This window comes from Reyranella sp., assembly GCF_017305915.1.
Classification (GTDB): domain Bacteria; phylum Pseudomonadota; class Alphaproteobacteria; order Reyranellales; family Reyranellaceae; genus Reyranella.
Genome location: NZ_JAFKJN010000027.1, coordinates 1 through 52,891, shown reverse-complemented (window position 1 = coordinate 52,891; position 52,891 = coordinate 1). Strand labels below are relative to the sequence as shown.

Annotated in this window: 61 protein-coding genes, 1 tRNA gene and 1 riboswitch (1 of these 63 cut by a window edge); of the genes, 33 read left to right on the top strand and 29 right to left on the bottom strand. The window is 68.6% G+C overall.

Annotated features, from left to right (window positions below):
• On the top strand, window positions 1-587 hold the 3' portion of the coding sequence (locus tag J0J01_RS24990; protein ID WP_296385689.1) for an acetamidase/formamidase family protein. It extends 355 nt beyond the left edge of the window; only the last 587 of its 942 coding nucleotides appear in the window; its start codon lies off the left edge, out of view; its stop codon occupies window positions 585-587.
• Between the two features lie 144 nt (window positions 588-731).
• On the opposite strand, the gene rutA is transcribed toward J0J01_RS24990, so the two are convergent.
• On the bottom strand, window positions 732-1,814 hold the full coding sequence (gene rutA, locus J0J01_RS24985) for a pyrimidine utilization protein A (protein ID WP_296385687.1): 1,083 nt from the start codon (window positions 1,812-1,814) through the stop codon (window positions 732-734).
• A gap of 103 nt (window positions 1,815-1,917) precedes the next feature.
• On the opposite strand from rutA, the gene J0J01_RS24980 reads away from it, so the two are divergent.
• The gene (locus J0J01_RS24980) at window positions 1,918-2,895 is read left to right on the top strand and encodes a zinc-binding dehydrogenase (RefSeq protein ID WP_296385685.1); all 978 of its coding nucleotides are present in this window, start codon (window positions 1,918-1,920) and stop codon (window positions 2,893-2,895) included.
• Here the strand turns inward: J0J01_RS24980 and J0J01_RS24975 are convergent, their stop codons facing one another.
• Entirely contained in the window at window positions 2,896-3,678 is a 783-nt protein-coding gene (locus J0J01_RS24975; RefSeq protein ID WP_296385684.1) for a class I SAM-dependent methyltransferase, read from the bottom strand.
• A 19-nt stretch (window positions 3,679-3,697) separates the two neighbouring features.
• Window positions 3,698-4,960, bottom strand: coding sequence for an MFS transporter (locus J0J01_RS24970; RefSeq protein WP_296385683.1), 1,263 nt, complete (start codon window positions 4,958-4,960; stop codon window positions 3,698-3,700).
• 60 nt (window positions 4,961-5,020) lie between these two features.
• Between J0J01_RS24970 and J0J01_RS24965 the strand changes: the two genes are divergently transcribed.
• Entirely contained in the window at window positions 5,021-5,992 is a 972-nt protein-coding gene (locus J0J01_RS24965) for a tripartite tricarboxylate transporter substrate binding protein (RefSeq protein ID WP_296385681.1), read from the top strand.
• Here the strand turns inward: J0J01_RS24965 and J0J01_RS24960 are convergent.
• Window positions 5,989-7,155: a hypothetical protein gene (locus J0J01_RS24960; RefSeq protein WP_296385679.1), complete on the bottom strand. Its 1,167-nt coding sequence runs from the start codon at window positions 7,153-7,155 to the stop codon at window positions 5,989-5,991. The genes J0J01_RS24965 and J0J01_RS24960 overlap by 4 nt on opposite strands.
• 35 nt (window positions 7,156-7,190) lie before the next feature.
• Here J0J01_RS24960 and J0J01_RS24955 point away from each other — a divergent pair, with 35 nt between their 5' ends.
• Complete coding sequence (locus J0J01_RS24955; RefSeq protein ID WP_296385677.1) at window positions 7,191-8,384, top strand: glycoside hydrolase family 5 protein; 1,194 nt, start codon at window positions 7,191-7,193, stop codon at window positions 8,382-8,384.
• Between the two features lie 8 nt (window positions 8,385-8,392).
• On the opposite strand, the gene J0J01_RS24950 is transcribed toward J0J01_RS24955, so the two are convergent.
• The gene (locus J0J01_RS24950) at window positions 8,393-9,127 is read right to left on the bottom strand and encodes an SDR family NAD(P)-dependent oxidoreductase (protein WP_296385676.1); all 735 of its coding nucleotides are present in this window, start codon (window positions 9,125-9,127) and stop codon (window positions 8,393-8,395) included.
• 92 nt (window positions 9,128-9,219) lie between these two features.
• Between J0J01_RS24950 and J0J01_RS24945 the strand changes: the two genes are divergently transcribed.
• The gene (locus tag J0J01_RS24945; RefSeq protein ID WP_296385674.1) at window positions 9,220-10,134 is read left to right on the top strand and encodes a LysR family transcriptional regulator; all 915 of its coding nucleotides are present in this window, start codon (window positions 9,220-9,222) and stop codon (window positions 10,132-10,134) included.
• Here the strand turns inward: J0J01_RS24945 and J0J01_RS24940 are convergent.
• From J0J01_RS24940 to J0J01_RS24930, 3 genes are read right to left on the bottom strand one after another with little or no spacing between them, the layout of a single operon-like run.
• Window positions 10,094-10,807, bottom strand: coding sequence for an MBL fold metallo-hydrolase (locus J0J01_RS24940; RefSeq protein ID WP_296385672.1), 714 nt, complete (start codon window positions 10,805-10,807; stop codon window positions 10,094-10,096). The two genes, J0J01_RS24945 and J0J01_RS24940, sit on opposite strands and share 41 nt — an antisense overlap.
• 47 nt (window positions 10,808-10,854) lie before the next feature.
• Window positions 10,855-11,751 carry an alpha/beta hydrolase gene (locus tag J0J01_RS24935; RefSeq protein WP_296385671.1) on the bottom strand — a complete coding sequence of 299 codons (897 nt, stop codon included), beginning with the start codon at window positions 11,749-11,751 and terminating at the stop codon, window positions 10,855-10,857.
• The gene (locus J0J01_RS24930; RefSeq protein ID WP_296385670.1) at window positions 11,748-12,782 is read right to left on the bottom strand and encodes a serine hydrolase; all 1,035 of its coding nucleotides are present in this window, start codon (window positions 12,780-12,782) and stop codon (window positions 11,748-11,750) included. The genes J0J01_RS24935 and J0J01_RS24930 overlap by 4 nt, the downstream gene beginning before the upstream one ends.
• A 50-nt stretch (window positions 12,783-12,832) precedes the next feature.
• On the opposite strand from J0J01_RS24930, the gene pyrC reads away from it, so the two are divergent.
• From pyrC to J0J01_RS24895, 7 genes are all read left to right on the top strand, one after another.
• Window positions 12,833-13,891 (top strand): dihydroorotase, encoded by a 1,059-nt coding sequence (gene pyrC / locus J0J01_RS24925; protein ID WP_296385669.1) that lies wholly within the window; start codon window positions 12,833-12,835, stop codon window positions 13,889-13,891.
• A 120-nt stretch (window positions 13,892-14,011) separates the two neighbouring features.
• A complete protein-coding gene (locus J0J01_RS24920) occupies window positions 14,012-14,818 on the top strand; it encodes an NUDIX domain-containing protein (RefSeq protein WP_296385667.1) in 807 nt (268 codons plus the stop codon).
• A gap of 2 nt (window positions 14,819-14,820) precedes the next feature.
• Complete coding sequence (locus tag J0J01_RS24915; protein ID WP_296385666.1) at window positions 14,821-16,161, top strand: ActS/PrrB/RegB family redox-sensitive histidine kinase; 1,341 nt, start codon at window positions 14,821-14,823, stop codon at window positions 16,159-16,161.
• Window positions 16,162-16,190: 29 nt separating this feature from the next.
• The gene (locus tag J0J01_RS24910) at window positions 16,191-16,778 is read left to right on the top strand and encodes an ActR/PrrA/RegA family redox response regulator transcription factor (protein ID WP_296385664.1); all 588 of its coding nucleotides are present in this window, start codon (window positions 16,191-16,193) and stop codon (window positions 16,776-16,778) included.
• 64 nt (window positions 16,779-16,842) lie between these two features.
• Entirely contained in the window at window positions 16,843-17,772 is a 930-nt protein-coding gene (locus J0J01_RS24905; RefSeq protein ID WP_365738262.1) for a branched-chain amino acid ABC transporter permease, read from the top strand.
• The gene (locus J0J01_RS24900) at window positions 17,772-19,190 is read left to right on the top strand and encodes an ATP-binding cassette domain-containing protein (RefSeq protein ID WP_296385662.1); all 1,419 of its coding nucleotides are present in this window, start codon (window positions 17,772-17,774) and stop codon (window positions 19,188-19,190) included. Before J0J01_RS24905 ends, J0J01_RS24900 begins: the two co-directional genes overlap by 1 nt.
• The gene (locus J0J01_RS24895; protein ID WP_296385661.1) at window positions 19,187-19,840 is read left to right on the top strand and encodes an ABC transporter ATP-binding protein; all 654 of its coding nucleotides are present in this window, start codon (window positions 19,187-19,189) and stop codon (window positions 19,838-19,840) included. The genes J0J01_RS24900 and J0J01_RS24895 overlap by 4 nt, the downstream gene beginning before the upstream one ends.
• A gap of 212 nt (window positions 19,841-20,052) precedes the next feature.
• Here the strand turns inward: J0J01_RS24895 and J0J01_RS24890 are convergent, their stop codons facing one another.
• On the bottom strand, window positions 20,053-21,321 hold the full coding sequence (locus tag J0J01_RS24890) for an enoyl-CoA hydratase/isomerase family protein (RefSeq protein ID WP_296385659.1): 1,269 nt from the start codon (window positions 21,319-21,321) through the stop codon (window positions 20,053-20,055).
• Between the two features lie 25 nt (window positions 21,322-21,346).
• A tRNA-Gly gene (locus J0J01_RS24885) sits at window positions 21,347-21,421 on the bottom strand.
• Between the two features lie 63 nt (window positions 21,422-21,484).
• Here J0J01_RS24885 and J0J01_RS24880 point away from each other — a divergent pair.
• Together J0J01_RS24880 and J0J01_RS24875 are read left to right on the top strand one after the other, a co-directional pair.
• Window positions 21,485-22,633 carry an acyl-CoA dehydrogenase family protein gene (locus J0J01_RS24880; RefSeq protein WP_296385657.1) on the top strand — a complete coding sequence of 383 codons (1,149 nt, stop codon included), beginning with the start codon at window positions 21,485-21,487 and terminating at the stop codon, window positions 22,631-22,633.
• Window positions 22,630-23,610: a proline racemase family protein gene (locus J0J01_RS24875; protein ID WP_296385656.1), complete on the top strand. Its 981-nt coding sequence runs from the start codon at window positions 22,630-22,632 to the stop codon at window positions 23,608-23,610. Before J0J01_RS24880 ends, J0J01_RS24875 begins: the two co-directional genes overlap by 4 nt.
• Here J0J01_RS24875 and J0J01_RS24870 read toward each other — a convergent pair.
• Window positions 23,598-24,755: an aminotransferase class I/II-fold pyridoxal phosphate-dependent enzyme gene (locus J0J01_RS24870; protein WP_296385654.1), complete on the bottom strand. Its 1,158-nt coding sequence runs from the start codon at window positions 24,753-24,755 to the stop codon at window positions 23,598-23,600. The genes J0J01_RS24875 and J0J01_RS24870 overlap by 13 nt on opposite strands.
• Window positions 24,756-24,906: 151 nt before the next feature.
• On the opposite strand from J0J01_RS24870, the gene J0J01_RS24865 reads away from it, so the two are divergent.
• Window positions 24,907-25,524, top strand: coding sequence for a TetR/AcrR family transcriptional regulator (locus J0J01_RS24865; RefSeq protein WP_296385651.1), 618 nt, complete (start codon window positions 24,907-24,909; stop codon window positions 25,522-25,524).
• Window positions 25,525-25,538: 14 nt separating this feature from the next.
• Here J0J01_RS24865 and J0J01_RS24860 read toward each other — a convergent pair whose 3' ends face one another.
• The 4 genes from J0J01_RS24860 to J0J01_RS24845 are packed head-to-tail and all read right to left on the bottom strand — an operon-like array spanning window position 25,539 to window position 29,011.
• The gene (locus J0J01_RS24860; protein WP_296385649.1) at window positions 25,539-26,126 is read right to left on the bottom strand and encodes a gamma-glutamylcyclotransferase; all 588 of its coding nucleotides are present in this window, start codon (window positions 26,124-26,126) and stop codon (window positions 25,539-25,541) included.
• Window positions 26,127-26,164: 38 nt separating this feature from the next.
• Entirely contained in the window at window positions 26,165-27,049 is an 885-nt protein-coding gene (locus tag J0J01_RS24855) for a prephenate/arogenate dehydrogenase family protein (protein WP_296385648.1), read from the bottom strand.
• Window positions 27,050-28,141 carry a histidinol-phosphate transaminase gene (gene hisC, locus J0J01_RS24850; RefSeq protein ID WP_296385646.1) on the bottom strand — a complete coding sequence of 364 codons (1,092 nt, stop codon included), beginning with the start codon at window positions 28,139-28,141 and terminating at the stop codon, window positions 27,050-27,052. It lies immediately after the preceding gene.
• A gap of 24 nt (window positions 28,142-28,165) precedes the next feature.
• Window positions 28,166-29,011: a chorismate mutase gene (locus J0J01_RS24845; protein WP_296385644.1), complete on the bottom strand. Its 846-nt coding sequence runs from the start codon at window positions 29,009-29,011 to the stop codon at window positions 28,166-28,168.
• Window positions 29,012-29,108: 97 nt separating this feature from the next.
• A riboswitch (SAM riboswitch) is annotated at window positions 29,109-29,183 on the top strand.
• Between the two features lie 61 nt (window positions 29,184-29,244).
• Here J0J01_RS24845 and J0J01_RS24840 point away from each other — a divergent pair.
• Both J0J01_RS24840 and metW read left to right on the top strand, forming a co-directional pair.
• On the top strand, window positions 29,245-30,405 hold the full coding sequence (locus J0J01_RS24840; RefSeq protein ID WP_296385783.1) for a homoserine O-acetyltransferase: 1,161 nt from the start codon (window positions 29,245-29,247) through the stop codon (window positions 30,403-30,405).
• Window positions 30,402-31,010, top strand: a complete 609-nt coding sequence (gene metW / locus J0J01_RS24835; protein ID WP_296385642.1) for a methionine biosynthesis protein MetW — start codon at window positions 30,402-30,404, stop codon at window positions 31,008-31,010. The genes J0J01_RS24840 and metW overlap by 4 nt, the downstream gene beginning before the upstream one ends.
• Before the next feature lie 52 nt (window positions 31,011-31,062).
• On the opposite strand, the gene J0J01_RS24830 is transcribed toward metW, so the two are convergent.
• The 5 genes from J0J01_RS24830 to J0J01_RS24810 are packed head-to-tail and all read right to left on the bottom strand — an operon-like array spanning window position 31,063 to window position 34,464.
• Window positions 31,063-31,503, bottom strand: a complete 441-nt coding sequence (locus J0J01_RS24830; protein WP_296385640.1) for a GNAT family N-acetyltransferase — start codon at window positions 31,501-31,503, stop codon at window positions 31,063-31,065.
• Window positions 31,503-32,225: a signal peptidase I gene (gene lepB / locus J0J01_RS24825; RefSeq protein WP_296385639.1), complete on the bottom strand. Its 723-nt coding sequence runs from the start codon at window positions 32,223-32,225 to the stop codon at window positions 31,503-31,505. Before lepB ends, J0J01_RS24830 begins: the two co-directional genes overlap by 1 nt.
• A 12-nt stretch (window positions 32,226-32,237) precedes the next feature.
• Window positions 32,238-32,741 (bottom strand): YbaK/EbsC family protein, encoded by a 504-nt coding sequence (locus J0J01_RS24820; RefSeq protein ID WP_296385637.1) that lies wholly within the window; start codon window positions 32,739-32,741, stop codon window positions 32,238-32,240.
• Window positions 32,731-33,663, bottom strand: coding sequence for a DUF1932 domain-containing protein (locus tag J0J01_RS24815; RefSeq protein WP_296385635.1), 933 nt, complete (start codon window positions 33,661-33,663; stop codon window positions 32,731-32,733). The genes J0J01_RS24820 and J0J01_RS24815 overlap by 11 nt, the downstream gene beginning before the upstream one ends.
• Before the next feature lie 12 nt (window positions 33,664-33,675).
• Window positions 33,676-34,464, bottom strand: a complete 789-nt coding sequence (locus J0J01_RS24810) for a methyltransferase domain-containing protein (protein WP_296385634.1) — start codon at window positions 34,462-34,464, stop codon at window positions 33,676-33,678.
• 35 nt (window positions 34,465-34,499) lie between these two features.
• Here J0J01_RS24810 and gloB point away from each other — a divergent pair, with 35 nt between their 5' ends.
• On the top strand, window positions 34,500-35,276 hold the full coding sequence (gene gloB / locus J0J01_RS24805) for a hydroxyacylglutathione hydrolase (RefSeq protein WP_296385632.1): 777 nt from the start codon (window positions 34,500-34,502) through the stop codon (window positions 35,274-35,276).
• Between the two features lie 33 nt (window positions 35,277-35,309).
• Window positions 35,310-36,047, top strand: coding sequence for an FkbM family methyltransferase (locus tag J0J01_RS24800; RefSeq protein WP_296385630.1), 738 nt, complete (start codon window positions 35,310-35,312; stop codon window positions 36,045-36,047).
• 30 nt (window positions 36,048-36,077) lie between these two features.
• Here J0J01_RS24800 and J0J01_RS24795 read toward each other — a convergent pair whose 3' ends face one another.
• From J0J01_RS24795 to J0J01_RS24765, 7 genes are all read right to left on the bottom strand, one after another.
• Entirely contained in the window at window positions 36,078-36,464 is a 387-nt protein-coding gene (locus J0J01_RS24795; RefSeq protein ID WP_296385628.1) for a PIN domain-containing protein, read from the bottom strand.
• Between the two features lie 3 nt (window positions 36,465-36,467).
• Window positions 36,468-36,701, bottom strand: coding sequence for an AbrB family transcriptional regulator (locus tag J0J01_RS24790; RefSeq protein WP_296385626.1), 234 nt, complete (start codon window positions 36,699-36,701; stop codon window positions 36,468-36,470).
• An 83-nt stretch (window positions 36,702-36,784) separates the two neighbouring features.
• A complete protein-coding gene (locus J0J01_RS24785; protein WP_296385624.1) occupies window positions 36,785-37,231 on the bottom strand; it encodes a MarR family transcriptional regulator in 447 nt (148 codons plus the stop codon).
• A 46-nt stretch (window positions 37,232-37,277) separates the two neighbouring features.
• The gene (locus tag J0J01_RS24780) at window positions 37,278-37,688 is read right to left on the bottom strand and encodes a hypothetical protein (RefSeq protein WP_296385622.1); all 411 of its coding nucleotides are present in this window, start codon (window positions 37,686-37,688) and stop codon (window positions 37,278-37,280) included.
• Window positions 37,685-38,242 (bottom strand): hypothetical protein, encoded by a 558-nt coding sequence (locus J0J01_RS24775; RefSeq protein WP_296385621.1) that lies wholly within the window; start codon window positions 38,240-38,242, stop codon window positions 37,685-37,687. Before J0J01_RS24775 ends, J0J01_RS24780 begins: the two co-directional genes overlap by 4 nt.
• Window positions 38,243-38,329: 87 nt before the next feature.
• On the bottom strand, window positions 38,330-39,454 hold the full coding sequence (locus tag J0J01_RS24770; RefSeq protein ID WP_296385620.1) for an MFS transporter: 1,125 nt from the start codon (window positions 39,452-39,454) through the stop codon (window positions 38,330-38,332).
• Window positions 39,451-40,254: an alpha/beta hydrolase gene (locus tag J0J01_RS24765; protein WP_296385619.1), complete on the bottom strand. Its 804-nt coding sequence runs from the start codon at window positions 40,252-40,254 to the stop codon at window positions 39,451-39,453. The genes J0J01_RS24770 and J0J01_RS24765 overlap by 4 nt, the downstream gene beginning before the upstream one ends.
• A 284-nt stretch (window positions 40,255-40,538) precedes the next feature.
• Between J0J01_RS24765 and J0J01_RS24760 the strand changes: the two genes are divergently transcribed.
• From J0J01_RS24760 to J0J01_RS24735, 6 genes are all read left to right on the top strand, one after another.
• Window positions 40,539-41,513 carry a DUF2333 family protein gene (locus J0J01_RS24760; RefSeq protein ID WP_296385618.1) on the top strand — a complete coding sequence of 325 codons (975 nt, stop codon included), beginning with the start codon at window positions 40,539-40,541 and terminating at the stop codon, window positions 41,511-41,513.
• Window positions 41,514-41,527: 14 nt separating this feature from the next.
• Window positions 41,528-42,454, top strand: a complete 927-nt coding sequence (locus J0J01_RS24755; protein ID WP_296385616.1) for a sulfite exporter TauE/SafE family protein — start codon at window positions 41,528-41,530, stop codon at window positions 42,452-42,454.
• Window positions 42,451-43,296 (top strand): TIGR02186 family protein, encoded by an 846-nt coding sequence (locus J0J01_RS24750; protein ID WP_296385614.1) that lies wholly within the window; start codon window positions 42,451-42,453, stop codon window positions 43,294-43,296. Before J0J01_RS24755 ends, J0J01_RS24750 begins: the two co-directional genes overlap by 4 nt.
• A 17-nt stretch (window positions 43,297-43,313) precedes the next feature.
• Window positions 43,314-43,790 (top strand): universal stress protein, encoded by a 477-nt coding sequence (locus J0J01_RS24745; protein ID WP_296385612.1) that lies wholly within the window; start codon window positions 43,314-43,316, stop codon window positions 43,788-43,790.
• A 197-nt stretch (window positions 43,791-43,987) separates the two neighbouring features.
• Window positions 43,988-44,536 (top strand): NifU family protein, encoded by a 549-nt coding sequence (locus J0J01_RS24740; protein WP_296385610.1) that lies wholly within the window; start codon window positions 43,988-43,990, stop codon window positions 44,534-44,536.
• 105 nt (window positions 44,537-44,641) lie between these two features.
• Window positions 44,642-45,733, top strand: a complete 1,092-nt coding sequence (locus J0J01_RS24735) for a glucosaminidase domain-containing protein (RefSeq protein ID WP_296385608.1) — start codon at window positions 44,642-44,644, stop codon at window positions 45,731-45,733.
• 3 nt (window positions 45,734-45,736) lie between these two features.
• Here J0J01_RS24735 and ddpX read toward each other — a convergent pair whose 3' ends face one another.
• The gene (gene ddpX, locus J0J01_RS24730; RefSeq protein WP_296385606.1) at window positions 45,737-46,291 is read right to left on the bottom strand and encodes a D-alanyl-D-alanine dipeptidase; all 555 of its coding nucleotides are present in this window, start codon (window positions 46,289-46,291) and stop codon (window positions 45,737-45,739) included.
• 9 nt (window positions 46,292-46,300) lie between these two features.
• Between ddpX and tsaB the strand changes: the two genes are divergently transcribed.
• Entirely contained in the window at window positions 46,301-46,990 is a 690-nt protein-coding gene (gene tsaB, locus J0J01_RS24725; RefSeq protein ID WP_296385604.1) for a tRNA (adenosine(37)-N6)-threonylcarbamoyltransferase complex dimerization subunit type 1 TsaB, read from the top strand.
• Window positions 46,991-47,467, top strand: a complete 477-nt coding sequence (gene rimI / locus J0J01_RS24720) for a ribosomal protein S18-alanine N-acetyltransferase (RefSeq protein WP_296385602.1) — start codon at window positions 46,991-46,993, stop codon at window positions 47,465-47,467.
• Here the strand turns inward: rimI and J0J01_RS24715 are convergent.
• On the bottom strand, window positions 47,451-47,705 hold the full coding sequence (locus tag J0J01_RS24715; RefSeq protein ID WP_296385600.1) for a sulfurtransferase TusA family protein: 255 nt from the start codon (window positions 47,703-47,705) through the stop codon (window positions 47,451-47,453). The genes rimI and J0J01_RS24715 overlap by 17 nt on opposite strands.
• 46 nt (window positions 47,706-47,751) lie before the next feature.
• Here J0J01_RS24715 and J0J01_RS24710 point away from each other — a divergent pair, with 46 nt between their 5' ends.
• From J0J01_RS24710 to ybeY, 6 genes are all read left to right on the top strand, one after another.
• The gene (locus J0J01_RS24710) at window positions 47,752-48,189 is read left to right on the top strand and encodes a Fur family transcriptional regulator (protein ID WP_296385598.1); all 438 of its coding nucleotides are present in this window, start codon (window positions 47,752-47,754) and stop codon (window positions 48,187-48,189) included.
• Window positions 48,190-48,255: 66 nt separating this feature from the next.
• Complete coding sequence (locus J0J01_RS24705) at window positions 48,256-49,104, top strand: GNAT family N-acyltransferase (protein ID WP_296385595.1); 849 nt, start codon at window positions 48,256-48,258, stop codon at window positions 49,102-49,104.
• Between the two features lie 12 nt (window positions 49,105-49,116).
• A complete protein-coding gene (locus J0J01_RS24700; RefSeq protein ID WP_296385592.1) occupies window positions 49,117-49,926 on the top strand; it encodes a lysophospholipid acyltransferase family protein in 810 nt (269 codons plus the stop codon).
• Window positions 49,927-49,972: 46 nt separating this feature from the next.
• Entirely contained in the window at window positions 49,973-51,385 is a 1,413-nt protein-coding gene (miaB, locus tag J0J01_RS24695; protein WP_296385591.1) for a tRNA (N6-isopentenyl adenosine(37)-C2)-methylthiotransferase MiaB, read from the top strand.
• Complete coding sequence (locus J0J01_RS24690) at window positions 51,382-52,329, top strand: PhoH family protein (RefSeq protein WP_296385588.1); 948 nt, start codon at window positions 51,382-51,384, stop codon at window positions 52,327-52,329. Before miaB ends, J0J01_RS24690 begins: the two co-directional genes overlap by 4 nt.
• The gene (gene ybeY, locus J0J01_RS24685; RefSeq protein ID WP_296385586.1) at window positions 52,295-52,768 is read left to right on the top strand and encodes an rRNA maturation RNase YbeY; all 474 of its coding nucleotides are present in this window, start codon (window positions 52,295-52,297) and stop codon (window positions 52,766-52,768) included. The genes J0J01_RS24690 and ybeY overlap by 35 nt, the downstream gene beginning before the upstream one ends.
• Window positions 52,769-52,891: the final 123 nt, after the last annotated feature.

Sequence of the window (52,891 nt, the reverse complement as noted above, 5' to 3'; positions counted from 1 at the left end):
ACGATCCCGGCCTGACGCCGGCGATGTACGGGCCGGGCGGTCGCGTGCCGCTACGACCGTTCCCCGGCACGATCGGCGTGGCGCCGGCCGCGCCGGGGCTGCACAGCATCGTCCCACCGCGCAATGTCGGCGGCAACATGGACGTGCGCGACATCATCGAAGGCACCGAGCTGCTGCTGCCGGTCGAGGTCGAGGGCGCGCTGTTCTCGGTCGGCGATACGCATGCCGCCCAGGGCGACGGTGAGGTCTGCGGCACCGCGATCGAGAGCCCGATCGACATCGCGCTGAAGCTCGAGCTGGTGAAGGGCGCCCATCTCAAGATGCCGCGCTACACCACGCGGGGTCCGGTCACCGATCATTTCGACAAGAAGGGCTACGAGGTGACGACCGGCATCGGCCCCGATCTGATGACCGGCGCGCGCACCGCCGTGTCGGAGATGATCGACCTGCTCAGCAAGCGCTACGGCTACGCGCCGGTCGACGCCTACATGCTGTGCAGCGTCTGCGCCGACCTGCGCATCAGCTCGATCGTCGACGTGCCGAACTGGGTGGTGTCGTTCTACTTCCCGCGGATCGTGCTCGAGTAAGCTTTCCTCCCCATTCATATGGGGAGGTGTCGGCGTCATGCGCCGACGGAGGGGTCATGAGCCCCACCGTGACTGCGGCTGATGACCCCTCCGTCGCGGATTACCGCGCCACCTCCCCGTATGAATGGGGAGGGATGGCTTCATCTAAGCCGCCACCTTCAGCCGATCCGCCCGCGTCTTCATCAGCGGCTGGATGCGCTGGCCGAACTGTTCCATGCCGATCAGGAAGTCGTCGAAAGTCAGCATGATGCCCTTGGTCGCCGGCACCGCGGCGCATTCGTCGAGCATCTTCGCGACCGACGCGTAGGAGCCGACCAGCGTCCCCATGTTGAAGTTGATCGCGCCCTCGGGGGCGGCGATGCGCATGGCCGTGCCGCCCGCAGCGGCATTGGGATCGGAGTTGGCCTCGCCCGCCATCCAGGCCAGCGCGCCCATGTCGGCGCCTTCGTTGTAGTGCTGCCACTTGGCCATCGCCGCCTCGTCGGTCTCGTCGGCGATCACCATCATCAGCACGTAGTTGCCGACGTCGCGCCCGGTCTTCTTTGCCGCCTCGAGCATCGCGAGGTTGGTCGGTGCATGCGCCGTCGGCGTATTGACGCCCTTGCCCAGGGTGAAGTTGTAGTTGCCGTACGTCGCACCGAACTCCATGCCGCGTGGGCTCTGCCCGGCGCAGACGATCTTCATGTCGGCCTGCGGGCGCGGCGAGAGCTTGCAGTCGTCCATCTTGAAGTATTCGCCCTTGAAGTCGGACGACCCCGTCTCCCAGAGCTCGCGCAGGACGGTGACATACTCGGTCGAGTAGTCGTAGCGCTTGGCGAAGTGCGCCTCTCCCGGCCACAGGCCCATCTGCTCGTACTCCATCTTGGCCCAGCCCGAGACGATGTTGACGCCGAACCGGCCGCCCGAGATCGAATCGATGGTCGAGGCCATGCGCGCCACGATCGCCGGCGGAATGGTCAGCACGGCGACCGAGGCATAGAGCTGAATCCGCTTGGTGACGGCGGCGAGGCCGGCCATCAGGGTGAAGGATTCGAGATTGTGGTCCCAGAACTCGCTCTGGCCGCCGAAGCCGCGCAGCTTGATCATCGACAGGGCGAAATCGAGGCCGTAGTGCTCGGCCTTGAGCACGATCTGCTTGTTGAGCTCGAAGCTCGGCATGTATTGCGGCGAGGTCGTCGAGATCAGCCAGCCGTTGTTGCCGATCGGGATGAACACACCGATATCCATGACGACCTCCTGTACACGCGACACCTGCCGGCGCAGCAAGCGGCATGCCAGCGACCCTTGCATGGAAGTTGCAATGGCCCGGTGAGTTCTACGGGAGGGAAACGTGAAAGCAGTCGTGATCCACGCCACCGGCGGCCCCGAGCAGCTCGGGCTGGCCGACCTGCCCGATCCGGTGGCCGGGCCGGGCGAGGCCGTGATCGACGTGGCCTATGCCGGCTGCAACTGGGCCGACACGCAGGTGCGCCAGGGCATCTATCCGCACGCCATAACCTACCCGATGGTGCTGGGCTTCGAAGTGGCGGGCACCGTGTCGGCGCTCGGCGCTGGCGTGACCAACGTGAAGGTCGGGGACCGGGTCGCGACCTTCCCCGAGAAGGGCGGCGGCTATGCCGAGAAATGCGTTGCCGGCGCGGCGGGCCTGATCAAGCTGCCGGACGCCGTGCCCTTCGATGTCGGGGCGGCCTTCCCGATCCAGGCGCTGATCGCCTGGCACATGCTGTTCAACGTGCATGGCCGGCTGAAGCCGGGCGACACGGTGCTGGTGAACGCGATCGGCGGCGGGGTCGGCCTGATGGTGACGCAGCTTGCCGTCCATGCCGGCCTCGTGGTGATCGGCACCACCGGCACCGCGGGCAAGGAGAAGCGGCCGCTCGGATACGGCGCCTCGCGCGTGGTCAACATCGCCACCGAGGATTTCGAAAGAGCAGTCCTCGACTTCACGAAAGGCAAGGGCGTCGATCTGGCGATCGATTCCTACGGCGCCACCATGCTCGACCGCACCTTCGGCGTGACGCGCGTGATGGGCCACGTGATCAGCATCGGCGAGGCCGAGGGCCAGCCGTTCAAGAACATCCGCGAGCGTATCCTGCCGCGCTCGCAGACCTTCACGCGTTTGCATCTCGGCCATGTCGACCGGAGCTCGGTTGCCTGGGCCGCCGGCGTCGCGCATTGCCTGGAGGGCCTGAGCGAAGGCTGGCTCGAGGTGCCGATCGAGGGCGTGTTCCCGCTCGGCGAGGCCGCCGAGATGCACCGCCGCCTCGAGGGCCGCCATGTCGCAGGCAAGCTGCTGCTCAGGACCTGATCAGGGTCGCCACGCCACCAGCGCGGAGGTCATCACCACCTCCTCGCGGACGTCGGCGAGCGCGGACCTGACTTCCGCCGTGATGGCTGCCGTCCCCGTCTCACCGAGATGCCCGGGCGAGGTGGAGCCCATCGACAATGTCCGCTGCACGAGGGTCTCGACGTCGAGCGGACGGCGTTCGATGACGCCGAACTGCTCCAGCCAGGCGAAGGGCGAATCGAGCAGGACCGCCTCGTGGCGGATCCAGTTGGGATCGTGCGCATGGGCCCCGATCTTGGGCTCGTAGCGGGCGCAGATGTCCTGCCAGGTTTTCAGCCAGGCGTTCGCCGGGATGGCGGGCGCCGAATCCGCGAACAGCGCCACCGCGCCCGCGGGCTCGATCATGCGGTCGAGCCGCTTCAGCGTGTCCACGCGATCCATCCAATGGAAGGAGCGGCCCATGACGACCAGGTGGAACCGGCCGAGCGCCGGGTCGAGCTCGTAGGAGCTGCCCGCGACGAAGCGGATGTTTGCGATTCCGCCCGCCAACGCCCGGGCCGCATTCAGCATCTCCGGCGTGGGGTCCATGGCGACCACTTCCTGGGCGAGCGGAGCGAACTGCCGCGCCAGCGGACCCGGGCCACAGCCGAGGTCGAGCACGCGATGCTGGCGACGCAGGCCGACGACCTCGGCGACACGGCGAATGAGCGCCGGCGCGTAGGAGACGCGGCCGTGTTCGTAATGCGCTGCGGCCGAGCGGTAGCGCTCCGGGTCGTACGGTTGCGGTGTGGGGGCGGTGGTCATTGTGGACATGAGCGCACGGTCAAGCGCCCGTCTGCAAGTCCGGAGGCAAGTCCGGCGGGCGCGGCGGCCTGGGCCGCAGTGCCAGCACCAGCACCAGCGTCGCCAGCAGGCCGAGCGTCGCCATCACCAGGATGGCGCCGCGCGGCCCCATCTCGCGCGCCAGCACGCCGGCGGCGAGGACGCCCAGCGGGCCGGTGCCGATGCACACCGTGACGATGCCCATCAGGCGCGAGCGCACTTCGATCGGCGCCTCGGTCAGCATCAGCGTGGTCTGCATGTTGCCGAAGCCCGCGGTACCGAAGCCGCCGACGAACAGCACCAGCAGCGCCAGCCAGTAGGACGGCGACAGGGCAGCGATCAGCAGCATCACCATGAACATCGCGGCACCGCCGGCGAACATCAGCCGCCGATCCATGCGCATGATGCCGGCCGCGATCAGCGCGCCGCCCAGCAGCGCGCCGGTCGGCTCGGCCGCCGCCAGCAGGCCGACCAGGCCGGGCGAGACCTGGAACGCGGCCAGGCCGAGCGGCGCCACCAGCCCCGAATAGGAGAAAGCGAAGGCATTGGTGACGATGGTGACGCCATAGACCAGCAGGATCACCGGCTTGGTCCTGGCAAAGTGCAGACCCTCGACGATGTCGGCCGGGATGCGCGCCAGCGCCAGCCGCCGCGTCATCTGGCGATGCACCAGGCCCGCGAGCGCGAAGGCGCCGGCGAACTGCACCAGCGCGGTCACCGTGTAGGCGCCCTTCATGCCCAGCCATTCGAAGGTGATGCCGCCCAGCAGCGGGCCGATCATCCGGGTCGCCGCGTTGGTCGAGGAATCGAGCGCGATCGCCTGGATGATGCGCAGGCCGGCGACCTCGCCGACCATGCGCCGCCGCGTCGACATCTCGGTCGACCACATCGTGCCGGCGACGAAGTTGCCGAGCGCGACATGCCACAGCTCGAGATGGCCGGTGGTGGCGAGAGTCGCCAGCACGGTGGCGATGGCGGCCGGCACCAGCAGCGCCAGCATCACGATCAGCTTGCGGTCGACCGCTTCGGAGACGGCACCGGCGAAGGCGCCGAAGAAGAGCTGCGGCAACTGCCGCGCCGCGACGACGCCGGCAACGGCCAGCGCCGAGCCGGTGATCTCGAAGGCGAACAGGCCCGAGGCCAGCATCTCCAGCCAGCGCATGGCGTTGGCGAAGGCGCCGACCAGCCACAGCCGCAGGAAATCGGGCTGCCGCAACAGCGCTCGCAGTGCGGAGCGCTCTTCCGTCGGCTGGGGCGAATCCATTGGGCCGCACGCTAGCGGTGCAGATAATGTGCGGCCAACAAATTCCACAGGAGGAAGCGTATGAATCGGCGTGGCGTGGTGTTGGGCAGTCTCGCAGCGGCCGTGCCATTCCGTGCGGCGCGTGCGCAAGCGGCGTGGCCCAGCAAACCCGTGCGCTTCGTCGTGCCGTTCGCGGCCGGCGGCGGCACCGACACGGTGAGCCGCCTGATCTGCGACCATCTCTCCAAGACCTTCGGCCAGTCGTTCGTGGTCGACAACAGAGGCGGCGCCGGCGGCAATATCGGCACGGTCGAGATCGCGAAGTCGGCGCCCGAGGGCTACACGATCGGCCTGATCTCGGTGGCGAGTCATACGCTCAACCCGATGCTCTACACCAAGCTGCCCTACGATCCCGACAAGGACATCATCGCCATCTCGCGCGTGGCGCTGCTCGCCAACCTGCTGGGCGTGACGCAAAGCCTGCCGGCGGGCAACGTCGCGGAGCTGATCGCGCTCTGCAAGAAGGAGCCGGGCAAGTATTCCTTCGCCTCGTCCGGTCCGGGCACCTCGCTGCACCTGAGCGGCGAGCTGTTCAAGGCGATGGCGGGCGTCGACATCATCCACGTGCCGTACAAGGGCGCGGGCCCCGCCTACAACGATCTGATCGCCGGCACGGTGCACATGATGTTCGCCAACATGCCGTCGATGCTGGGCCAGGTGCGCGGCGGCAAGCTCAAGGGCCTGGGCGTGACGTCGGCCGAACGCTCCAAGGCGGCGCCCGACATCCCGGCGATCGCCGAGACCATCCCGGGCTATGTCGCGACCTCGTGGTACGGCGTCGGCTGCGCCGCCGGCACGCCCGAACCGATCGTCGCCAAGCTCGAAGCCGCGATCGGCGATGCCCTGCAGCAGCCCGAGATCCAGAAGCGCTGGAAGGAAGACCTCGGCCTCGACATGCCGCCGGCGGGCCGCGCCGGCTTCAAGGAGTTCGTCGAGGCCGACCGCAAGGCGTGGGCGCCCGCGGTCAAGGCCTCCGGCGTGAAGCTCGACTAGAGAACCACGCGCAGCGCGGCGAGCAGGCCGAGGGCGGCGACGCCGACGGCGAGGCTGCCGAGCGCGATCGTGCGCAGCGCCTGCACGGGCGTCAGGCCGCCGATGTGCGCGGCGATCCAGAAGAACGGGTCGTTGACGTGGCAGATCGCGATCGAGCCGGCGCCGACCGACGCGGCGGCGAGCGCGCGGCCGTGGGCGCTGTCGAGGCCGAGCGCCGGCAGCATCGGCTCGATCATGCCCGAGGCGGTGAGCACGGCGCTGAGCGAGTTGCCCTGCATCGTCTTCATCGTCGCCGCGGCGAGGAACGGCGCCAGCAGGCCGAGCCGCGGATCGAGCATGTATTCGGCCAGCAGCTCGGCCATGCCGGTCTCGTCGAGCACGCGCGCCAGGCCGCCGGCGGCACCGACCGTGAGCAGCAGCGGCGCCCAGCTCGTGTCGGCCAGCACGCCGGGCTGCCAGCGGCGCGACAGCAGCACCGCCAGCGCGATCGCCAGCACCGCCAGCATCAGCGGCCGGCTGATGCCGGTCCAGAACTCGCGCGCGCCGCCCTTGCCCAGCGGCTCGCTCGGCATCTGCGCGATCGATTGCATGACCAGCAGCGCGATCGGCACCGCGATCGCCAGCCAGCCGGGGGAGAGGCTGCCGGGCTGGCGAGCGTCGCGCGCGAACAGGCCCCAGCCGATTGCTGCCGCGACGATCGCCACGGGCAGCGCGATGCCGGCCATCGTGCGAATGTCGGCCTTGAGCACCGATGCCGCGGCGACGGCGAGCGGCGAGGGCGCAACCAGTGCGTGGACGGCAAGCAAGGCGAGCGCCAGCCCGATCGCGCGGCCCGCCGGCTGCAGCAGCGCCAGCCCGCCGGCGGCCGAGCCGCCGAGTCCGGCAAGCGCGCCGGCGATCGCCGCGGCGGGGCCGGGCAGCGGCTGCTTGATCAGCATGCGGCCGACCAGCGCGCCGGCGACGACCAGCAGGCCGGCCTGCTCGAGCGCGGCGACGAAGCCCAGGCCGAACGCCTTGCCGATCGACTGGGCGGTCATGCCGGCGGCCGCGCCGTAGGCGACCACCACCACCATCAGCGCCAGGAAGGCCGGGACCCGGAGCCGCTGGATCAGGACGAGGACGGCAACGACGGCGACCGGCAGCAGCAGGGCGGCGAGAATCATGCCGCGCGACCATAGGCGCCTGTTACAGTGCCGTCATGCGTTTGCTGCTCGCGGTGTGGATGGCGGTGCTGGCGCTCGCGGCGCCGGCGCCGGCCGAGAGCCGGCTGGTGCGCACCGAGGGCAAGAACTTCATCGCCCCCGACGGCAGCATCCTGCACATCAAGGGCATCAGCTTGGGCAACTGGCTGATGCCCGAAGGCTACATGTTCAAGCTCGAGGTGGCGAAGTCGCCGCGCCAGATCTACGGCGCCTTCGATCGCCTGCTCGGCCCCGAGCACGCGAAGGCCTTCTGGACCGAGTTTCGCGAGCGCTACATTGCCGAGGACGACATCCGCTTCATCAAGTCGGTCGGCTTCAACACCGTACGCATCCCGCTGCACTGGAACCTGTTCATGACCGCCGACGGCACGATGGCGGGGCCGGGCTGGGTGCTGCTCGATCGCGTGGTGGGCTGGGTGAAGGCGGCCGGCCTCTACGCTATCGTCGACCTCCACGCAGCCCCCGGCGGCCAGACCGGCATCAACCACGACGACGGGCCGGGCTATCCGCTGATGTTCTACGTGCCGCGCGACCGCGATCTGACGGTGAAGCTGTGGCAGGCGATCGCGCGGCGCTACGCCGGCGATCCGACGATCCTGGGCTACGACATCCTGAACGAGCCGATCGCGCCCTACCACGACACCGCGACGCTGAACCCGCGGCTCGAGCCGTTCTACAAGCGGGTCACCGCGGCGATCCGTGCCGTCGATCCCGGCCGCGTCGTGATCCTGGCGGCGGGGCAGTGGAGCTCGAGCTTCGACATGTTCGGCCCGCCCTTCGCGGCCAACCTCGCCTACACCTATCATTCGTTCTGGGCGAGCACGAAGCGCGACTCGATCCAGCGCCATCTCAACTTCGCGAACCTCCACGACGTGCCGCTGTTCCTCGGCGAGACCGGCGAGCTGACCGATGACTGGAACGCCGAGTTCCGCACGCTGCACGAGACGCACGGCATCGGCTGGTCGTTCTGGACCTACAAGAATCTCGACACGCCCTCGACCGTGGTGTCGATCAAGCGCCCCGACGGCTGGAACGAGATCGTGGCCTTCGCCGACGGCCGCACGCAGGCGAAGCCGCCGGACGCACTGATCGAAAAGGCGATGGCCCAGTATCTCGACGGCCTGCCTTTCGCCAGGACGACGGTGCGCTGGAGCTACCTGGCGTCGCTCGGATTGAAAGCCGCGCCCTAGCCGTTGCTCTAGACAGCGGTTCTGCCGCCATCGACCGGCAGAACTGCGCCCTGGACGAAACTGGCGCGGTCGGACGCCAGGAACGCGATCGTCTCGGCGATCTCCTCGGGCGCGGCCGGACGCCCGGCCGGCGCCTGCGACGCGAGGTCCTGCAACGCGTCGCCCATCGACGCCGTGCCCTCGGTGCGGGTCGGTCCCGGACTGACCGCGTTCACGCGCACGCCCTTGGGGCCGTATTCGGCTGCCCACGCCTTGGTCAGCAGATTGATGGCCGCCTTGCTCGATCCGTAGAGGCTGAGGCCCGCCGCACCGTAATCGGCCACCATCGTCGAGACGTTGACGATGGCTCCCTTGCCGCGCTGCGCCATGGCAGGCGCAAGCTCAGCGACGAGGAAGTAGGGCACCTTGACGTTGAGGGCATAGACGTCGTCGAACGTCTCCTCGCTCATCTCGTGCGTCGCGCCGAACGGGAAGATGCCGGCGTTGTTCACCAGGATGTCGACATGGCCGCCGCCCAACTCGGCGGCCTTTCGCGCGATTGCGCGAGCGCTCGCCGCGTCGCGCAGATCGAACGAGATGAAATCGGCCTTGCCGCCCGCGGCCCGAATGTCGGCGATCGTCTTTTCGCCACGCGCCACGTTGCGGCCCACGACGATGACGTGAACGCCTGTCTGCGCCAGTTTGCCGGCCACCGCGCGGCCGATCCCGCTGGTCGCTCCGGTGATGAGGGCTGTGGTCGTCATTGGGGTTCTCCTTATCGGTTGCGGGAGAAGGTGATGTCGACGGGGTGCGCGCAGTAGACGAGCGCCGCGCATCTGATTTATACGCCAGGCGTATGAGTGACCGGCTGCGGGAATTGACCGCCTTCGTCCGTGCCGGCGAGACCGGCAGCTTCTCCCGCGTCGCGCGCGAGCTCGGGGTGTCGCAGCCGTCGATCTCGCGGATGGTCGCGGGCCTCGAGGCGCGGCTGGGCGTGAAGCTTCTTTTGCGCACCACGCGGCGCGTCACGCCGACCGACGCCGGCCGGGTGTTCCTCGGACGGGCGCGGCAAGTCCTCGGCGATCTCGACGATGCCGAGAATGCCGCGCGCGGCGCCGACAGCCTGCGCGGCACCTTGCGGGTGGCGCTGTCGGGCGCCTTCGGCATTCGTGAGGTCATCCCGCGCCTGCCCGGCTTCGCCGAACAGCATCCGAAGCTCGGCATCGAGCTCCTGATGTCCGACCGGAACGAGGACCTGGTCGCGCAGGGCGCCGACATGGCCCTACGGCTCGGCCCTCTGGCCGACTCTGGCTTCGGCGCACGGTTGCTGGGCACGGCGCCGCGCCTCGCCGTTGCCTCGCCGGTCTATCTCGCGCGTCGGGGGACGCCGCAAACTCCGGCCGACCTGGCGAGGCACGATTGCATCCTCGGCCCTGGTCTCTCAGGTCGAACCGGCTGGCGTTTCATGCGCTCGGGCCGGGCTGCGTCCGCCGCCGTGAAAGGACCGATAAAGATCGCCTCGGCCGACGGCGTCGTGGCCTGCGCCAAGGCGGGGCTCGGCATAGCGCTCGCCTCGCGATGGATGTGCCGGGCCGAACTCGAGGCCGAAGAGCTCGTCGCGATCCTTTCCGACTATCAGCTCGATGGGGTCGAGCTGCACGCCGTCTACCCGGGCGGCCGCCGACCCTCTCTCAAGGTCCGGGCCTTTTCCGATTATCTGGCAGCTCAGCTCAGCTCCGCTTGCTCGCGTAATGGTCAGCGAGCGCGTTGAGCGCCGCCCCGCCGTCGCCCTTGAAGCTCGGGCCGTGCATCAGGGCGATCGTCTTCGGCGCGAGCGCGGCCAGCCGGCGCAGCGTCGGCTCGGCCTGCGGCGTGCTCGGCATGAAGGGGATCGCCCGCTCGGTCGCGATGGCGGCGTCGACGATGTCGCCGGTGGTGGTCGCCGCGCACGGGCCCATCTGGGTGAACAGGTCGCTGCTGAATAGCGTGCCGGTGGTCTCCTCGTAGACCAGGCCGGCGTCCCAGTTGTGCGGCACGTGCGGCGTGTCGAGCCAGCGCACGCGCTTGCCGCCTATGTCGACCACCTCGTCGTTCTTCAGCGCCCGCGGCGCGCGGTTGGCCATGTCGGTGACCCAGATGTTGATGCCGATCTGGCCGTGCATCGGCGTGGCGTTCGGCGCCGCCGCCAGCCATTCGTTGATCGCGCCCGATTCGTCGGCCTCGACATGGCTGCAGCAGGTCCAGCGCAGCTTGTCGAGCGGGATCACGCTCGCCACCGCGGCGGAGATCGGCGGGAACATCGAGCGATGGCCGTAATGGAACAGCATCGGCTCGTCGGCATCGATCAGGAACTGGTTGAACGTGAATCCGTTCGGCCCGATCTGCGGCACCAGGGTCGAGAGGCGGTAGATCTTGTCGGCGATCTCGGTGACTTCGGTTTTCATGTTGCCAAGGGTGACTCCTCGGCGCGGCGCCCGCAATTACCTCGATATTACCTCAGGACCTCGAGCAGCCTGGCATTGAAGGCATCGGCCGCCTCGTACGCCACCCAGTGGCCGGCGCCCGGGATGACATGCATCCGGAAGTCCGGCTGCAGCGCCGTGAAGAGGTCGATGCGCTCCTGGATGTAGGGGTAGGTCGTCGAATCGAACTCGCCCCAGATGCCGGTGAAGGGCGTCTTGACCTGCGGCAGGACCTTCGAGAGCGCGCCGGCGATGCCCATGTCGCGGCTGCGCGTCCGGGCGCGCGTGGTGTTCATGATCTGCATGTGGATGGCGATGCCATCGACGTTCTTCGGGTCGTGAAGCATCAGCAGCTCGAGATTGCGCCGCGCCTCGTCGGCCAGCACCTGCGGCGCCATCGTGGGCAGCAGCTTGTGCAGCTTCTCGGTCGGCTTGCGCGTCGCCTTCAGGCCGCCCGCGCCAACGAACACGATCCGCTTGATGCGCTCGGGCATCCGGGTCGCGAGATGCCCCGACACCATGCCGCCGAACGAGAAGCCCGTGAGGAAAAACGGACGGTCCTTCGGCAGCAGCCTGTTCACCGCATGCTCGACGCAGTCGGTCACCGACCAGATGTCGCGCACGTCGTTGGGCGGATCGCTGTCGCCCAGCCCCGGCATGTCGGCGGCGTAGATCGTGAAATGCTGCGACAGCGGTTGCACGTTCCTGATCCAGTGGATCCACGAGCCCGAGCCGCCGTGGAACAGCAGCAGTGTCGGCTTGCCCTTGTCGCTATTCTGGCCTTCGCCCCAGACGTGCCACATCATCTGGCCGCCGTTGCCCATTGGCACCTTGATGGCCTTGGAGGTGGCGGCGACTGAAGCGATGGTTTCGAGAGCGGTGCGGCCGTCGGGCAGGCGCGGGACGGCGGAGTAGTCGAGGCTCATTTCTCGATCGCACCCAGCAGACGTTCGACGAAACCACCGGCCTTCTTGCGATCGACCCAGCGCAGCACCGTGACCAGATCGTTGTCGGGATCGATCCAGACGATGTGGCTGCCCCAGCCGAACGCGAAGTAGCTACGCTCCGGCGCCGCCGCGAACTGCCGGCGGTCGGTGTTGAGCCACCACATCAGCCCGTAGAACGGCGCGACCGGGCAGGGCTTCACCAGCTCGGCGGTCCAGCCCTTGGGCAGGAGCTGTTTGCCGTTCCAGGCGCCGCCCTGCGCCACCAGGAGGCCCATCAGCGCGAGGTCCTTCGCCGAGATCACGATGCCGCCGCCCCAATGGCCGCCGCCCGGCACCGAGATCATGTCCTTGCCGTCGATCTTCACCGTCGAGTTGCGGTAGCCGTCCCACTTCCAGCCGGTCGACGCACCGATCGGGTCCATGATGCGGCGCTTCAGCACCGACGGCAGCGGCTCCTTGAACAGTTCCAAAATCGACAGCGACAGCCGATTCACCCGCACGTCGTTGTATTCGTAGTAGCTGCCCGGCTTCTTCATCGCGCGGCGCGTGCCCTTGGGCGCCTCGGCGACCTGCAGCCCGACCACGCGGTTGTGGTCGATGCGGTCCTCCTTGTCGAACAGCGTGCCCGACCATTCGCTGGTCTGGGTCAGCAGATGGCGCCAGGTGATGTCGCGGTTCTGCTCGCCGTCGAAGCCGACCTTGTCGTCGAGGCTCTTGATCAGCCCGTCGCCGACCGCGAGCCCCGCCAGCAGCGACAGGAAGCTCTTGGCCACGCTGAAAGTCATGTCGGCGCGCCCGGTGTCGCCCCATTCGGCCAGCAGCTTGCCGCCCTGATAGACGATGCCGGAGTGGCCGCCGCGATGGGCCACCGGGCCCAGCATCTCGTTGTCGGGGGCCTTCTCGCCGGAATCGTAGGTCATGACGAACTGCCCGTCGGGCATCTTCATGTCGGCCGCCCACTTGGATTCGATCGACTGGGCGTAGGCGATGGCGTCTTTCAGCGCGTTCATGCACGCAATCAACATTGGAGGGGCTGCGGGAGCAAGCGTAGAAACGCCGTATGGCCCCGCCTTTGACGCAACAGCCGACAACGCTCTCCATCCGCCGCCCCGACGACTGGCACGTCCATCTGCGCGACGGCCCGATGCTGGCGGCCTGCGCCGTGCACACCGCACGCCAATTCGCCCGTGGCATCATCATGCCCAACCTGGTCCCGCCGGTGACCAAGGTCGCCGAAGCCGCCGCGTATCGCGAGCGAATCCGCAGAGCGGTTCCAGCCGAGCTCGAATTCGAGCCGCTGATGACTTGCTACCTGACCGACGGCGCCGACCCGGCCGAGCTGGCGCGCGGCAAGGAAGAGGGCGTGTGGGTCGCCTCCAAGCTCTATCCCGCGCACGCCACGACCAACTCCGCGCACGGCGTCACCTCGATGGACGCGATCGCCCGCGGCCTGGAGGCGATGGAGAAAGCCGGCATGCCGCTGCTGGTCCACGGTGAGGTCACCGATCCCGAAGTCGACATCTTCGACCGCGAGGCGGTGTTCCTCGACAAGGTGCTGGCGCCGCTCATCAAGCGCCACCAGGGTCTGAAGATCGTGCTCGAGCACATCACCACCCGAGAGGGTGTGCAGTTCGTCGAGGCCCATCCGGGCCGGCTGGGCGGCACCATCACGCCGCATCATCTGAGCTACAACCGCAACGCCCTCTTCAAGGGCGGTATCCGTCCGCACTTCTATTGCCTGCCGATCGCCAAGCGCGAGGAGCACCGTCTCGCCCTGCGCAAGGCCGCGACCTCGGGCAGCCCGCAATTCTTCCTCGGCACCGACACCGCGCCGCACACGGCGGACACCAAGGAATGCGCTTGCGGCTGCGCCGGCGTGTTCAACGCTCCGGTGGCGATGCAGGTCTATGCCCAGGTCTTCATGGAGGAAAGCGCCCTCGACAAGCTTGAGGCCTTCGCCAGCCTGAACGGCCCGCGCTTCTACGGCCTGCCGGCCAACGAGGCGCGCATCACCCTGCAGGCCCGGCCGCTCGACGCCCCCGAGCGGGTCGAGGTTCCCGGCGGCAACAAGAGCATCGTGGTGTTCCGCCCGGACACGCCGGTGGGTTGGAGCTTTTAGCTCTCTGTCGTCCTGAGCGAACCCTGTCATCCCGAGCGTAGCGAGGGATCTATGCCGCGGCCCATAGATCCCTCGCTGCGCTCGGGATGACAGGGTGCGCGTTGTGCTATCGTCATCCCCATGAGCAAATCGCGTATTCCCGCCGGCGCCGTCGTGCGCGGCACCGACAAGGGCTATGTCCACGGCGACATCCCGCTGACGCCTGGCGCCCTCAAACCTGGCCAGCAGCGCCCGGTCGAGAAATTCGAGGAGAAGTACCCCTACATGCGGCCGCGCGATGCGGCGACGCTGATCCTGGTACGGATGAAGGGCCGGACGCCCGAGGTGCTGATGGGCTGCCGCGCGGCCAAGTCGGCCTTCATGCCCAACCGCTACGTCTTTCCCGGCGGCCGGGTCGACAAGGCCGACGCCCATATCCCGATCGCCACGCCACTCGACCGCCACGTCAAGGCGCGCCTGCTGAAGGCCGCCTCCGAGCAGCGCGCCAAGGCGCTGGGCGTCGCCGCGGTGCGCGAGACCTTCGAGGAGACCGGCCTGATCCTCGGCAAGCCGCTGAAGAGCGGCGTGACCAAGGATTACGGCGAGCATTGGAAGGGCTTCCTCGACCGGGGCATGGCGCCGGCGCTCGACAGCCTCGACCTGATCGCGCGCGCGGTCACGCCGCCCGGCCGGCCGCGCCGCTTCAACGCCCGCTTCTTCATGGCCCGCGCCGAGGATGCGAGCGGCGAGATCCGCCATTCCAGCGAGATGGGCGACGTCCGCTGGGTCAAGCTCGACGAGGCGCGCGAGCTGCCGCTGCCGACCATCACCGGCCTCATCCTCGGCGAGATCGGCCGGCTGGTGAAGGAGCCGCCCGACCGCAAGAAGCAGCGCAAGATCCCGCTGTTCATCACGGTGCATCGCAAGCACCTCATGATCGAGGAATAGCGATGGCCGCGCGCGCCGAGCGTCCCTCGTCGCCCGCCGAAGCCGCACCTCTGGCCACGTCCAGCCCGGGCCTGCCGCCGCGCGGCGGCGTCCGCCTGCGCACCCTGGTGCTCATCCGCTGGGCCGCGGTCGCGGGCCAGCTCTTCACCGCCGCGGTCGTGCATTGGGGCCTGGGCTTCACGCTGCCTTTGCTGCCGGTCGGCGGCACGATCGCGCTCTCGGCGCTGCTCAACCTCGCGGTCAGCCTCGGCCGGCCGGCGTCGGCGCGCATCGACGACCGCGAGGCCACGATCTTCCTCGCCTTCGACATCGTGCAGCTCGCCGTACTGCTCTATCTCACCGGCGGCCTGGTCAATCCGTTCGCGCTGCTGATGCTGGCCCCTGTTGCGATCGGCGCCACTATCCTCTCGCTCGCCAGCAATATCGCGCTGTCGCTGCTCACCATCGTCAGCATCGGCCTGCTGGGCGCGCTGCACCAGCCGCTGCCGTGGACCGGCACGCCGCCCGAGCTGCCCGACATCTACCGGGCGGGCGTCTGGGTGGGCCTCACGCTCACCACCCTGCTGGTCACGCTCTACGGCTGGCGGCTCGCCGAGGAAGCGCGCCAGATGAACGACGCGCTGCTCGCCGCGCAGGCGGCGCTGGCGCAGGAGCAGCGCATGTCGGCGCTGGGCGCGCTGGCCGCGGCGGCGGCGCACGAGCTCGGTTCGCCGCTCTCGACCATCGCGGTGGTCGCCAAGGAGATGCTGCGCGAGGTCGAGGCCGACGATCCGCTGCGCGAGGATGTCGAGCTGCTGTCGTCGGAATCAGACCGCTGCCGCTCGATCCTGGCGCGGCTCTCCGTCGATCCCGCCGGCGACGTGTCGGACCAGTACGTGCTGGTGCCGCTGCCGGCGCTGATCGAGGCCGCGGCGCAGCACTATCAGCGCGAGGCGATCGCCATCACCTTCGAAGCCGGGCCGATCGGCGAGGGCGTGCCGACCACCGCGCCGATACAATTGCGCAGCCCCGAGATCATGCAGGGCATCGGGAACATCGTGCAGAACGCCGTTTCGTTCGCCGACGCCGAGGTCCACATCGCCACGCGCTGGACCACCGAATGGTCGGAGGTCGAGGTTTCGGACGATGGCCCGGGCTTCTCCGAGGCGCTGCTGGACGAATTGGGAACGCCCTTCATCTCGACCCGCCAGGGCGTCGAAGGACACATGGGATTGGGTGTTTTCATCGCGAAAACACTGCTGGAACGTACCGGTGCCTCGGTGAGTTTCGGTAATCGCAGCGCCCGCGAGAGCGGCGCTGCAGTCGTCGTGCGCTGGCCAAACCCGGTCTTCAAGGCTACATAGCGGCAAAACGTCCCGTCTAAGGAGAGGCCATGAGTGACACAGGCGCCCCCCGCCCAGTCTCCCCGATCCTCGCTGGTGTAACGAATGCCAAGGATCGCACGCTTCTGATCGCCGACGATGATGCTGCCTTCCGCAATCGCATCGCTCGTGCGCTGGAGTTGCGTGGCTTCATCGTTACCGCCGTCGGCTCGGTCGCCGAGGCGCTGGCCCAGACCGCCAAGCCGCCGGCCTTCGCCGTGCTCGATCTGCGGCTGGGCGACGGCAACGGCCTCGAGCTGGTCGGACCCCTGCGCCAGGCGCGGCCCGACATCCGCATCGTCGTGCTGACCGGCTACGGCAACATCGCCACCGCCGTCGCCGCGGTGAAGGAAGGCGCCGTCGACTATCTCGCCAAGCCGGCCGACGCCGACGCCATCGAGCAGGCCCTGACCGCGCACGGCCGCAAGCTGCCGCCGCCGCCGTCGAACCCGATGTCGGCCGACCGCGTGCGCTGGGAGCATATCCAGCGCGTGTTCGAGCAGTGCGACCGCAACGTCTCGGAGACGGCGCGCCGCCTCAACATGCACCGCCGCACCCTGCAGCGCATCCTGGGCAAGCACGCGCCAAGAGAACATTAATTCTGTCGTCCTGAGCGCAGCGAAGGACCTAACGGATCGGTCAACGACTCTGTTGAAGCGCTAGATCCTTCGCTTCGCTCAGGACGACAGATCTTCCCATGAGCGCGCACTGATCACCCTCCAACTCGTCCTCAACGCGCTGGCGCTGGGCATGGCCTATGCGCTGGTGGCGCTGGGCTTCGTGCTCGCGCTCAACGCGGCGGGTGCGGTGAACTTCGCGCACGGCGATCTCGTGGTGCTGGGCGGCGCGGTCGCGGTGCTGCTCGTGGGATGGCTCGGCCTGCCCGGAATCCTGCTGCTGCCGCTCGTCGCGCTCGCCCTGGCCGCAGCAGGCATCGTTGCCGCCCATGTCGCGATCCTGCCGCTCGCGCGACGGCCGCCCGAAGCCACCTTCGTCGCGACCATCGCGCTCGCGGCGATGATCGAGCAGGGCCTCACCCTCACGATGGGCGCCGCGCCGCACACCACGCCGCCCTTCCTCGGCAGCGGCGCGGTGACGATCACGATCGCGGGCGCGGGCGCGACCCTCGGCCTGCAGCCGCTGGCGATCGTGCTGGTCGGTGGCGTGCTGGTCGCCGGCCTGTGGTTGCTGCTCGAGCGCACCCAGGTCGGCCGGCGCATGCGCGCGGTCGCCGCCGACCGTCACATGGCGCGGGCCGTCGGCATTCCGGTCGCGCGCTACGTCACGCTGTCGCTGGCGCTCTCCGGCGCGCTCGCCGGCATCGCGGGCTTCCTGCTCGGGCACCAGTTCCTGGTGACGCCGACGCAAGGCGCCGGCCACATGCTCAAGGCCTATATCGCGGTCGCGCTGGGCGGCTGGGGCAGCGTGCCCGGCGCGCTGATCGGCGCCCTCGCCATCGGCGTGTTCGAGACCTTCGTCTCGGCCTCGATCGGCGACGCCTGGGCCTCCGCCGCCCTCTACATCGCGGTGCTGCTGGTGCTGACGGTGCGGCCGCGCGGCCTGTTCGGCGAGCCGGTCGGGCAGCGCGCCTGATGGCCGAGCGCCTGGCGACCCTGGTCGGCCTCTATGCCCTGCTGGGCCTCGGCTACCAGATCGTGTTCGGCCAACTGCGGGCCCTCAACCTCGCGCAAGGCGCGCTGTTCGGCGTCGGCGCCTACGCCACGGCGCTGACTGCCGAGCAGATCGGTCCGTTCGCCCTACTCGTGGCGCCGCTCGCCGCCGGCGCGGTGGCGGCGCTCGCCGCGCCGCCGATGCTGCGGCTGCAATCGCATTACTTCGCGCTCGCCACGCTCGCGCTCGCCTCGCTGATCAATCTGGTGGCGCTGCATGCCGAGGGCCTGACCGGCGGGGCCAACGGCCTGGTCGGCTTCGGCGTGGCCCTGCCGCGCGGCACGACGCTCGCGATCGTGGTCTGGCTCGTGCTGATCGCGGCGGTGATCGCCTATGCCTTCGTGTTCCGGGGCGCGATGGGCGAGAAGGCCCGCCTGCTGCGCGAAGCGCCGCTGGTCGCCGCGACCCTGGGCATCGACGGCGCGCTGTGGCGCTTCACCGCCTTCGTGGTCGGCGGCGCCGTTGCGGGCCTGGCCGGCGGCTTCTCGGCCGCGCTGACCGGCGTGGTCTCGCCCGAGGCGACCGGCTTCTCGGTGATGCTGCTCTGCCTCACCGCCGTCGTGCTGGGCGGCGCCCGCCATCCGCTGGGCGCGGTCCTCGGCGCCGCCGTCGCGGTCCTGCTGCCCGAGTTGTTCCGCGGCCTGCAGGGAAGCTGGCTGCTCGCCTACGCCGCCGCGACGCTCGCCGTCGTGCTGTGGGCGCCCGAAGGCCTGGCCGGCCTGTTCACGCGGCCCCGCGCGGCAACCCTGCCGCGGCCGATCGCGCCCGCGGCCCGCCCTCTGCACCTCGTGCTCACCGGCGTCAGCAAACGCTTCGGCGGCGTCGAGGCGCTCGGCGACGTCTCCTTCGCCGTCGAGCGCAGCGAGGTCGTCGGCCTGATCGGTCCCAACGGCTCGGGCAAGACGACGTTGCTCAACGTCATCAGCGGATTGGAACGCGCCGATTCCGGCACCATCGTCCTCGACAGCATCGGGCTCGAGCATCTGCCGCCGCATGCGATCGCGCGCCTGGGCATCGGCCGCACCTTCCAGACGCCGATCGAGGGCGAGAGCCGCGGCGCCGGCCTGGCGCGCGCCGTGTCGAACGGCGCGGCCTTCCTGCTGCTCGACGAGCCTGCCGCCGGCATGACCGACCGCGAGCGGGACGCGCTCGCGCACTGGCTCGAGCGCCTGCGCCGTACCCGCGGCATCGTCCTGGTCGACCACGACATCGAGCTGCTGACGCGCGTCTGCGACCGCCTGGTCTGCCTCGAGGGTGGCAGGATCATCGCCGTCGGCTCGCCGGCCGAGGTGCGCGCCGATCCGCGGGTGCGGGCGAGCTTCCTCGGCGTGCCGGCATGACCGTTCTCGACACCGGCACCTTCGCCGTCGCGGCCGGCGAGATCGTGGCGCTGCTGGGCGCCAACGGCGCCGGCAAGACGTCGCTGATGGAGACCATCCTGGGCTTCCGGCCGTCGCGGTCGATCCGCCTGTTCGGCCGCGACGTGAGCGCGCTGCCGGTCGAGCGGCGTATCGCGCTCGGCGTCGGCTACGTGCCCGAGCGGCGGCGGCTGTTCGCGGGCCTCACCGTCGAGGAGAACCTCGAAGCCGCGTCGCGTCTGCCCGCGGTGCATCGGCGACGACGGGTCGAGGAGATGCTGGCGGCCTTCCCGATGCTGGCCGAGCGGCCGCATGCCCGCGCCTGGCTGCTGTCGGGCGGCCAGCAGCAGATGCTGGCGCTGGCGCGCGCGATGATCGACCGGCCGCGCCTGCTGCTGCTCGACGAGCCGACGCTCGGCCTCGCGCCGCTGGTGGTGGCGGACCTGCTGGCGCGGCTGCGGGCCGTTGCCGCGGAGGGTACCGCGATCCTGCTCAGCGAGCAGCGCGCCAGCCTGGCGCTCGGCATTGCGAGCCGCGGCGTGGTGCTGAGCCGTGGCAAGGTGGTGCGGGCGGCGTTGGCCGCTCAGCTTGCAAACGATCCACAGCTCGCCGACCTGATGGCCGGCGGCTAGGGTCATTATGGGCAATGGAAGGCATTTGGAGCCCCTGTTTTTGGGGCTTTTTGCCCAGTCCAATGCCCATAATAGGTGCTGGGGCGCGACTGTGCTTGAGTCGCTCCATGTGCCTGCAACACGCCCTCTGTCATCCCGAGCGAAGCGAGGGATCTTTCGCGACGATAAATGGGAATCCTGCCAAAAACCGCGAAAACGGTCGGAAACGGCCGCTACGCCTTGCGGCTCTGCGCGTTCCAGAACTTCTCGAGGTTGGAGATCAACGCCGGGCTGAAGTGGCAGAGCGCCTGCTCGCGGGCATAGAGCGCGGCGTACTGGCGGAAGGTGTCGAACGGCTCGGCGGCGAGCCGGAGTGCCCGCCGATTGCCGATCGCGCCGACCGAGCCCGAGGTGGTGATGCGGTCGATCACGCGCTCGATCGCGGCGTCGATCTGGTCCGGCGGCACGACCTCGTCGCAGATCAGCCGGCCGACGTCGGAATCGCAGTCGATGCGGCGCTCGTACATGATCGCCTGGCGGGCGATGCGGTCGCCGACGAAGCGTGCCAGGCGCAGGTTGGACATTCCCGGGATGATGCCTTCCTTGCGCGCCGGCAGCGTCATGTAGGCGTCGCGAGCGGCGATGTTGAAATCGGTCGCCAGCAGGATCTGGCAGCCGCCGCCGATCGCGAAGGTCTCGACCGCCGAGATCCAGAGCTTCTCGATCGACTCGCCGGACACTTCGTCGGGCGGCAGCTCGGGCTTGGCCAGCCCGCGGAACATCTTGTTCACGAAGCCGAGGTCGCGGATCAGGAACCACAGGAACGGGATCTTGCCGTAATAGATGTGGGTGAGGTTGATGCCGGCGTTGAACACGCGGCGGCCGGCATACTTGCCCTCGGGCACGACATCGCCGCGCAGCACGGCGACTTGGGCGTCGGGATCGAGGATGCAGACGTCGGCGCCGATTTCGGTCGCGGGCTGGGTCGCGTTGTCCTCGGCGTTGAGGAAGCGCTTGTTCGACAGCAGCAGGACGGCCGCCTTGCCGTGGCGCTCGACCTTGGCGGTGCCGAGATCGAGTTTTCCGTCGCGCCGGAACTTGGCCAGCGCCTCGGCCGATTCCTCGCGCGGCAGCAGCATGGCGTGGACGAGATGGCGGCCGCACTCGGGATCGGCGAGGAACTGGTTGAACAGGATGCCCTGGTCGATCTCGACGCCGTCCTTGTCCGCCTGCTTCTTCTCGGACTCGGCATCGACCTCGGCCTTGGTCGGCACGAGGCCGGGCACCAGCGCCGCGGCGTCGTAGGCCAGCCGCTCGATGCGCACGAACTTGGCGCGAGCGTCGGTCAGCTTGTCGTAGAGCGTGCGGGCATGCCGGCGCAGGAAGGCCCAGCGGGCATCGCGGGCGGCCTGCTGGCCGGCGCTGCGCCAGTAGGCGGAGAAGGCGGCCACGTCCGCCGCGAAATCGCCGCTGGTTGCCGGCGCCGCAACGATCGTGTCCATGTGCGTTTCCCGACCCGAAGAAAATTGGAGCGGGCGACGGGATTTGAACCCGCGACCTACGGCTTGGGAAGCCGACGCTCTACCCCTGAGCTACACCCGCGTCGCCGCCATTTTAGCCGGCCCGCTGGCGCCGCCAAGCGCCAATCGTAGTATCGGAGGCATCATGCTGGACGAAACCCTGACCCCTGAAGAACTTGCCGTCGTCGCGAAGGCCAGGGCCTTTGCCGCGGAACATGTGGCGCCCCATGCCGCGCGCTGGGAATGGGAGCGGCATTATCCCTACGAGACCGTCAAGCACGCCTGTGCGGCCGGCCTCAACACCATCGAGCTCGCCAAGCAGCATGGCGGGCAGGGGCTCCGCTTTTCCTGCAAGCTGCGGGCGTTCGAGGAGATCGCCAAGGCCGACTTCGCCTTCGCCTTCGCGCTGATCAATCATCACAACGCCTGCGCCCGCTTCGCCCGCGACGGCAAGCCGGCGCACGTCGCGCGCCTGCTGCCGCGCATGCTGACCGGTGAGGTGATCGGCTGCGCCGGCTTGAGCGAACCCGGGGTCGGCAGCGATTTCGGCGGGCTGGAGATGACGGCCGAGCGGGTCGAGGGCGGCTGGAAGCTCAACGGCGCCAAGGCCTGGATCACCAACGCGGCCGTCGCCGGCCTTTCGGTCGCCTATGCGCAGACGGACAAGAGCCAGGGCTATCGCGGCATCGCCTGCTTTGCGATCGAGGCCGAGCGGCCGGGCTTCCATCGCGACAAGCCGTTCGAATTGCATGGCGGCCACGCGATCGGCGTCGGCGGCTTCCGGCTGGTCGACTACATCGCGCTGGACGAGGCCCTCCTGCATCCGCCGGGCGCGGCGTTCAAGGCGGCGCTGGCCGGCATCAACGGCGCGCGTGCCTACGTCGCCGCCATGTGCTGCGGCATGCTGCAGGCCTCGCTCGAGACGGCGGTGCGCTACACGCAGCGGCGCAAGACCTTCGGCCGGCCGGTGATCGACCATCAGGGCGTGCGCTGGAAGCTCGTGGATGCCGCGACCCAGCTCGAAGCGGCGCGGCTCTTGACCTATCGCGCGGCGCGGCTGATCGACGAGGGCAAGGACGCGGTGCTGCCCGCGGCCTACGCCAAGAAGTTCGCGACCGACATGGCCGTCCAGCGCATCGCCGACTGCATCCAGGCGATGGGCGCCAACGGCCTGCGCGCCGAGTATCCGCTGGCGCGTCATCTCGCCGGCGCCAAGATCGCCGCCTACACCGACGGCTCGATCGAGATGATGAACGAGCGTATCGGCACCGCGCTGCCGCAGGTGTTCGGATGATAACGACCGTCGAGATGCACACCGGCGGCGAACCGACACGCATCGTCGTCGACGGCTGGCCGACGCTTATCGGCGTAACGCTGCTCGACAAGCGGCGCGAGGTTCGCGAGCGCCACGATCACCTGCGCCGCGGCCTGATGCTCGAGCCGCGCGGCCATGACGGCATGTACGGCGCGCTGCTGGTCGAGCCGGATCATCCCGAGGCCGATCTCGCGGTGCTGTTCATGCACAACGAGGGCTGGTCGACGATGTGCGGCCACGCGACCATCGCGCTCGCCCGCTGGGCGGTCGAAAGCGGCCGCGTGAAGGGGCCGATCGTGCGGCTGCAATGCCCGTGCGGGCTTGTTGTCGCCACCGTCGCGGCCGACGGCTCGGTGCGGTTCGAGAGCGTGCCGTCGTTCGTCTACGCGCTCGATCGCGTGGCGCCGACGCCGGCCTGGGGGCCGGTGACGGTCGACATCGCCTACGGCGGCGCGTTCTACGCGTTCCTGTCGGCCGATTCGATCGGCCTCGATCTGCGCCAGTCGCCCATGCGCCAGATCGCCGACGCGGGCGAAGAGATCGCGCGCGCCGTCGCCAAGGCGGTGCCGATCGAGCATCCGGCCGAGCCCGATCTCGCCTTCCTCTACGGCACCATCCTGACCGACGGCGGCGACGGTGCGTCGGCGCCCAGCCGCAACGTCTGCATCTTTGCCGGCCGCCAGATCGATCGCAGCCCGACCGGCAGCGGCGTGTCGGCCCGCCTGGCGTTGCAGGTCGCGCGACGCCAGGCGCGGCTAGGTGATGAGCGCCGCTTCGAGAGCTGCACCAGCGCGATCTTCACCGGCAAGGCGTTGCGCGATGCACCGTCGGTAGGGCCGCGCAAATCGGTGATCGTCGAGGTCGGCGGCATCGCCCACGTCACCGGCGAGAGCCGCTTCCGCTTCGATGCCGACGACCCGCTGCGCGGCGGCTTTACCTTGGATCAGGCGTTATGAGCGCGCCGCAAAGCCTGGTCGAGGTCGTCGTAGAGGTCGCCCGCGTCCTCCATGCCGACCGACAGCCGCAGCAGGTCCGGCGGGCACGGCGTGCCGGGGCCTTCGATGCTGGCGCGATGCTCGATCAGGCTTTCGACGCCGCCCAGCGACGTCGCGCGCTTCCACAGCTCGACGCAAGCGGCCGTCGCGATCGCGGTGGGCTCGCCGCCCTTGATGCGGACCGACAGCATGCCGCTGAAGCCGCCGCTCATCTGCTTCTTCGCGGCCGCGTGGCCGGCGAAGGACGGCAGCCCAGGATAAAGCACTTCGGCGATCATCGGATGTTCGCTGAATTTCTGCGCCAGCGTCTCGGCCGAGCGGCAGGCCCACTGCACGCGCGGGAACAGCGTGCGCATGCCGCGCATCAGCAGCCACGCCTCGGTCTGGCCGAGGACGGTGCCGAGCTGGGCGCGGATCATGCGCAGCCTGGCCCAGTGCTCGTCGTCGTGCGCGCCGACCAGGGCGCCGGCGATGATGTCGGAATGACCGTTCAGATACTTGGTCGCCGAATGCATCACGATGTCGGCGCCGTGCTCGATCGGCCGCGTCAGCACCGGGGTCGCCACCGTCGAATCGACGGCCAGCAATGCGCCCGCCTTGTGCGCGATCTCGGCGGCTGCGGCGATATCGCTCACCGCCCAGGTCGGGTTGGCCGGCGTCTCGAGCCATACCAATTTTGTATCGCCGGGCCGCACCGCGGCAACGATCGCGTCGATTCGGTCGGCATCGACGAACTCGACCTTGAGGCCCCAGCTCGTGGCGAAGTTTCCGAGCCAGTTGCGCAGCGACCAGTACATCACCTTCGGCGCGACGACATGGTCGCCCGGCGCCAGGGCGAGAAAGCAGGCCGTCGCCGCACTCATGCCGGAGGAGAAAATCAGCGCCTTTGCGCCACCTTCGAGCGCGCTGAGCGTCGTCTCGGCCTGATCGAAGGTCGGGTTGTCGGCGCGCGCGTAGATGCGACCCGACCGATAGGCATTGTCGGCGTCGCGTTCATAGGTGCTCGCCATGTGGATCGGCGGCACGACGGCCCTGGTCACCGGATCGATCCAGCCCATGGCCTGGGCGGCGAGCGATGCCGGCGTGACGGATTTCTTTATCGTCATTGTATCGTGAACCTTACGACAGCCTTACGGGCGATGCTTGCCCCGCAACGCTGTATATGCGGCGCAGGCCACGGTTTCTTCTTTTTTTCGGGGGAGGGACAGGCCAAAATCCACGTATCGAATTGCGCACAGTCGCTCGAGGATCAGCCATATGGATGTCGAACTGTCGACCATGCAGCCGCAGGTGCAACAGGCCGGTCGAGGCGACCGCGTCGCTCGCACGCGAGAGGCGATCGTCTCTTCAACCCTGACGCTCGCCATGGAAGGCGAGGTTGCGCCGATCGTGCGCGACATTGCCAAGCTTGCCGGCGTGTCGGCACGAACCGTCTTCCAGCACTTCGCCGATACCGCGGAGCTCTATGTCGCGGTGCTTGGCCGGGTGCTGACCGGCCTGCGTGGCGGAGCGGAGACGACGCCGTCGTCCGCGCAGCTCGACGACCGCATCTCGGCGGCGATCGGCCAGCGTGCCGGCCGCTTCGAGAAGCTGCTGCCGATGTGGACCTTCGTCGAGACCCTGCAGCGCCGCTCCTCGGAGGCGGGCGAGCAGGTCAGCCAGCTCTACACCGTCAACCGCGAGGAGCTCGCCGAAGTGTTCGGCCAGGAGCTGACCGGTCTTTCGGGCGAGGAGCGCGAGCGCAAGCTCAACGCGCTCGCCATGTCGCTGACGCCGGAAGGCTGGATCGTGATGCGCGAGCGGCTCGGCCTCACCGTCGATCAGGCGCGCGAGGAGTGGAGCTTCATCGTCAAGGCGATCTTCAACGGCAAGTAGGCCGTCCCGTAAGCCTAGGCGCCGGCCCGCCGGGCCAGCTCCTCGAGCTTCCTGTCCCGCAACCCGAGCTCGCGCAGATGCGCGAGCGTGTTGCGGACATACTCCATGTTCGTTCCGGTCGCGCCCGTGCCCTGGCGCACGAGCCTGAGCGCCTTGGCGAGCGGCAGCTTGCCGGCGAACTGCCGGTGCGCCCGGTCGGCGAGATAGACCAGCGCCGGCACGGTGCGGCCGTCGGCGAGATGCAGCGGCCGCACCTCCTCGACATAGACGCCGTCATTCTCGATCTCGCGCTGCCACAGATAGCGGCGCACCTGCTCGTAGTTCCTGCTCGGCAGGCGATGCGCGAGGCCGCGACATGAGCCGCCGGCCAGCAATCCCAGGATCAGGCCGGGCTTCTGCGGCGTGCCGCGATAGTGCTCGGAGTAGATGCAGAAGGCGCGGTGGAAGCCGTGCAGCCGCGCCGCCTGCGTCTCGCGTACGGCAAAGCCCGGATTCCACATCAGCGAGCCGTAGGCAAAGACCCAGAGAGGACGCCCCGTCGTCTCGACCGAAGCCGCGCGCCGCGCGGCGGAGTGGAGAGACCTCTTTTTCGTGCCGGCCATATGAGAAGGCCCGTCGGCTTCGTTCGGGGCGACGAGTATCACGCCTGGTGGAGATGGATCAGCGCGCGGCGGATCTCGCGGGTGCGGTTGAACAGCTCGAACAGCTTGTCGCCTTCGCCCCAGCGGATCGCGCGCTGCAGGTAGAACAGGTCTTCCTGGAAGCGCTGCAGCACCTCGAGGACGGCTTCCTTGTTGTTCATGAAGACGTCGCGCCACATCGTCGGATCGGACGCCGCGATGCGGGTGAAGTCGCGGAAGCCGCCGGCGGCGTACTTCAGTACCTCGCTGTTGAGATGGCCGCCGAGATCGTCGGCGGTGCCGACGATGCTGTAGGCGATCAGGTGCGGCAGGTGCGAGGTGATGGCGAGGATGCGGTCGTGGTTCGCGGGATCGAGCCGGTTGACCTCGCTGCCCAGCGCCTTCCAGAAGGCCTCGAGCTTGTCGGCCGCGGCGGGATCGACGCCGGGCAGCGGTGTCAGGATACACCAGCGGCCCTCGAACAGGTCGAGCAGCGCGGCTTCGGGGCCGGAATTCTCGGTGCCGGCGACCGGATGGGCCGGCACGAAATGCACGCCCTCCGGGATGTGCGGCGCCATGTCGGCGATGACCGTCTGCTTCACCGAGCCGACATCGGAGACGATGCAGCCCGGCTTGAGCGCCGGTGCGATCGCCTGGGCCGCGGCGCCGCAGGCGCCGACCGGCGTGCACACGATCACCAGGTCGGCGTCCCTGGCCGCCGCCGCGAGATCGATGCCGCAGTGATCGGCGAGCTTCAGCTCGTTGGCCTTCTGCGCGGTCTCGGGGCTGCGGGTCGCAGCGACGATGGTCTTGGCGAGGCCGCGTTTGCGCGCCTCGAGCGCGATCGAGCCGCCGATCAGGCCGATGCCGATCAGCGCGATCTTGTCGAACATCGGCTCAGTCATTCACTGGGCCTGGGCGACGAAGCGGGCGAGCGAGGCCTGCACTGCCTTGACCTCGGCCTCGGTGCCGATGGTGATGCGCAGATGCTCGGGCAGGCCGTAGCCCGCGATCATGCGCGGGATCAGGCCGTCGTTCATCAGCCAGTCGTTGGCGGCCGCGGCGCGCTCCTTCGAGCCGAAGCCGACGGTGAGGAAGTTGCCGACGCTGGGCAGCGGCTTCAGGTCGAGCTTGGCCGTCTCGGCGGAAAGCCACGGCAGCCAGATGTCGTTGTTGGTGCGGCTGGCATCGGTATGGGCGATGTCCTCGAGCGCCGCGATGCCGGCGATCTGCGCCGCGAGGTTGACGTTGAACGGCTGGCGCAGGCGGCTGATCACGTCGGTGACAGTGGCCGAGGCATACATCCAGCCGAGCCGCAGGCCGCCCATGCCGTAGATCTTCGAGAAGGTGCGGGTCATCACCACGTTCTCGGCCTGGTCGACCAGCTCGACGCCCGATTCGTAGTCGTTCCTGCTGACGTATTCGGCGTAGGCCGCGTCGATCACCAGCAGCACGGTCTTCGGCAGGCCCGCCTGCAGGCGGCGCACGTCGTCCTTGGTGACGTAGGAGCCGGTCGGATTGTTGGGGTTGGCAAGGCAGACCACGCGGGTCTTGTCGGTGACCTTGGCCAGCATCGCATCGACGTCGGCGCGGTAATCCTTCTCCGGCGCGGCGACCGGCGTCGCCCCGACGCCGAGCGCGTTGATCGGATACATCAGGAAGCCGTACTGGCTGTACAGCAGCTCGTCGCCCGGACCGCAGTAGGCACGCACCAGCAGGTTCAGAAGCTCATCGGAGCCCGAGCCGCAGATGATGCGATTGGCATCGAGGCCGTAGTGTCGGCCGATCGCCTGGCGCAGCTTCTCGGTCGCGCCGTCGGGATAGCGGTGCAGCTCGGCCGCCGCCTTGGCGTAGGCGGCCATCGCCTTGGGCGAGGGGCCCAGCGCGCCCTCGTTGGACGACAGCTTGGCGATCGGCTCCTTGCCGTCGACCGAATCCTTGCCCGGCACGTAGGGCGAAATCTTCATGATGCCGGGACGCGGGGTGAGCGCGCTCATGACACTCTCCGTTTGAACGCCTGGTCAGGGCCGTGCGGGCACGGCATAGGCGCCGATCGTGGCGACCGTGCCACGCTGCAGCGCCAGGGTTTGCTCGAGCGCGCGCAGGCGCGGATCGGCATCGACGATCACGCCCGGCAGCTCGAACAGGTAGTGATGCACGCCGGCCACCACCTGGTCCATAGCCGAGGCGTAGGGCGGCAGCCCGGCCTTGGCCAGGGCGGCGGAAAGGCGGTCGCGACTGAAGCCCTGCTCGGATTCGAGCGAGACCAGCGCGCGGTCGTCGCCGCTGTCCTCGGGCTCGATGCGGGCCAGCACCAGGGCGGTGATGCCGCGGGCGCGCGCATTGGGCATCACCAGGAACGGCAGGCGTGCCACCACGTTGGGCAGGGTCGGATCGCGGCCGGCGAGCAGCGGCCACCACGGTGCCGAATCGGCCTCGATCGGCGCCGGCACCACGCCGAGGGTGGTCGGCTGGGCGCGCACCTCGGCCAATACCTGGGCCGGCGATTCGTAGCCGACCATCGGCACCTGGCAGCCGAAGTGATCGCGCGCCAGATCCCAGTAGCCCGGCTGGTCGGCCGGGCGGCAGACCGCGACCTTGAGGTTGGGCGTCTGCATCAGCGAGAAGGCGCTCATCATCTCGCGCCACATGCGATAGACCGCGGCGGCGGGAAAGCCGCCGTCGTGCGTCGCCAGCCGCGTGCGCATGATCTGCGCTTCGCGGCCGGGCCTGAGCGCCAGGCCGCCGGCCGGCTTGGATGCGGTGATCTCGCCGACCAGCGCGGCGCGGCGGCGGATCAGGCCATGCAGGTCGCCATCGATCGAGTCGATTTCCTGCCGCAACGCATTCAGTCTGGGGGCATCCATGGAGCGTCGCGGATACTACGCCGGGTGGCGGTGCGTAAAGGCAAACCAGCGCGACGCTTGCGCTCGCCCCGTAGCGCCCGTATAGAAGCAGCCGAGCATAACGCTCCGTGGAATTTGAGCCGACCGGCTTGCGGCCACGTAAATCCCGCTAAAAGGTCGGAGTGCTCGAAAAAGCCCCCGTCCTGCCAGTCGGGGGCTTTTCGTTGGAGCGAAGCGTGAGCGTGCTCGAGGACCTGACCGAAGCCGAACGCAAGGCGCTCGCCCAGTGCCGCCACGCGGTCCTGGGTGTCGACCGGCCGCTGCGCCTCGATTGCGGCGTCGAGCTCGGCCCCTATCGCGTGGCGTACCAGACCTACGGCCAGCTCGATGCGGACAAGTCGAACGCGGTGCTGATCTGCCACCCGCTGACCTGCGACCAGTTCGTCGGCGAGAGCCATCCGGTGACCGGCAAGGAGGGCTGGTGGGACAGCCTGGTCGGCCCGGGCAAGGTGCTTGACCCGGCACGCTACTTCATCATCTGCATCAACGTGCTCGGCCACTGCATGGGCACGACCGGCCCGTCGGCCCGGGATCCCGACAGCAACCAGCCGTGGAATCTGCGCTTCCCGGTGGTGACGATCGGCGACATGGTGCGGGCCCAGGCGGCCCTGCTCGACCATCTCGGCATTCCCGACCTGTTCTGCGTGATCGGCGGCTCGATGGGCGGCATGCAGGTGCTGGAATGGGCGGCGACCTATCCGCGCCGCGTCTTCTCCGCCGTGCCGATCGCCTGCGCCGAACATCATTCGGCGCAGAACATCGCGTTTCACGAGGTCGGCCGGCAGGCGATCATGGCCGACCCCGACTGGAAGGGCGGCGACTACCGCCTGCACGGCACCAACCCGTCGCGCGGCCTGGCCGTGGCGCGCATGACCGCGCACATCACCTACCTTTCCGAGCAGGCGCTGCAGCGCAAGTTCGGCCGGTCGCTGCAGAACCGCGACGCCCTCGGCTTCGGCTTCGACGCCGACTTCCAGGTGGAGAGCTACCTGCGCCACCAGGGCTCGACCTTCGTCGACCGCTTCGACGCCAACAGCTACCTCTACATCACTCGCGCCATGGACTACTTCGATCTGGCGCGCGCCCATGGCGGCGTGCTGGCCAATGCCTTCAAGGGTTCGCCGACGCGCTTCTGCCTGGTGTCGTTCACGTCGGACTGGCTGTTCCCGACGCGCGAGAGCCGCGAGATCGTGCATGCGCTGAACGCCGCCGCCGCCAACGTCTCGTTCGTCGAGGTCGAGACCGACAAGGGCCACGACGCCTTCCTGCTCGACGAGCCGGAGATGTTCCGCACGCTCTCGGGCTTCCTGCAGGGCGCTGCCCATGCCAGAGGACTGACAGGGGGCCTCAAGTGAGCGCCAACCCGATCCGCGTCGACCTGCAGCTGATCGCCGACATGGTCGAGCCGGGCGGCCGCGCGCTCGATGTCGGCTGCGGCGATGGCTCGCTGCTCGCCTATCTGGTGAACTTCAAGCGCGTCGATGCGCGCGGCATGGAGCTCAGCCAGGCCGGCGTGAATGCCTGCGTCGCCAACGGCCTGTCGGTGATCCAGGGCGACGCCGACACCGACCTCGGCGACTACCCCGACGATGCCTTCGACTACGTGATCCTGAGCCAGACCCTGCAGGCGACGCGCGAGCCGCGCGCGGTGCTGAAGCAGATGCTGCGGGTCGGCAAGCGGGCGATCGTATCGTTCCCCAACTTCGCGCACTGGCAGGTGCGGCTGCGACTGGTGTTCGGCGGCCGCATGCCCGAGACGCCATCGCTGCCCTTCAAGTGGTACGACACGCCCAACATCCATCTCTGCAGCATCGACGACTTCCGCGCGCTGTGCCGCGACATGGGCGTGCGCGTCGAGCGCGCCGTGGTGCTGAACCGCAACAGCCGCCGCATCCACATGCCGCCCTTGCTCGCCAACCTGTTCGGCGAGCAGGCGGTGTTCATGCTGCGCCGGGACTGAACGCAGGCCTCGATCGCCGCTGACAATGAAATCTGCCGAGGCGCGCGCGCTATCAGGGCGCCGGCCGCTCGTACTGGCCTTCGATCGCGTCCTCGCTGAGCTTCACGAAACCGTGGCGCAGGTAAAATCGGTCGGCCTTGCTGCCGTTGAGCACCCCGAGGCGGATCGGCAGGCAGACGGCATCGGCTTCGGCGAACAGGACCTTGAGGATGGTCGTGCCGAGGCCGGAGTTGTGGAAGCGGCGGTGGAGATAGAAAGAATCGAGCTTGATCTCGTCGGTGCCGATGCGGAAGCCGACGCAGCCCGCGAGCGCGCCGTCGACCAGGATGGTGCGCAGGCCGGGCTCGGCGAAGTGCTCGCGGAAGATGCGCCGCGCGCGCGAGGGCTTGTAGCGGAACACCCGCTCGAGATGCTCGCGCATCACGTCGATGCGGATCGCGAGCAGCGGTTCGAAGTCGGCCTCGCCGGCCGTGCCGAAACGCCAGTCCGTCATCACTCGATGCGGCCGAGGAAGCGGGCCAGCCGGAAGGCGTGCGGCCATTCGGCGACGTCGAGCCAGCCGACCGAGGTGTCGCGCGACAGCAGCAGCCGGTCGGCGCGCGCCACCAGGTTCTCCTCCGGCACGAAGCCGACGCCGCCGCGCTCGGCCGCGACTCGGCTGTCGAGCGAGTTGTCGCGGTTGTCGCCCATCATGAAGTAGTGGCCGGCCGGCACGGTGAAGACCGGCGTGTCATCCTGCCGCTCGCTGTCGGAGATCTCGACGATCTCGTGCTCATGCCCGCCCCCACCCGATATCGGCAGCGTCTCGACATAGAGCGAATCGTCGCCGTAGGCGCCGACCTTGCGCCGCGGCACCAGCGCGTCGTTGATATAGAGCCGGCCCTGTTTCATCTGGATGCGGTCGCCGGGCAGGCCGATCAGGCGCTTGACGTAGGTCTGCGACGGATCGCGCGGCAGGCGGAACACCACGACGTCGCCGCGCTCCGGCGGCCGGTCGAACAGCCGCCCGGTAAAGTCGGGCAGCAGGCCGATCGGCGAGGAATACTTGCCGTAGCCGTAGGCGAACTTGGCGCCGATCAATTCGTCGCCGACCAGCAGGGTCGGCACCATCGAGCCCGACGGCACGCTGTACGGCTCGGCCACCACCGTGCGCACCAGCAGCACGCAGCCGAGCGCCACCGCGACGGATCGGAGCTCGCGGGCCCAGTTCTTCATGGCAATGCCTCCTCAGGAGTCCGAGGCGATCTTCGCCACACGCGGCCGGGCGACGGCGAGCCAGTCCTGGGTGTCGAGCTCCATCGAGCGGTCGAGCCGGCCGGCATTGAAGAACAGCGTGGCATTGGCGAGCAGATCCTCGTCGACCACGATGTTTAGCTCGGGATTGAGGGAAAACGGAGGCACCGCGCCCATCGCACAACCGGTGAGGGCCTGCGCCGATCCAGGGCTTGCGAAGCCGCACTTGCGCGCCTCGAACAGGGTAGCGACGGCATTGAAGTCGAGCTTGCGGTTGCCCGGCAGGATGGCGAGCACGCTGCGCCGGCCGCCCCCGCCGCCGCGCACGTCGAGCACCATCGCCTTGGCCGCCTGCTCCGGCCGGTTGCCGCGGATCGCGCTGATCTTCTCCGAGCGGCCCTCGGCCGCGTGCTCGATGACCCTGAACTTCGCCCTGGCGTCCGTCAGCAGCGCGACCAGCCGGTCGAACACGTCCCCCGTCACCGAATCAACGTCCACGGACGACCTTCTCGGAGAGGATCTTCAGCGCCTCGTCGAGCGGCGGCACCTTGCCGTCGGCCGGTGCGATGTGCGCGTCCACGGTGCGGCGGTGGCTCTTCTCGATCGCCTCCGTCATCAGCGGATCGACGCCGGTATCGCGCAGGGTCTGCGCCACCAGGCCCATTTCTTCCCAGCGCCGCTCGGCATGCACGATGTGGGTCTGCGCCAGCATGGCGAGCGAGCCCGAGAAGGTCGTGGCATCGACGTCGCCCAGGCAGCCCATGACCTCTTTCAGGATGCCCTGGCGCTCGGCGGCGACGAAGGATTCGACGGCCAGCGCCTCGATGCCCTTCATGATCACCGAGCGCAGCATCTTGACCGACGAGGCGCTGCCGGGCCGCACGCCCAGCACCTTGGCGTCGAAGCCGTGGGCGTTCATCCAGGCGACCACCGGCTCGACGCCGTCACCCGCAACCAGCATCGGCGCCTTGATGCCCGACTTGAAGAAGCCGCCCATCACCGCGATGTCGATGTAGCGGCCGCCGCCGGCCTCGATGGCGCCGCGGTCCTCGTCCGACATCTTGCCGGTCACGGTGCAGAGGTCGAGATAGTGCGCGCCCGTCTTGAGCAGCGGCGCCGCGGCAGTCGCGGCGGAGAGCGCATGCTCGCCCTGGACGGCGCAGATCACCAGGTCGGCGTCGGAGAGCGCGTCGGTGTAGCGGTCGGCAATCGCGACATCGAGCCGGCGCGCTTCCTTGCCCAGCGCCGTGCCGCGGGCGTCCTTGTCGAGCGCGGTGTCGATGGCGATCACGCGGCGTGGGGCGTTGTCGCCGGGCTTGGAGGGCCCGCGCCAGCCGCCTTCAGCGGCGAGACCCCGCGCGATGGCGGAGCCTGCCTCGCCGAAGCCGAGCAGGGCGATGACCTTTGGATCGATGCTCATCGGCGGAAACTATCAGGAGGCGGGCGCTTCGCCATCCTTGCTGTTTCGTGCCGCCCCAGGGAGCCGAGCCGTGTCGCGCGAATGGGCGATGCGCAGCTTGGGCCGCACCACCGCCAGCTCGGGCTGGGTATGGCGCTCGGCGATGCCGGCATAGAGCTGCTTGCCCGATTCGATGACGCTGACGCCGGCGAAGCGGCCGAGCCAGCGCTGGCCGAAGCGCTCGACGGTCGGCGCCATGCGCAGCGCCAGCCGCGAATGGGTCGGCGGCATGAACAGCGCGCGCGCCTGGCGCATCGGCGCGAACATGTTGGCGCGCAGCAGCGCGGCCACCTGGCCCGGCGAATAGGGATGGCCCTGGTAGAACGGCGAGCGGTCGAGCTGGGCCCACAGGCCGGCGCGGGTCGGCGCGACCGTGATCAGCTTGCCGCCGTCGGCCATCACCCGCCAGATCTCGCGCAGGAACGGCCGTACCTGCTCGGTGCATTCGATGGCATGGACCAGCAGCACGCGGTCGACCGAGCGGTCGGGCAGCGGCAGGTCGAGCTCGTCGACCAAAGCGGTGTGGCTGCGGCCCTCGCGCGGCCAGCGCAGCACGCCCTGCTGGGCCGGCATGAACGCCATCGTCCGCTGGGCCTCTTCCATGAACGGCCGCAGGAAGGGGGCGGCATAGCCCAGGCCCAGGACGGTCTCGCCACGCACGTTGGGCCACACCTCGCGCAGGCGGGCCCGCAGCAACCGAACCGTCATCTGGCCCAGGGTGCTGCCATAGAATTCGTTGAGATCGAGGACGTCTGTCCACATATTGGCAGTCTAGCACCCGGAAAAGGCATCGACCAATGAGCACCAGCCTCGAAATCGTTCGAATCCCGGTCCTCAGCGACAACTACGTCTGGCTAATGCGCGAGCCGCAGAGTGGTTCCGTCGGCGTGATCGATCCAGCCGTGGCGGGGCCCGTCCTGGCCGAGGCCGAGAAGCGGCGCTGGAAGATCACGCACATCCTCAACACCCATCATCATGGGGATCATGTGGGCGGCAACCGCGAGATCAAGGAGGCGACCGGCTGCACCATCGTCGGTTTCGCCCGCGACAAGGCCCGCATCCCAGGCATCGACGTCACCGTCGAGGACGGCGATCGCTACCGCTTCGGCGAGGCCGAAGCCGAAGTTTTTTTCATTCCCGGCCATACCTCCGGACATATCGCCTATGCTTTCAAGGAGCAGCGCGCGCTGTTCTGCGGCGACACCATCTTCGCCCTGGGGTGCGGCAAGATGTTCGAGGGTACGCCGCAGCAGTTCTGGCACTCGCTCGAGCGCCTGCGCGGGCTGCCCGACGACATGCGGGTCTATTGCGCCCATGAGTACACGCAGTCGAACGCCCGCTTCGCGGTGACGATCGAGACCGACAACCAGCAACTGATGGCACGCCGCGAGTCGATCGACGCCGCGCGCGCCCGCAACGAGGCGACGGTGCCCAGCCTGCTGGGCGAGGAGAAGCGGACCAACCCGTTCCTGCGCGCCGACAAGCCGTCGGTCCAGAAGGCGGTCGGCATGCTGGGCCAGGACCCGGTGAAGGTCTTCGCCGAGGTAAGGCATCGGAAGGACGTGTTCCGCTAGCCGCGGAAGACGCCGTATCGTTGGGGGAGGACGATGGCGGCAACGAGATTGATCGAGGCCTTGCGGCGCCAGATGCGCCAACGGCTGAAGCTGGACATCATCAGCGCCGGCAACACCACGACGCTGCGTCACCAGCTCGAGCAGGTGCTGCGCGCCTATCGCATCGACACCGTGCTCGATGTCGGGGCCAACGAGGGCCAGTTCGCCGGCCAGGTGCGCGAGCTCGGCTTCACCGGCACGATCCATTCCTTCGAGCCGGTCCGGCAGACCTTCGGCCTCTTGCAGCAGAAAGCGAGCGGCGACGCCGGCTGGCATTGCCACCACCTGGCGCTCGGCCGGCAGCCCGGCCGGCTGACCATGAACCTGTCGGAATTCTCCAGCTTCAATTCGATGCTGGCGCCCAACGACTTCGGCGCGGGGCGCTTCCACGATCAGAAGGTGGTCGGCCAGGAGGAGGTCGAGGTCTCGACCCTGGACGCCTTCGTCGCCCAGCATGTGCCGGCCGGCGCCCGGATCTTCCTCAAGATGGACACCCAGGGCTTCGACCTCGAGGTCTTCGCCGGCGGCGAGCGGTCGCTCGACAAAGTGCATGTCCTGCTCTCGGAACTCTCCCTCATGCCGATCTACACCGGCATGCCGCGCTACGCCGAGGCGCTCGCCACCTACGAGGCCAAGGGCTTCTCGGTCAGTGGCTTCTTCCCGGTGAACAGCAACGACGATCTGTCGTTGATCGAAGCGGATTGCCTGATGGTCCGCCGCGCCGCGGTCTAAGGCTACGGGAGAGCGCCGCCAGTTGCCCCGCTACCAGGTCAGCAGCGAGAGATTGGGGACGTCGGCATAGTTGCCGGCGTTCAGCGTGACGACCGTCGCGCGATGGACGATCGCCTGAGCGGCGATCATGCGGTCGAGCAGCTTGCGGCGCGAGTAGCCGGCATGGGCGACGATCGCCCCATAGGCCGCAGCAGCTGCATCGTCGAAGGCGATCGCGGGAATTGCGGCAAGCACCGCATCGAGCCTGGCGCGCCGTATCGCGGCGTTCGGTGGATCGCGGTAGACCCCGCCCTCGAGCTCGACTCGCGTGACGATCGAGATCAACACCGCGTCCTGGAGAGCGGCGACCTTGCGGGTGATTGAGGGATCGCCGTCCCGCAGATGGATCGCGACGTCGGTGTCGAGCAGGAACGGCATCGCTCAGAGGCCGTCCCGTTCGGGCAGCTCCTCGACGTCGCGCTGCTCGATGGCGGAAGGCGCGGGCAAGGACTGCAGGCGTTCGATCATGGCGGGAATGGACATCGCGGCCGGATAGATCGTCATGACGTCGCCGGAACGCACGATCACCAGCTCGACGCCCTCACCATAGGCAACATCTCGCGGCAGCCGCAGCGCCTCGCTGTTGCCGCTCTTGAAGGTTTTGCTGCGTGCCATGGGCATAAGGATTTTTCCTCATTGTATATACAGGTATATACATTTCGATTGAGCCCAGTTGCAAGGTCAAGCACAGGCTTCACTCATACGAGCTCTCCGGGCAGGCCGGCGGTCAGGCGGCCGAGCAGCCCGGCCAGGGTGGCGATCTCCGGCTTGGTCCAGCGGTCGCGGAACAGGGCCTCGGATGACCGCTCGAGCGTGGCGCGGGCGTCCTTGGCCAGCCGTTGCCCGGCCGCCGTCAGCACGACATAGGCCAGCCGCGCATCGCGCGGGTCGGCCTGGCGGCCGACCATGCCGAGCTTCTCCAGCGGCTGGGTCATGCGCGTCACCGTCGAGGCGCTGACATGCAGCCGCTTGGCGAGGTCGATGCGGCTCAGCCGGAGCTTGGGCGCGGCCGAGAGATGCATCAGCAGCAACAGCTCCTTGAGGGCGAGGCCATGAATGGAGCCGAGGGCATTGCCGAACTGCTCCTCGATGCGGGCATGGGCGCGCAGCAGGGCCAGGACGGAGGAAAGCGGCGGATTGGACATGCTGCGGATATAGTCCGATATATTTCCGTTCGCAAGTATATCGGAATCAGTTTGCTGGAATGAAGTATTGAGCCGTGGCGGGAGCCGCGTTTCCGATCTGCGGGGCGGGACTCTGCGTGAAGGCGCTGGCCTCCAGCCCGATCCTCCCGTCGCGGATCGCGACCGTCAGGGTGCAACTGTCATGGGGACTGTTGGATGAGATGAGGCGGTCACCGAGCCTGGCGGGCACCGCTTCCACGAGCTTCACGCCGTCCACCTGATACACGGTGGTCGTCCGGGCGGAATAGGTTTGGAAGATCCCCGTCTGCCGGTTGTCGCGTATCACCCTGACGGTGCGCCCGTCCTGGAAGTAGACGTCAATGCCTGTGGCGGTGCGCTTCACGCGCTCGACCCAACAGGCTTCGGCGCCGTTCGAGAGCAGCATCGCCGACAGGATGGACAGCGCCGGCAGCTTCATTGAGGCTTGCTGCACGGATGGTCGGGCGTCCGGTCGTCGCAGAGGCGGACCGACCCGACGTACCGGATCCACTGCTTCACCTGGTCGCCCGTCGCCTCGAAGTGCGCCGCCCGGATCACGAGGTACAGGTTGGCGGTGCCCTTGATCACGTGGAACAGCGCGCTCTCCGGCTTGCCGCTGTCGGGGCCCTGGGCGCAGCGCGTCATCATCGTCGCCGTGCCGTAGCCGTTGCTCTTGCCCGGCAGGATGCGGGCCGGTGTAGGGCTGTCCTTGCAGGCCGTGGCCATCTGCTTGTCGATCACCTGCAGCAGCGCGACCGGATCGCTGCCGGCGGCCTTGTTCGGCATGGTGCGGATGGCGATCTGCTCCGTCCAGTTCTTGTCCGTCTGGCCGATCGGCTGCCAGATCTCGGTGACCGCGCCGTCGGCGCGCGTATCCTTTCCCAGGAACTTGAACCCTTCGGGTGTCGGCGCAATCAAGTGCTCGGCCTGCGATTGCGCGGCTGAAGGTCCGGCGGAGCCGCACAGCGCCAACGCCAGAACCATCGACAGCATTCCCCACTTCTCCGACATCACGACCGCTCCCCATGAGAGGATCATCACAGCACAGGCCATCGAGTCAGAAGGAGTGAGAACGAGCGCCTATCGGCGCGCCAAGCAGAAGGCGATGCCGCTGGCCATCAGCAGGCCGAGCGCGGCGAACAGCCAGCTCTGCGGGATGTTGAGGAACAGGAACGGCGCGGTGAGCGGACCGATCGCGGCGCCGAAGTCGCGCCAGGTCGAGTAGCTGGCCTGCGAGCTGAGATAGCCGCCGGTCACGCGCTGCATCACCATCACCGGGATCAGCGTGTTGTAGAGGCCGCGCGTCAGCACGATCACCACGCTGCCCACCACGTCGAGGTGGCAGGCGATCAGCAGGTAGCCCAGCACCAGGATCGAGCCGGTGACGACCGCCACGGGGCGCGCGCCGAAGCGGTCGCCCATCCAGCCGCCCACGGGGCCGCCGGTCGCCTCGACCAGGCAGCGCAGCGACAGCACCAGCGAGGTGGCGACGATCGGTGCGACCGACGTCACCGAATCCTTGAGCAGGAAGGCCAGCGTCAGCAGGAACACGCCATCGCCGGAGAAGCCCAGCAGGAAGCCCCAGATCTCGAGGCGGTGCGGCTTGGGCAAGCTGAAGCCGCGCCGCTCGGTGCGCTCGCTGGGCAGGGGCGGCAGCAGGAGCGCTGCGACCACCGCCAGAAGCGTCAGCGCGCCCAGCACCAGGAAGACGTTGCGCGGGCCGATCTGCAGCACCAGCAGCGCCCCGCCGATGAAGCAGCAAGCCTGGATCACGCCGATCATGCCGCGGCTCGCCCCGACCCGCTTGCCGGCATTGGCGCGGTCGGCCACGGCGTAGGCGAGCGAGCCGAGATTGAGGGAGGCGAAGGAGATGCCCCACAGGATGCGCGCGGCGATCTGCAGCCCCTCGCCGCCGTCGAGCCCGTAGCAGGTCGTCGAGACCACCGAGCCCAGCGCCGCGGCGATCATCAGGCGGCGTGCGCCGAGCTGCTCGCCGAGCCAGGCCGTCACCGAGTTGGCCAGCAGCCGGACCCAGCGGTTGAGCGACAGCAGCACGCCGACCATCGCGAGGCTGATGCCCCATTCCACGTGATAGAGCGGCAGGACGGCATAGATCAGCGTATCGCCCAGCAGCCCCAGCCCGATCACCGCGCCCGATAGCGCGACGGCGCGGCCGCCGACGATCGACGGGACGGTCGTGGTCACTGGGTGCGCAGCACCAGGGCTTCGCGCAGCGCGGCGGCACACATCGCGGCGCCGCGGCGCGCACCGTGCAGCAGCATCGGCGAGCTCAGGAAGCCGTGCAGCATGCCGCCGAACTCGACGAGGTCGGTGACGGTGCCTTCCTTCTGCAGCCGCCAGGCATAGGCGCGGCCCTCGTCACGCAGCGGGTCGTAGCCCGCGGTGACGACCAGCGCCGGCGGCAGGCCGGCCAGCGACTTGGCGCGCAGCGGCGACAGGCGCCAGTCGTCGCGCATCGCCTTGTCCGGCGTGTAGTGGTCGAAGAACCATTCCATGGTCGGTGCATTCAGCCCGTAGCCGTCGGCGAACAGGCGGTAGGACTCTGCGCGCGCCACGCCGTCGGTCACCGGATAGGCGAGGAGCTGCAGGCGCAGCTTGGGGCCGCCATGGTCGCGCGCCCAGATCGCCACCGCGGCCGAGAGATTGCCGCCGGCGCTGTCGCCGCCGATCGCCAGCCGGCTGGAGTCGATGCCGACCGAGGCGCCGTTGGCCGCCACCCACTTAAGCCCGGCGACGACATCGTCGAAGGCGTCCGGGAAGCGCGCCTCGGGCGCGAGGCGGTAGTCGATCGCGAACACCGCGATGCCGGCCTCGATCGCGAGCTGCGCGCACAGCACGTCGTGGCTGTCGAGATTGCCGAACACCCAGCCGCCGCCATGGGCGAACACCAGCGCCGGCAGCCGGGCCTCGGGCGATGCCGATTCGGGTCGATAGAGGCGCACGGCGATCGGCCCGCCGGGTCCGGGAATCGTGCGATCGGTCACGGTAACGCCACCGGGGCGCGGCCCCTGCGCGCCGGCGCGTGTGGACAAGTACTGTTCGCGTGCCTGTACGGCCGTGAGCGTGATCCAGGCGGGCCGGTTCGCCGCCGCCATGAGGTCGAGAAGTCGTTGGGATTCGGGATCGAGTGCCATGGCGATACTCTAACAGGCATCGCCCCTGTTCCGTCACTTGGCCGGTGCTAAGGTGCGGAATGACCTTCGATCCGGATCCTGCCGCTCCGCCGCCGCCGTCGCGGCCGTCGCGCTGGAGCCGGATGTGGTCCGGCATGCGAACCTGGCGCCCCTGGACCGGGAGGGCGGGCCGCGTCGGCAGCGCCGCCGCGACCGGCGGCCGCTGGATCTGGCGCTGGGGCTGGCGCGTCCTGCTGGTCCTGCTGATCCTCTATTATCCGGTCGGCGCGATGATCGTCGAGAACATCGACGACGACCCGCAGTTCCAGCTCACCAGCGTCGCGCCGGGCGAGAGCCGGGCCGTGGCGGTCGCGGCCAACCTCGTCACCCGCGAGGTCGATGTCCATAGCTGGACGCCGATGCTGCCGTTCTTCACCCCGGCCGGCATCCTCGACAACATGCCGAACTTCCAGCGCGGCATCATGGCGGCGCTGGGCCGCTTCTCGACCGAGCTGATGGACCAGCTCGGCCGCACCCGCGGCACCAGCCAGACCGACCGCGACCTCGAGCAGGCGCGCGGCTTCCTGAACGAGCAGCCCAACGTCTGGATCTGGCAGCCCAGCGTGTCGTTCTGGCCGTCCGCCACCTCGGCGCAGAAGTTCCGCGCCGGCCGCGACCGGCTGGTCGCCTACAACAAGCGGCTGGCGGCCGGCCAGGCGGTGTTCGAGCGCCGCGCCGACAACCTGCAGGCTCTGCTCGACCGCATCGCCAACGACCACGGCTCGGACTCGGCGGTGATCGACCAGCACATCGTCGAGCAGGCGGGCAACCTGTTCGACACGCACGTCGACGACATCTTCTATTTCAACAAGGGCCGGCTCTTCGCCAACTTCCTGCTGCTGCGCGAGCTCGGCAAGGATTTCGACGGCATCATCCGCGAGCGCGGCCTGACCAATGCCTGGAACGGCACGGTCGAGACCTTCCGCATCGCCGCGCAGCTCGACCCCTGGGTGGTGTGGAACGGCTATCCCGACGGGTTCCTGATCCCCAATCATCTGGCTGCGCAGGGCTTCTACCTGCTGCGCGCGCGCACCCAGCTGCGCGAGATCACCGCCATTCTCCTGAAGTGACGTAAGGGCAGCGCGTGGAGATCTACCTGCCCATCGCCGAACAGTCGATGAACGTGTTCGTGCTGTTCGCGCTGGGCGCGGCGGCGGGGCTGCTCGCCGGCATGTTCGGGGTCGGCGGCGGCTTCCTGGCGACGCCGCTGCTGATCTTCGTCGGCATCCCGCCCGCGGTGGCGGTGGCGAGCCAGGCCAACCAGGTGGTCGCCAATTCGGTGTCGTCGCTGCAGGTGCAGTGGCGGCGCGGCAACGTCGACCTGCGCATGGGGCTGGTGCTGCTGCTGGGCGGCATGATCGGCTCGTCGGCCGGCGTCACCCTGTTCACCTGGCTGAAGGCGATCGGCCAGATCGATTTCGTCATCGCCGTGCTGTACGTGATCCTGCTGAGCTCGATCGGCTCGCTGATGCTGTTCGAGAGCGTCCGCACCTGGTTCAAGCGCCGGCGCAACCCGACCGCGCCGCGCGGCAAGCTGCACACCCACTACCTGGTGCATCGCCTGCCGTGGAAGATGCGGTTCTACAAGTCGAAGCTCTACATCAGCGCCTTCCTGCCGATCACGCTGGGCTTCCTGATCGGAATCCTGTCGGCCATTCTCGGTGTCGGCGGCGGCTTCGTGCTGGTGCCGGCGATGATCTACCTGCTCGGCATGCCGACCACCGTCGTGATCGGCACGTCCAACTTCCAGATCCTGTTCGTCGCGGCTAACGTCGTCTTCCTCCAGGCGGCGACCAACGGCACGGTCGACGTGGTGCTGGCGCTGCTGCTGATCCTGGGCGGCGTGGTCGGCGCGCCGATCGGCAGCCGCATCGCCGCCCGCCTGCCCGGCGTGGTGCTGCGCGCCCTGATGGGCGTGCTGGTGCTGGCGGTGGCGACCGAGCTGCTGTTCGAGCTCTTGCGCACGCCCGCCTCGCCCTATTCGCTCGGACCGCGCGAGGTTCTGCCGTGAGGCGGCTCATCGTCCTGCTGCTCGCGCTGCTGGCATCGAATGCCGTCCCTGGCGTGGCCTCGGCGCAGCGCATCGAGCCGCCGCCCGGCTCGCTGACCGGCCCGACCTTCGGGCCGGCGCCCGATTCCAGCCTGCCGCCGTCGGTGCCCAGCGGGCCCGGCATGCCGGAGCTGATCGTCGACCTGTCGCAGCCGCGCGTCTCCATCACCTCGGCCTTCCAGGGCGAGAGCCTGCTGCTGTTCGGCATGTTCGACCCGCCGGGCGAGATCGTGGTCGTGGTCCAGGGCCCGCCGGCGCGCGAGACGGTGCTGCGTAAGGAGCGTTTCCTCGGCCTGTGGCTCAACACCGGCCGCATGCGCTTCGACGACGTGCCCGCCTACTACTTCATCGCCGCCAGCGCGCCCTTGCAGCGGCTGCTGGCCCGCGCCTCGGGCAGCGAGATCCTGTCGCTGGAGGACCGGCTGGCCAGCATCCGGCCGGTTCGGCCGCGCTCGCCGGCCCGGCTTGCCGAGTTCCGCCAGGGCCTGGTCGAGGTCAAGCGCCGCGAGGACCTCTATCCCGCCAATTTCGGCCACGTCACGGTCCAGGCCGGCCGGCTGTTCCGGGCCGAGCTGCCGTTCCCGTCGCGGCTGCCGGAAGGGGTCTACGACGTGCGCACCTATCTCCTGCGCGAAGGCAAGATCGTCGCTGCGGTGTCGCGGCCCTTGCCGGTCGGCAAGGTCGGGTTCAGCGCCCAGTTGGCCGGCTGGTCGGTCGAGGAAGGGCCGCTTTACGGTGCAGGCGCCATCGTCATGGCGCTGGTATTGGGCTGGCTGGGCGGCGCTGTGCTGCGCCGGCTCTAGGCGACCGGGGAGGAGACATGGCCGAGATCAAGATCACCGAGCGCGTTTTCCTGGTGGTGGTCGACGAGAGCCCGGAGCTGCGCAACGCGCTGCGCTATGCCTGCCGCCGGGCCAAGCGGACCGGCGGCCGGGTGGCGCTGCTCTATGTCATGCCGCCGCCAGAGGGCCAGACCTGGGGCGGCGTCGCCGACCTGATGCGCGATGAGGCGCGGCAGGAGGCCGAGCAGGCGGTGGCGCGCTACGCCGACGTCGCGGCCGACCTGACCGGCCAGCCGCCGTCGATCTACATCCGCGAAGGCAAGAGCCGCGACGAGCTGATCAAGCTCGTGAACGAGGACCATTCGATCTGCGTGCTGGTGCTCGGCGCGTCCTCGGGCCGCGAGGGGCCGGGGCCGCTGGTCACCGCCTTCACCCGCGCCGGCAGCGGCCTGCGTATCCCGCTGACCATCGTGCCGGGCGCCTTGTCGGAGGCGGAGATCGACGCTATTTCCTGATTTTCCTGCGACGTTTTGGACCTCGGTTGCGGGAAACGATTCTTTGCGGCGGGCAGTGCAGATGGTGATCTATGTCCGTCGAATCGCCCAACTCTCTGAAACAAATGTAACATAATTTAAATTTCCATAATATATTTCCCCTCGTCTCAAAAATATCCCTTGATCGCTTTCGGTGCGGTTCTTAGCTCGGAAGCATCATGTTCATCCAAACCGAGCAGACCCCGAACCCCTCGACCCTGAAGTTCCTTCCGGGCCGGGTGGTGATGGACAAGGGCACGCTGGACTTCGCCGATGCCGGCGCGGCCACGACCTCGCCGCTGGCCAAGCGGCTGTTCGCGATCGAAGGCGTGGAGCGCGTGTTCTTCGGCTCCGACTTCGTTACCGTCACCAAAGCCGCCGACAAGGATTGGCAGATCCTGAAGCCCTCGATCCTGGGCGGTATCATGGAGCACTACACCTCCGGCGAGCCGGTGGTGGCGTCCGAAGCACAGGTCACCGAGGCCGCCGCCGAGGACGACGAGGTGGTTGCCCAGATCAAGGACTTGCTCGAGACGCGGGTCCGGCCGGCCGTTGCCCAGGATGGCGGCGATATCGTGTTCCAGGATTTCCGCGACGGCGTGGTCTACCTGCACATGCAGGGTTCGTGCTCGGGCTGCCCGAGCTCGACCGCCACGCTCAAGATGGGCATCGAGAATCTTCTCAAGCACTACGTGCCGGAAGTGGTGGAAGTGCAGGCGGCCCAGTAGGCCGCCTCGCCTTTTATTAAGCGTCAGCGTCGGGATTTGTCGTCGTCGGCCGTGTGGGGCCGCGAGCAGTTCGTCGTTTGTCTCGACAACTGGGGGAGTAAGCTCATGGGATTTCCGGTCAGGCCTGCTGTCGAAGCCGGGCGCGCCTACGCCTTCCCGATCGTGTGGTCTGCCGTCCTGGTCGCGGGCATCGGCCTGCAGCAGCCCTTCCCCGAGATGAGCACCGGCCAGATGCTGGCCTTCAACGTGATCCCGCCGGCGGCGGCGGAGACCCGGCCGGTCGCGGCCGCGGCGTCCCCCGACCCGATGCTGACCTTCGTGCGCCACGAGATCGAGGTCGAGGATACGGTGCCGGTCAGCGCCCGCGAGATCGCGGGCGGCCATGGCCGCTTCGCCGCTCCCGGCAATGCCGTGCGCCGCCAGATCCAGGTCAAGGCGATCAATCCGAAGACCGCCGACGAGCTCGCCGGCTTCTTCCGCGAGGCGTCCTACACCCTGACCGATGTGCGCCAGGGCGATCCGGTGCCGCCGCTCAAGGTCGAGCGCGTGCCCGACGATCTCAACAATAAGGAAGGCGCCGAGCGCAAGGCGCTGTTCATCACCGCGCTGCTGCCGGTGATCCTCGAGGTCAACCAGCGTGTGGTGGCCGAGCGCGAGCAGCTCCTCTTCCTGCGCGACAAGCTGCAGAGCCCGGTCGGCCTGACCACGTTCGAGCGCGCCTGGCTGGAGCAGCTCGCCGACCGCTACGACGGCAGTGCCGACAAGCTCGACGAGCTGCTGAAGCGCGTCGATGTCGTGCCGCCGTCGATGGCGATCGCTCAGGCCGGCATCGAGTCAGGCTGGGGCACCTCGTTCGCCGCCCGCACCGGCAATGCCCTGTTCGGCCAGATCCAGGCCGGCGGCCGTCATGCCGTGAGCGTGTCATGGAAACCCGGAACCGGCATGCCGCAGCCCTTCGCCAATGTCGGTGACGCGGCCGACGCCTATGTCTCCAACCTCAACACGCACGCCGCCTACAGCGCCTTCCGCACCGAGCGCGCGTCGATGCGCGCGCGCGGCGAGACGCCCGACGGCTATCGCCTGATCGGCCAGCTGCTGCGCTACTCGGAGCTCGGCCAGCAGTATGTCGGCTTCGTGCGCCAGGTGATGCGCGAGGACAAGCTCACCGACTTCGACAAGGCGAAGCTGTCGTTCTGATGCCTACATCATCTCCCGCGGCAGGTCGGCGTCGCTGATCAGCGGATAGCGCCGCGCGTCGAACAGCTGATAGTGCCACCACTCGTTGCGATAGAAGTCCCAGCCCGCCGCCGTCATGAGCCCCATCAGCAGCAGGCGATTGCGCTGCGCCTCGGCCGGCACATCGGTGCGGCCATGGTGAGACAGCGGCGTGAAGGCGTCGAAGCCGGTGCCCATGTCGAGCTCCCGCCCGTCCGCGAGCAGGGTGAGGTCGACCGCGACGCCGCGCGAATGCGGCGAGCCGCGCCGCGGGTCGGCGAGGAACTCCGGATCGGGATTGAAGTTCCACAGCTTCCACTGCGCCTCGACCGGCCGCAGCGCGTCGAAGATGCGCAGGCGCAGGCCGAGCGGCCGCGCCAAGTCGATCGCGGTCTGCAGCTTCTCCGCCGCCTCGCGGTGCAGGAAGCATTCGGCTTTCCGATAGACCGGCTGGCCGGTTAGATTGTCGGCGGTCGCGTAGGCCAGTGTCACGTCGGCATCGAAGACGGGCGGGGCGATCTCAACCAGGTCGAGCTTCATGATTCAACAATGCCCAGCCGTTTCGGCGAGCGCCAGCGGATGACCGTCCTCGCCTTCGATTGCGCGATCAGCGGACTTGCCGTCGCCGTGGTGCGCGACGGCGCGGCGCTCGCCGAGCGCCGGGAGGCGGGGCGCGGCCAGGCCGCGACCCTGCTGCCGGCCATCGCGCGCGCGTTGGAGGAGGCGGCTGTCGATCGCCACGCGCTGTCGCTGATTGCCGTTACGGTCGGGCCGGGCAGCTTCACCGGTGTGCGCGTCGGTCTCGCGGCGGCGCGTGGCCTGGCTTTGGCGCTCGACATCCCGTTGGCCGGACTCACCACCACGGCGGCTCTCCTCGCGGCGGCACCGCAGGATGGCCGTCTCGCGGTCGCAGCCATCGACACGCATCTCGGCGACTGGTTCTGCGCGATCGATGGCGCGCCGTTCGTCGCGTCCACCGAAGCGCTGGCGGCCAGGCTCGCCGGCAAACCGTGCCGCATCGTCGGGCCCCAGGCCGAGACCCTGGCGCCGCTGTTGCCCGATGCCGTGGCGCAACAGGCCTTGCCCGATCCCGCCCTGATGGCGCGCGTTGCCATGGCGGATGGCATCGACGCCTGGCGTGTGCGCAATCGCACGGAGGGGCTGCCGCGGCCGCTGTACCTGCGCGGCGTCAACGTCACCGCGCCCGACGGCACGCGGCGCACGGTCGAGACCGGCTGAATGAACGGTCGTTTCATGGTGAGGCCGATCGGTGCCCTCGATCTCGATCGCGCGGCGCGCCTGCATCGCTCGGCCTTCGCGGCCCTCGGCGAGCGGCCCTGGACACGCCAGGACATGGCCGAGCTGCTGGCGTCATCGACTGCCGGCGGCTTCTTCCTGCTGGTCGACGGCGAGGATGCCGGCATCGCGCTGTGGCGCACCACCGTCGATGAGGCAGAGTTGCTGACCATCGCGGTCGATGCCGCGCATCGCCGGCGGGGCGTCGCGCGTGCGCTGCTCGACGCGGTCATCGAGCGGGTGCGCGAGCACGGCGCGCGCGTGCTTTTCCTCGAGGTCGGCGTGGATAATCCGCCGGCGCTTTCGCTTTATGCACAGGCGGGCTTCACGGAAGTCGGCCGGCGGCTCGGCTACTACCAGCGCCATCGCGGCGTTGCCGACGCCTTGATTTTGAGACTGCTTCTCAACGATGGCGGATAGTCACGATATGGTCATTGCCGTCGGGTACGATGCCCAAAATGATGTGTCCCTCGTCACGCGCCGCGCGCGGCACGTTGCGCAACGGCTCCTCGCCGCGCAGACGGACCGAGAGCACCTCGCCGGGCTGCATGCGCTCGAGCTTGAGCTTGGTGCGCACGAAGGTCATCGGGCAGACCTCGCCGGTGATGTCGATGGTCTCGGTGGGGGTCTCCGTGGGCGTCGGGTCGGCCGCTTTCATGCCGGCAACTATACCCCGTTCGCCAAGCGGTGTAGGGTGCGCCGAGATGCCTGATCAGAAGTCCAAGCTCGAAGCGATCTGCGCAGAACGCGGCCTCAAGATGACCGACCAGCGCCGCGTCATCGCGCGCGTGCTCTCCGACTCGCATGACCATCCCGATGTCGAGGCGCTGCACAAGCGCGCCGTCGCGGTCGATCCCAACATCTCGATCGCCACGGTCTACCGCACGGTGCGACTGTTCGAAGAGGCAGGCATCCTCGCCAAGCACGATTTCGGCGACGGCCGCGCCCGCTACGAGGAGACGCCGAGCGAGCACCACGATCACCTGATCGACATCCAGAGCGGCAAGGTCGTTGAATTCCACAACGACGAGATCGAGGAGCTGCAGCGCAGGATCGCCGAAAAGGCCGGTTACCGGCTGGTCGGCCATCGCCTGGAGCTGTTCGGCGTGCCTCTGGACGGCAAAAACGACCGGCAGAAATGAGTGGACGGCCTTGGTGCCGGCCCGATAATGGCCGGATGATCGGGGCGGCTCCCTTGCGGATGGAACATGCGCATTGACCGTGCTGACAGTGAAGCCGAGCTTCTAGGCCCGCCGATTTCCAACCGGGAAATCGTCAAGGTCGTCGCCGGCGACTTCGAGGTCCGTCTCGCCAAGACGGCCGAGGAGATCGACGCGGCACAAGCCTTGCGCTATCGCGTGTTCTACGAGGAAATGAAGGCGCAGCCGTCGCCCGAGACGGCGCGGCTGCGTCGCGACTTCGACGCCTACGACCAGATCTGCGACCACCTGCTGGTGCTCGACCGCCGCCGCGGCGAGGGCCCGGAGGGCATCGTCGGCACCTATCGCCTGATCCGCCGCGAGCACGCGGCGAAGAGGGGACGTTTCTATTCGTCGGCCGAGTACGACGTGCAGAAGATGGTCGACTTCCCGGGCGAGGTGCTGGAGGCCGGCCGTTCCTGCATCGCCAAGGACGCGCGCAACACCGCGACCATGCAGATGCTGTGGCGGGGCATCGCGCTCTACGCCTACCACTACAACGTCCAGGCGATGTTCGGCTGTGCGAGCTTCCCGGGCACCGATCCGCAGCAGCACGCGCAGGCGATGAGCTATCTCTACCATCACCATCTCGCGCCGCCGGAGATCCGCGTGCGCGCGGTCGAGAGCCGTTACGTCAACATGGAGATGCTGCCGCGCGACGATTACGACCAACGCAAGGCGATGGCGCGCGTCCCGCCGCTGATCAAGGGCTACCTCAGGCTCGGCGGCTATGTCGGCGACGGCGCGGTGATCGACGGGCAGTTCAACACCACCGACGTGTTCGTCATCGTCAAGACCGAGCTGGTGACCGAGAAGTACATGCGCCATTACGAGCGCGGCGTGAACGAGAAGGACTGATTCCTCTCGTCGATGTGGATCGGGTCTCCCCTGCGCGGCGCCTTCCGGCTGCTGAGTTACGTCACGCTGACGCTCGTCGCGCTGCCCATCTACCTGCTGGCGGCCGCGCTGCGCATCCGGCCGGTGATCCGCTGGATGCCGGTCTACTACCACCGCCTGGTCTGCTTCATCATGGGCATCCGCGTGCGGGTGCGCGGCACGCGCTCGGGCACCACGCCGACCCTGTTCGTCTGCAACCACGTCTCCTATCTCGACATCGAGGTGCTGGGCGGGCTGGTGCCGGGCAGCTTCGTCGCCAAGGCCGAGGTCGCCACCTGGCCGTTCTTCGCGACGCTCGCCAAGGCGCAGCGCACCATCTTCATCGAGCGCACCTCGGGCAAGACCAGCGCCAGCCGCGACGAGATGCTGCGCCGGCTGAACACCGGCGACAACCTGATGCTGTTCCCCGAGGGCACCTCGACCGACGGCACGCGCGTGCTGCCGTTCCGCAGCGCCTTGTTCGGGGTGGCGCAACTGCGGCGCGACGACAAGCCGATCGTGGTGCAGCCGGTGGCGATCGCCTACACCCGGCTCGACGGCATTCCGCTCGGCCGCTACTGGCGGCCCTTGTTCGCCTGGTTCGGCGACCTCGACCTGGTGCCGCACCTCTGGCAGATGACCTGCCTCGGCGAGACCGAGGCGGTGGTGACCTTCTTCCCGCCGGTCGACATCGACCAGCTCGGCGACCGCAAGAAGCTCGCCGAGTTCTGCTACCGCCAGGTGTCGCTGGGCGTCCAGGCCGCCAATGCCGGCCGCGACGAGCTTTTGCCCCGACTCGCCTAGCCGGCCGGCTTTTGATAGAACCCGCCCGTTTCAGAACCGGAGACCGATGACCACCGTCCGCTCCAACGGACAGCGCAAGCGCGTCTTCATCCGCACCTACGGGTGCCAGATGAACGTCTACGATTCCGACCGCATGGCCGACGTCCTGCGGCCGCTCGGCTATGCGCTCGCGCCCGCTCCGGACCAGGCCGATCTGGTGGTGCTGAACACCTGCCACATCCGCGAGCACGCCTCGGAGAAGGTCTATTCCGAATTGGGCCGCATGCGCGACCTCAAGGTGGAGCGCCGCGCCGAGGGCAGAGACCTCACCATCGCCGTCGCCGGCTGTGTGGCGCAAGCCGAGGGCGAGGAGATCGCCAAACGCCAGCCCGCGGTCGACATCGTGGTCGGCCCGCAGGCCTATCACCGCTTGCCGCAGCTGCTGGCCGAGGCCGAGCGCAAGACGGCGATCCTCAAGGCCGGCAAGCGGCTCCCGGGGGCCGGCGTGCTCGACACCGACTTTCCGGCCGAGAGCAAGTTCGATCACCTGCCGGCGCCGCAGGGCGTGCGCGCCGGCTCGGCCTTCCTGTCGATCCAGGAAGGCTGCGACAAGTTCTGCACCTTCTGCGTCGTGCCCTACACGCGCGGCGCGGAGTATTCGCGGCCGGCCGCCAAGGTGCTGAGCGAAGCGCGCCAGCTCGTTGCCGCAGGCGCGATCGAGATCACGCTGCTTGGCCAGAACGTCAACGCCTATCATGGCGAGGCGGAAGACGGCTCGACCTGGTCGCTCGCCCGCCTGATCCACGCGCTGGCCGAGATTGAGGGCGTGGCGAGGCTGCGCTACACCACCTCGCATCCGCGCGACATGGACGACGATCTGATCGCCGCGCACGGCGAGGTGCCGCAGCTCGTGCCGTACCTGCATCTGCCGGTGCAGTCGGGCTCCGACCGCATCCTCGAGGCGATGAACCGCCGCCACGGCCGCGATCTCTTCCTCGACATCGTCGATCGCCTGCGCACGGCGCGGCCGGATCTCGCACTGTCGTCCGACTTCATCGTCGGCTTCCCGGGCGAGAGCGACAGGGACTTCGACGACACGATGGGACTGGTCGAGCAGGTTGGCTTCGCCTCGGCCTTCTCCTTCAAGTACAGCCGCCGCCCTGGCACGCCGGGGGCGGCGATGGACGACCAGGTGCCGGAAACGGTGAAGTCGGCGCGGCTGCATGCTCTCCAGGCGCTGCTCGGCGACCAGGCGCGCGCCTTCAATGCCTCCAAGGTCGGCCAGACCGTGCCGGTGCTGTTCGCCGAGCCGGGCCGTCGGCCTGGCCAGTTGATCGGCAAGACGCCGTGGCTGCAGTCGGTCTATGCCGACGGCGACCCGCGCCTGATCGGCAGCATCGTCGAGGCGCGGCTCGTCGAGGGCCATGCCAACAGCCTGGCCGGCGAGATCGTCACCGGTAGCTACGGGGTCGCCGCGTGAGCGTCACCCGCCGGGTCGCGTTCGACGACAACTCCGTGCTGGTCGAGCTCTATGGCGTGCACGACCGCAACCTCGCCCGCGTCGAGCAACTCACCAACACCAAGATGCGCGCCCGCGCCAACCAGCTCGAGATCGGCGGCGAGGAGGACGACGTCGCGGTCGCGCACAAGACGCTGACCAGCCTCTACGAGCGGCTGAAGCGCGGCCTTGCCGTCGATACTGCCGATGTCGATGCCGCGGTGCGCTTTTCCCGCGTCGACGGTGCCGGCAGCGACGAAGGCATCCGCACGCGCAAGCGCACCATCAACGCGCGCTCGCCGGGCCAGCGCGAGTATCTCACCGCGCTGCGCGAGCGCGACATGGTGTTCGCGCTGGGGCCCGCCGGCAGCGGCAAGACCTACCTCGCGGTGGCGATGGGCGTATCGCTGCTGCTGGCCGGCAAGGTCGAGCGCATGGTGCTGTCGCGGCCCGCGGTCGAGGCCGGCGAGCGGCTGGGCTTCCTGCCCGGCGACCTGAAGGAGAAGATCGATCCCTATCTGCGGCCGCTCTACGACGCGCTGCACGACATGGTGCCGGCCGAGCAGATCGCCAAGCGCATGGAGGACGGCGACATCGAGATTGCGCCGCTCGCCTTCATGCGCGGCCGCACGCTGTCGCACTGCTACGTCATCCTCGACGAGGCGCAGAACACGACGGCGATGCAGATGCGCATGTTCCTGACCCGCCTGGGCGAGGGCTCGCGCATGGTGGTGACCGGCGATCCCAGCCAGGTCGACCTGCCGCGTGGCGAGAAGTCGGGCCTGGCCGACGCCGTCGACACGCTCTCCCATGTCGAGGGCATCCGCTTCGTGCGGCTCAGCTCCAAGGACGTGGTGCGCCACGACCTGGTGACCCGCATCGTCGAGGCCTATGACGCGCGCGACCGGGCCAAGAGCAAAGGTTGACGTCGTCCTGCTCGACGCGGCGTGGGCCAAAGCCCTGCCCGGCGTCGAGCGGCTGGTCCGCAAGGCCGCGCGCGCGGCGCTGGGCGCCAAGGTGCGGTCGCTGACGATAGCGTTGTCCGACGACAGGCGTGTGCGGGCGCTCAACGAGCGCGACCGCAAGAAGGACAAGCCGACCAACGTGCTGTCCTATCCATCGGGCGAGAAATCGTTCCTCGGCGACATCGTGCTGGCCCGCCAGACCGTGTGGCGCGAGGCGCGCGAGCAGAAGAAGACTCCCTCCGACCATGTCGCGCACCTCGTCGTGCACGGCACGCTGCATCTGCTGGGCTACGATCACGAGACCAGCGATGCCGATGCCGAACGCATGGAGGCGCTGGAGCGGCGCATCCTGAAGAAGCTCGGGATCGCCGACCCTTATACCATCGGCCCTAAGTTCTGACCGATGCCCATTCGCGGGTAGTGATCGAAGCGAGGCGGACAGTGTCGGCGATGAGCCAGTTCCAAGCGTCGCAACAACCCTGGACGATGTCGTCATAAGTTTGCCAGACGCGTCTGCTGAGCT

What these genes read in the sequence shown, in the direction of transcription:
- J0J01_RS24930 (WP_296385670.1), bottom strand. Translation starts at nt 12,782, where the DNA reads ATGAACGCGCTGAAAGACGCCATCGCCTACGCCCAGTCGATCGAATCC.
- J0J01_RS24795 (WP_296385628.1), bottom strand. Translation starts at nt 36,464, where the DNA reads ATGCCGTTCCTGCTCGACACCGACGTCGCGATCCATCTGCGGGACGGC.
- J0J01_RS24845 (WP_296385644.1), bottom strand. Translation starts at nt 29,011, where the DNA reads ATGGATGCCCCCAGACTGAATGCGTTGCGGCAGGAAATCGACTCGATC.
- J0J01_RS24935 (WP_296385671.1), bottom strand. Translation starts at nt 11,751, where the DNA reads ATGAGCCTCGACTACTCCGCCGTCCCGCGCCTGCCCGACGGCCGCACC.
- pyrC (WP_296385669.1), top strand. Translation starts at nt 12,833, where the DNA reads ATGGCCCCGCCTTTGACGCAACAGCCGACAACGCTCTCCATCCGCCGC.
- J0J01_RS24895 (WP_296385661.1), top strand. Translation starts at nt 19,187, where the DNA reads ATGACCGTTCTCGACACCGGCACCTTCGCCGTCGCGGCCGGCGAGATC.
- J0J01_RS24975 (WP_296385684.1), bottom strand. Translation starts at nt 3,678, where the DNA reads ATGACCACCGCCCCCACACCGCAACCGTACGACCCGGAGCGCTACCGC.
- J0J01_RS24775 (WP_296385621.1), bottom strand. Translation starts at nt 38,242, where the DNA reads ATGCTGTCGATGGTTCTGGCGTTGGCGCTGTGCGGCTCCGCCGGACCT.
- J0J01_RS24945 (WP_296385674.1), top strand. Translation starts at nt 9,220, where the DNA reads ATGAGTGACCGGCTGCGGGAATTGACCGCCTTCGTCCGTGCCGGCGAG.
- J0J01_RS24970 (WP_296385683.1), bottom strand. Translation starts at nt 4,960, where the DNA reads ATGGATTCGCCCCAGCCGACGGAAGAGCGCTCCGCACTGCGAGCGCTG.
- J0J01_RS24785 (WP_296385624.1), bottom strand. Translation starts at nt 37,231, where the DNA reads ATGTCCAATCCGCCGCTTTCCTCCGTCCTGGCCCTGCTGCGCGCCCAT.
- J0J01_RS24760 (WP_296385618.1), top strand. Translation starts at nt 40,539, where the DNA reads ATGCGAACCTGGCGCCCCTGGACCGGGAGGGCGGGCCGCGTCGGCAGC.
- J0J01_RS24705 (WP_296385595.1), top strand. Translation starts at nt 48,256, where the DNA reads ATGCGCATTGACCGTGCTGACAGTGAAGCCGAGCTTCTAGGCCCGCCG.
- J0J01_RS24710 (WP_296385598.1), top strand. Translation starts at nt 47,752, where the DNA reads ATGCCTGATCAGAAGTCCAAGCTCGAAGCGATCTGCGCAGAACGCGGC.
- ddpX (WP_296385606.1), bottom strand. Translation starts at nt 46,291, where the DNA reads ATGAAGCTCGACCTGGTTGAGATCGCCCCGCCCGTCTTCGATGCCGAC.
- rimI (WP_296385602.1), top strand. Translation starts at nt 46,991, where the DNA reads ATGAACGGTCGTTTCATGGTGAGGCCGATCGGTGCCCTCGATCTCGAT.
- J0J01_RS24860 (WP_296385649.1), bottom strand. Translation starts at nt 26,126, where the DNA reads ATGGCCGGCACGAAAAAGAGGTCTCTCCACTCCGCCGCGCGGCGCGCG.
- hisC (WP_296385646.1), bottom strand. Translation starts at nt 28,141, where the DNA reads ATGAGCGCGCTCACCCCGCGTCCCGGCATCATGAAGATTTCGCCCTAC.
- J0J01_RS24920 (WP_296385667.1), top strand. Translation starts at nt 14,012, where the DNA reads ATGAGCAAATCGCGTATTCCCGCCGGCGCCGTCGTGCGCGGCACCGAC.
- J0J01_RS24870 (WP_296385654.1), bottom strand. Translation starts at nt 24,755, where the DNA reads ATGACGATAAAGAAATCCGTCACGCCGGCATCGCTCGCCGCCCAGGCC.
- J0J01_RS24745 (WP_296385612.1), top strand. Translation starts at nt 43,314, where the DNA reads ATGGCCGAGATCAAGATCACCGAGCGCGTTTTCCTGGTGGTGGTCGAC.
- J0J01_RS24880 (WP_296385657.1), top strand. Translation starts at nt 21,485, where the DNA reads ATGCTGGACGAAACCCTGACCCCTGAAGAACTTGCCGTCGTCGCGAAG.
- J0J01_RS24960 (WP_296385679.1), bottom strand. Translation starts at nt 7,155, where the DNA reads ATGATTCTCGCCGCCCTGCTGCTGCCGGTCGCCGTCGTTGCCGTCCTC.
- J0J01_RS24890 (WP_296385659.1), bottom strand. Translation starts at nt 21,321, where the DNA reads ATGGACACGATCGTTGCGGCGCCGGCAACCAGCGGCGATTTCGCGGCG.
- J0J01_RS24900 (WP_296385662.1), top strand. Translation starts at nt 17,772, where the DNA reads ATGGCCGAGCGCCTGGCGACCCTGGTCGGCCTCTATGCCCTGCTGGGC.
- J0J01_RS24800 (WP_296385630.1), top strand. Translation starts at nt 35,310, where the DNA reads ATGGCGGCAACGAGATTGATCGAGGCCTTGCGGCGCCAGATGCGCCAA.
- rutA (WP_296385687.1), bottom strand. Translation starts at nt 1,814, where the DNA reads ATGGATATCGGTGTGTTCATCCCGATCGGCAACAACGGCTGGCTGATC.
- miaB (WP_296385591.1), top strand. Translation starts at nt 49,973, where the DNA reads ATGACCACCGTCCGCTCCAACGGACAGCGCAAGCGCGTCTTCATCCGC.
- J0J01_RS24865 (WP_296385651.1), top strand. Translation starts at nt 24,907, where the DNA reads ATGGATGTCGAACTGTCGACCATGCAGCCGCAGGTGCAACAGGCCGGT.
- J0J01_RS24855 (WP_296385648.1), bottom strand. Translation starts at nt 27,049, where the DNA reads ATGACTGAGCCGATGTTCGACAAGATCGCGCTGATCGGCATCGGCCTG.
- J0J01_RS24955 (WP_296385677.1), top strand. Translation starts at nt 7,191, where the DNA reads ATGCGTTTGCTGCTCGCGGTGTGGATGGCGGTGCTGGCGCTCGCGGCG.
- J0J01_RS24735 (WP_296385608.1), top strand. Translation starts at nt 44,642, where the DNA reads ATGGGATTTCCGGTCAGGCCTGCTGTCGAAGCCGGGCGCGCCTACGCC.
- J0J01_RS24830 (WP_296385640.1), bottom strand. Translation starts at nt 31,503, where the DNA reads ATGACGGACTGGCGTTTCGGCACGGCCGGCGAGGCCGACTTCGAACCG.
- J0J01_RS24875 (WP_296385656.1), top strand. Translation starts at nt 22,630, where the DNA reads ATGATAACGACCGTCGAGATGCACACCGGCGGCGAACCGACACGCATC.
- J0J01_RS24790 (WP_296385626.1), bottom strand. Translation starts at nt 36,701, where the DNA reads ATGGCACGCAGCAAAACCTTCAAGAGCGGCAACAGCGAGGCGCTGCGG.
- J0J01_RS24910 (WP_296385664.1), top strand. Translation starts at nt 16,191, where the DNA reads ATGAGTGACACAGGCGCCCCCCGCCCAGTCTCCCCGATCCTCGCTGGT.
- gloB (WP_296385632.1), top strand. Translation starts at nt 34,500, where the DNA reads ATGAGCACCAGCCTCGAAATCGTTCGAATCCCGGTCCTCAGCGACAAC.
- J0J01_RS24965 (WP_296385681.1), top strand. Translation starts at nt 5,021, where the DNA reads ATGAATCGGCGTGGCGTGGTGTTGGGCAGTCTCGCAGCGGCCGTGCCA.
- J0J01_RS24915 (WP_296385666.1), top strand. Translation starts at nt 14,821, where the DNA reads ATGGCCGCGCGCGCCGAGCGTCCCTCGTCGCCCGCCGAAGCCGCACCT.
- J0J01_RS24815 (WP_296385635.1), bottom strand. Translation starts at nt 33,663, where the DNA reads ATGAGCATCGATCCAAAGGTCATCGCCCTGCTCGGCTTCGGCGAGGCA.
- lepB (WP_296385639.1), bottom strand. Translation starts at nt 32,225, where the DNA reads ATGAAGAACTGGGCCCGCGAGCTCCGATCCGTCGCGGTGGCGCTCGGC.
- J0J01_RS24715 (WP_296385600.1), bottom strand. Translation starts at nt 47,705, where the DNA reads ATGAAAGCGGCCGACCCGACGCCCACGGAGACCCCCACCGAGACCATC.
- J0J01_RS24810 (WP_296385634.1), bottom strand. Translation starts at nt 34,464, where the DNA reads ATGTGGACAGACGTCCTCGATCTCAACGAATTCTATGGCAGCACCCTG.
- ybeY (WP_296385586.1), top strand. Translation starts at nt 52,295, where the DNA reads ATGACGCGCGCGACCGGGCCAAGAGCAAAGGTTGACGTCGTCCTGCTC.
- J0J01_RS24700 (WP_296385592.1), top strand. Translation starts at nt 49,117, where the DNA reads ATGTGGATCGGGTCTCCCCTGCGCGGCGCCTTCCGGCTGCTGAGTTAC.
- J0J01_RS24940 (WP_296385672.1), bottom strand. Translation starts at nt 10,807, where the DNA reads ATGAAAACCGAAGTCACCGAGATCGCCGACAAGATCTACCGCCTCTCG.
- tsaB (WP_296385604.1), top strand. Translation starts at nt 46,301, where the DNA reads ATGCCCAGCCGTTTCGGCGAGCGCCAGCGGATGACCGTCCTCGCCTTC.
- J0J01_RS24740 (WP_296385610.1), top strand. Translation starts at nt 43,988, where the DNA reads ATGTTCATCCAAACCGAGCAGACCCCGAACCCCTCGACCCTGAAGTTC.
- J0J01_RS24780 (WP_296385622.1), bottom strand. Translation starts at nt 37,688, where the DNA reads ATGAAGCTGCCGGCGCTGTCCATCCTGTCGGCGATGCTGCTCTCGAAC.
- J0J01_RS24950 (WP_296385676.1), bottom strand. Translation starts at nt 9,127, where the DNA reads ATGACGACCACAGCCCTCATCACCGGAGCGACCAGCGGGATCGGCCGC.